Origin of the sequence: Psychrobacter sp. WY6, assembly GCF_018448495.1 — a bacterium.
Taxonomy (GTDB): Bacteria; Pseudomonadota; Gammaproteobacteria; order Pseudomonadales; family Moraxellaceae; genus Psychrobacter.
In genome coordinates, this window is record NZ_CP049902.1 from 2,249,185 (window position 1) to 2,306,855 (window position 57,671).

The window sequence follows — 57,671 nt, forward strand, 5'->3', positions numbered from 1 at the left end:
GTGCTGATAGCGGTGCTACCATCAACAAACCAGTAGGCGATGGCAGTGTCCTCACCTTCACAGGTGGTAATAACATCACCACAACAGCAGCAGGCAGTAGTATTAAGTTTGATCTAAACGGTAATATTAATATCGATAGCGTCAAAACTGGCAATACGACAATCAATAATAATGGTGTCAGCATTGTCGGTGGTCCTAGTATGACCGCAAGCGGTATCAATGCCGCTGGCAACAAGATCACTGATGTGGCTGATGGCATGGCACCCAGAGACGCTGTGAATATGGGTCAATTAGATGCTGTTAGTCAAAGACTTGGCAACAACATGAATGAGCTAGGTTATAAAATTGGTGAAGTCGAAGACGATGCAAATGCTGGTATCTCAGCCGCCATGGCAATGTCTTCACTACCGCAAGCTTACATCGCTGGTAAATCCTTAATCGGTGGCGGTATAGGAACGTACAATGGGGAAAGTGCAGTTGCTATTGGCTTCTCGAAGTTATCCAATGATGGTCGTTGGGTCATGAAGGTAAACGGCACCGCTGATACCCAAGGTAATGCTGGCGGCTCGATTGGTGCAGGCTTCCATTTTGATTAAAGCAATCAAGCCTACTATCAAGTAAAGTGATTTGTTAGTTATAAAAATTAGTCATAAAAAAGCAAGGCATCAGATGTCTTGCTTTTTTGTAACATGAGCATGAAGACGTTTTCAGCGTGATGATTTGGTAGTCACTATTTGGTAGTCACCAAATGACTTTTACCAATGATTTGTTTTTCTTTGGCTCAATAGCCAATCGATAAAAGCCCTCATTCTATGAGGGCTTATTTATTTTTATAAAAGCAATTCTATACTCTGAACATGCTGCATTTGGGGTCAATCCGACATAAGCCATGCCAGCTTGCTCCATCCAATGTGGCTGCACGATACCATGTTGTAAAATAGCATGAATGTCTCGATGCGCTCTTTCTATTCTATGTTTTTTATATAGCGAGACCGTACCAGCGACCGCATAAATTTCCGATACCATGGCTCTGGCTTCTCTCGCTGCTTCACAGGCTGCTGCCCACACATCAGCCATGTGTATCGGTAAAGGTGTCTGTTGCTGTGCTTCGTTCCATAATACCTCGACACTATTGTGTAACTGTGCGCGCTTAGACGCTAATAAGGTTTTGCTTTTAGCGATAGTCGCTTGTACTGCACGATCACGCAAATCTGGGCTTCTACCGGGCGTTACTTTCTTAAGGCAAATTTCGATTAACTCATCTGTCGCCGCTTTTAAGACACCCAGTGCCATCGCTGCACAGCCAACGGCATTAATACAACCGATTGGTAGGCGGCTATACGCATTATCGATGGCGACAGGGCTATCAAAATCGACCGCATAACGCTCCTGCACAAACGCGTCTTTGATGACGATGTCGTGACTGCCTGTACCATTTAGTCCACCAACATGCCAAGTATCAATCACTTCCACATCTTTTTTGGAATAAAGAACAGCTTTAAATTTGCACCCGGTCCAAGGGTCGTAGGCGAGCCTTCGGATATTACCAAGCAGCGCAGCACAAACCAGTCTGCCAATTCACAACCTGATACTAATGTCCATTGACCTGAGACCGTATATCCTTCAGCGGTTTGTTTAGCAATCCCTTCAGGGCGTGCAGAGTTGGCATAGACATGAGAGGGGTCACTGTATATCTCTTTCATACTAGGCTCGTCTAAAAATCGTCCAAATGTGCAGGCCAAATGGTTGTTCCAAACGATCCAAGCAACTGAGGCTTCAGCACTGGCTAGCGTCTCATAAACCTTAACGTTTCCACAGGATTGCCTGCCATCCTCCCAACGATTTTGGCAGTCCCATCCTAAATAACGACAACTCTGACAGTTTTTTGACACTGTCGGTGCAATTTTTCTACAGGTTTCTGTTTCTTCTCTAGCCGATAGGGCTAAATCATAAATATCTTGAGCGGCATGGGATGGTAGAGCGTCTTTGTTATTTGATAGATGTGTATAACTCATAATATCCAACCTTATTTTAATGTATAAAACAGTATGTTATCTAAAATTAATTCTAAATTTGAGATATAACAACGCCTATACCAAGAATAGCCAACAGTGACTGCTATACAACCAATAATTTGCATATATGAAATATTATATTGAGATGAAAAGTAGAAGTGATGATTCGATGAAATATTAAATACTATGTTTGGCTTAAGAGTATCAATGCTTTGCCTGTTTTCAGGCAGTCATTCGCTTTGATTGTTTGTCTGAGCCCTGAGCCCAGAAATTATAAGGGCGTTTGTTATTTAATTCTCTAATCATTTAATTTTCTAGGCATGTCTCATTTAAAATGGTAATAAAAATGAGATAAATTGCCGTCAAACAAGGAAAATAGCGCAGATAATATCAGGATATTAACCAGCTATTTGACGATGTTTGGCAAGATTTAGCCATTTTTAGCCCATTTAGAGGATACTCGATTGAATTGAGGACACGCCCTAGTCATTTAATAGCAAAACACCCTTACTGAAAGCACCCTGTTTGAGTATTTATTGAGACTTGGGCGCATCAGGCTGCATGCTAGGATCAGCGTCAGCAAAGGCTTTGAGCGTACGGCAATGCGTGTCAATTTCGACGATATTGGGATAAGCACTTAAATCCACGTTAAAACGTCGCGCCGAAGAGACCTGAGGAATCAAATAGCAATCTGCAAAAGTAGAGCTGTCACCGTAGCAAAATTTTCCACGGCTTTTGTTTTGCTAGTATTTTTTCTAACGCCGCAAATCCCTCACTCATCCAACGGTTGCACCACGCCATGACTTTTTCTTCGTCTACCGCCAGCTCATTGCGTAGATATTGTAAGATACGGCGGTTATTAATGGGATGAATATCACAACCAATCATAGCGCTAATGGCTCGTACTTGCATCCGTCCAGCCGCGTCTTTAGGCAATAGCGGGTTTTCTGAATGAACTTCTTCTAACCATTCTAAGATGGCAGGGCTTTGATATAGTAATAAATCATCGGTCTGTAAAACAGGCACCAATCCTTGTGGATTGAGTGATTTAAACGCATCTGCTAACTGCTCATCTTTTGCTAAATTGACCGAAATATAGTCATAGTCTAAGCCTTTGAGATTCATCGCGATACGAGTACGATACGAGGTGCTGCTGCGAAAGTAGCCATAAAGTGTCATCATTGTGAATTCCTTTTATTATGGTAGGTTGTGAATGAGATAAGCGGTTATAATTAATGGTACGAAATGTATCTTATACAATTAAAAAACTCTTATGACGTTACCTCTTCATTTCAGTTTTTCATGAATATGTTAGATTAATATGCCAAGTAAATTACTCATTGAGCAAAACATGCCAGCAGCTGAAAGCCCTTTAGAAAATCCCGTGACAACCAATAAAAGTCAAAGTGGCGTCCAGTCACTGGAGATTGGATTGTCGGTGGTAGACGTTCTTATCGATCATAACGAGCCGATGATGCTAAAAGATATTGCGCAAGTGATGCAAATGCATCCAGCAAAGTGTCACCGCTATTTGGTCAGCCTCATACGTAAAAACTATGCGCGTAAGCTTGATGATGGTCGCTACGGGCTAGGCGATAGGGTTAACACATTGGCAGCATTGGGGCACTCTGGATTTAGTCAAAACAATATTTTAGAGCGGCTGACGCACATCGCTAATGAAATCAAAGACACCCTGAATTGCGGTGTGCAGATTGCCAAATGGTTTAGCGAAGGTCCTATTATTATTCAGTCCGTTGAACCAGATAGCCCGATTAGTATTATCACTCGTATCGGTTCACGTATGCCGCTGACGACATCGGCGACGGGGCAATTATTTGCCAGTTATCAGCCAGATGCCGTCATTCAGCCATTGGTCACAGCTGAATGGCAGACAGACAATGAAGCAATAATCACAGAAAAATGGCAGAATTTCAGTCACTTGCAAGCCAAGATTCGTACCCAAGGCTATGCGACAGTGACGGGTGATATGCTCATGGGGATTAATGCCATTACGATTCCTGTCATATTGCCGCCGTTTGTTAATAGCGCTGTTAATCTATCTGCTGTTAGTGGCAAAACTGCTAGCAAAGGACTACCACTAGAGTACGCCATCACTATCATCGGAACGACAGAGCAATTGCCTATGAGTGAGCAACACAACGTGGTTGAGCAAATTCTAGCAATCGCGCAGCGTTATCAAATTGCGTAGCTGGTTTTTTTACTATATAAGTTTTAATCATATAAACTGACCGACTATCGCGTAAAGGAATTTTTGTCCGAATATCGTTTAATGATATTCATCCTTTAGACCATACAGGCGCTACTGGCAGCTTTTGCTTTTTCGTACACGTTGTCAGCGTCTAGACCAGTGGCATTGACTTCATCTAGATAGTGCTGTGAGCCTTCCATTAATGGACCTTTCCAGTCTGGGTCATTGAGTGGGTCAGGGATATCGATCATGATATCGCCTTTTTCTTTGGCTGCGGCCATTGCTTTGGCGTTACTGACGTCAAATACTTTGGAGACACGTGCTGCCATCTCCGCCCCTGAATTGTCATCAATTACTTTCTTGAGATCATCAGGTAAGTTGTTGTATTTCTCTTTATTCATACTGATAACAAAAGTAGAGTTATAAAAAGGAATGTTGGTGTGCGTATTGATTAACTCATCAAGACGAAATGCTTGAATGGGCTGCCAAGTAAAGCTAAGTCCGTCAATGACACCGCGTTGAAGGGATATAAGTATCACTGGCAGGCATGCCAACAGGCGCCGCGCCAGTCGCTTCGATAATGTGACTGGCAACCGCAGAAGGTTGACGAATACGCAAACCTTTCATATCAGCTGGCGTGCGAATAGGCTTATCTACGGTATGCAGCGCACCTTGTCCAGTGCCTATCAGCGCTAGCAGGTGAGTATCTTCGTACTCATTTTTAATGACACTATCATCATACAGTTTATGAAGTATGCAGCTCTGCTGCTGTGCAGTATTGGTGATACCTGGCAGCTCTACAATTTGAGTTAAAGGAAATCGCCCTGCTGTATATCCTTGCGCTTGCATACCAATATCAACGATACCTTTTGCGGTAGCATCATAGGTAGCACCCGGTTTGCTAAGAGTAGCAGAAGGGTAGATCTCAATCTTTAAGCGGCCTTTTGATTCTTCTTCAATTTTCTTTGCCCATGGCTGCAATGCTTCGGTGTTTATGTTGTCATTGGCAGTCATAAAGTGTGAGAATCTTAGAGTAGTCACATCGCCTGTCTCTACATCAGCGTCTACTGCTGGGTCGTTATTAGAGCAACCAGTCATCGCGATCGAAGTCGCTAAGAGTATTCCTAAAGGGGGTTTTATTTTCATCATTGAATCCTTTCATGATGGTTAGATATTGTTCGCTACCTAGGGCGTGTCATCAATTAGTATATTGATGCATTCAATGGTCTTAAAATGATGGCACGCCCTAATTAATCATATAAAAAGAGATAGCAAACACAATAACAGGTCAATCACTCACCGACAGGCGCGACTTCTCTTGCTTCAGCCAGTTCCTCTGCATGTAAAAACTGGGTATGAGCTGGTGCGCGTTTGGTACGTGACCATTCTTCTAACATCTCATACTTCATGGCTTCAGTAATCATCGAGACTTTTTCTTCTGAGGTAATATCATCGTAGGTGAGTTCCATACGATGGCCATTAGGATCAAAGAAATAGATAGAATGGAAGATACCGTGATTGGTCACACCGACCACATCAATACCATTTTTTCTAAATGCTTTTTTGCTGCCATTAAGGCATCACGGTTTTTTACCTTCATGGCTAAGTGTTGCACCCAATTCGGGGTATTCGGATCAAAACCCATTTCAGGCTGATTGGGTACTTCAAAAAACGCCAATACGTTGCCATTACCTGCGTCTAAAAACACATGCATATAAGGATCAAAGGCTTTGGTCGAAGGCACGTGGTCTTCAGCAAATGCAAGGATGAAGTCCATGTTTAGATATTTTTGATACCATTCAACGGTTTCTTTAGCGTCTTTGCAGCGATAGGCCACATGATGGATTTTTTCAATTTTAAAGCTCATATCAAACTCCTTTTGATAGGGAATGCAGTAAGTAATAGGCTGCCAGTACCGATTGACTATAGGTCGATGGTTGCTTGGCAGCTCAAAAACACTGTGCTCACATTTTTTCTAGACTATTTGTCAAAATCAAAGTTAAGCGCGGGCAGTACTTTGCCGCGTACTTCACCAAACCCGACACGAATGCCGTCTTTTTCGCTATAGCCTTTCATGATTACTGTGTCGCCATCTTCAATAAAACTGCGGGTCTCACCGCCTTTTAAAGTGACAGGTTTGGTCGCATTCCAAGCAATCTCTAGCATTGAGCCATAAGAATCTGGCGTTGGTCCTGAAATCGTACCTGAGCCCATCATATCGCCAACTTCCACTTTACAGCCAGTGATAGTGTGGTGGGTGAGCTGCTGCGCCATTGACCAATACATGTGCTTGAAGTTGGTCTCACAAACCACAGTGGCGCTATCTGAGTTTTCAGGCAATAACTCAACTGATAGATGGATGTCGTAGCTATTATTGCTGTCTTTTTCGTTTAGATATGCCAATGGTTTTGGCTCTTGAATCGGGCATGCCGTTTTAAAAGGTACCAACGCATCCATAGTCACAATCCAAGGCGAGACTTCAGAAGCAAAGGTTTTAGCATTAAATGGACCTAAAGGCACGTATTCCCATTTTTGAATGTCACGGGCTGACCAGTCGTTGAGCAAAACCATGCCAAAAATATGCTCAGAAGCATTGTCCACTGCGATTGGTTGACCAATGCTATTACCTTTACCAACTACAAAAGCAGTCTCAAGCTCAAAATCTAAACGCTTGCAGGCTGAGAAAATAGGGCGGTCATCAGCGTTTGGCTTTAATTGACCAGAGGGGCGTATCACCTCAGTGCCACTGACGATGACGGTGCTGGCGCGTCCGTTATAGCCCACTGGCATTTCAGTCCAGTTAGGGAGCAGGGCGTTGTTTGGATCACGAAACATAGTGCCGACGTTGGTGGCGTGCTCTTTAGACGAATAGAAATCGGTAAAGCCTGGTACGTGAACAGGCAGATGCATGGTGACGTCTGCTTGATTAAATAGCGCTTTTTTCTGCAAATCTTGATTATCACGCAAGGCGTCGCTGGCACTAGATAGGAGGGTTTGGATGGTTGTGCGTGCTTGGGTCCAATTGTCTCGACCTGAGTCAATAAAAGCGTTTAGCGTTGCTTGATCAAAATATGGACCACCCTCTAAGCTCAGTAAACCTTCTGCTTCGAGCACAGCCAAATCCAATACGTACTCACCGATAGCCACACCAGCGCGGCGCTTATTATTATCAGCAGCGTCTTTGGCGTCACTAAAAATACCATAAGGCAGGTTATGAATGGAGAAGTCAGAATCAGCGGCGATATCGATAAAGGATATGAGGGTGTTGTCAATCTTTGACATAGGTTGCTCCTTGCTAAAGCATATAATGAATTACGTTATAATTAACTACTTACGCATAATGTAATTTATCAAAGTGGAGATTGCAAGGGTTTTTGTGCAGTGTTTTCTTAAAATAGACGTGATACTAGGGACGTTGATGTCTTTGGTAAAACAAATAGGAAAAACGTAGGACATAAAAAAAGGCTGAGCACTCGCTCAACCTTTTTATGAATCGCTATTACTGACTACCGCACCGTTTTAATGCGTGCTCACTCAGTCTTTCAAGACGTCTGCCATGGCATTGGCCACATAGTCGATGTTGCTGGTGTTCAGTCCAGCCACACACATACGTGAGTTGGAAACCATGTAAATGCCAAACTCGCTTTGTAAGCGTTCGACTTGCTCAGGCGTCAGACCAGTAAAGCTAAACATGCCATTTTGACGGGTAATATAGTCAAAGTTGCGGTTCGGGATTTTGGCTTCTAACACTGATTTTAGCTGTAAACGCATGGCTTTGATACGGTCGCGCATCGCATAAACTTCGCCAACCCATTGCTTATGTAGTGCTTCGTCGTTCATAACGATATCGACCACACGACCACCATGTGATGGCGGGCTTGAGTAAATACGGCGTACGGTAGCATTTAGCTGACCGAAGACGCGCTCTGTCTCGTCAACCGTTGGACAAACAACTGATAGACCACCGACACGCTCACCATATAGCGATAAGTTTTTAGAGAATGAGTTGCTGACAAACAATGGCAAGCCCATATCGACAGCTTTACGAATCGCATAAGCATCGCTGTCCATGTCTTCGCCAAAGCCTTGGTAGGCAATGTCCATAAATGGAATCAATTCGCGCGCTTGAATGACGTTCAGCACGGTATCCCATTGCTCACGGGTCAAATCTAGACCTGTTGGATTGTGGCAACAAGGATGCAGCAAGATCACATCATTTTTGTTCAACGTCTCAAAAAACGCAATCATTTCATCGAATTTGATGCTGCTGTTGGCTTTATCGTAGTACGGGTATTTACCCACTTCGACATCAGAGCCTTCAAAAATGGCAATGTGGTTGCCCCATGTCGGGTCACTCACATAGCATTTAGATTGTGGGAACCATTCATGGATGAACTCAGCGCCGACTTTTAACGCGCCAGAACCGCCGATTGTAGCGATAGTAGCGACCAAACCGTCTTTTAAAATCTGCGCGTCTTTACCGAACAGTAGTTCCTGACAGCCTTTACGATGTCCTGGTAAGCCTGCCATCGGCAGATAAGGACGCGGCGCAATAGGATCGGCAATGCGTTCTTCGGCTGTTTTTACACAGTCAAGTACAGGCAATACACCATTTTCATCATAATAAATACCAATGCCTAAATTGACCTTTTTAGGATTGTTATCTGCTGTATATTTTTCCATCAGCCCTAAAATTGGATCACCAGCGTAATAGTCGATACGTTCAAACATGTTGTTTCCTTATGAAATATAAATCAAGCCGCCAAAAATCATAGAGCAAATTGACGGTTAACTCAATATGAGATTCAATTATCTTGCATAATTAAAAATAGTTGGTTGCAACCATTGTGTTTCAAGGCTTTTTAAGCACCGATCATGTCTGTATCAGCGATACTTAAGTATGCTGTAAGTCATTAAAATGACTGGAAAAATAGCTCTGCAAGAAGTCTTTGAAAGCAATGGTAGCAGGCGATAACGCACGAGAAGAACGCTGATAGATAAAAAACTGCCGCATTTTAACGGGTTGTGCCAGCGGCCTCATTTGTAAGCCATTGGCGCTAACCCAGTCGATGACTTCGGGCATATAGGGCAAACATAAGGTAATACCGAAGCCTTGACGGGTCATTTCAAGCGCGGTAGACATAAAATTCACTTTATACCGTGCCTGTTGGATATGACTGGCGATACGGTCATCCAACTCGGCTGTCACTTGTTCAATGAAAGGGCCTTGCAGCGTGATGAGCGGAATGTCTAATAAATCCTGCCACATTTCATGTTTTTGTGCCAGCGCATGGTTGTCAGGCATCACCACACAAAATGGCAGCTGATATAACAAATCAGCATTGATATCGTCCTCAGCCTCCATAAATCCAAGCTCAGTACCGACACCCAAATCTACTTCAATGTCCTGAATATGTCTGAGTAAGTTTTCTGCCGAACAATCTAATAGCGACACGCTAATCTCGGGGTGTTGTTTGGAAAACTGGGCGATGACTGCTGGCATCGAAGAGGCTGCAAACTGCGAAACAGCGAGTCGTACTTGACCTTGCGCCAAGCTTGTTAAACTGCTCGCCTCATTTTCAAACAGCTGCATCTCATTCAAGATACGCCGTGCTTGTGGCAATAAATGCCGTCCTACTACCGACAAAGACAGCTGGCGGGTAGTACGGTCGAACAGCACAATACCGAGGCTGGACTCTAGCTCTTTAATCAAGCCGCTAACGGCAGATTGGGTCAAATGCATCTGATCGCTGGCACGGGTAAAACTGCCATTGTCAGCGACTTGGATAAAAGCGGTTAATTGGCGAATGCTGATATTCATAAGTAAACCTGAAATAAATCATAAAAAACAATTAGTCTTATAAATAAACCTAATCTAATATAAATACATCGTCAATAAGAATTATTGATTGAAGACATTTTTTATCGCATTTTTACCACCAATTGAAATTAAGGATGATTACAATGGCAGATTTATTTGACAACCCAATGAGCCTGAATGGGTTTGATTTTGTTGAATTCGCCTCGCCTCAACCGGATGCGGTCGACGCATTGTTCAAACAGCTTGGCTTTGCCCATGTCGCCAATCATCGCTCAAAAGATGTGGCGCTATACCGTCAAGGTGATATCAATCTTATTCTAAATCGTGAACCAAAAAGCGAAGCCAGCTATTTCGTTGAAGAGCATGGTGCTGGCGCTTGTAGCATGGGTTTTCGTGTGCAGAATTCCAAAAAAGCTTATGAGCGTGCCATCGAAATGGGCGCGCAGCCAGTAGACGTACCCACTGGTGTGATGGAGCTGCGCCTGCCTGCTATCAAGGGTATCGGTGGCTCACTGATTTATCTCATCGATCGTTATAAAGATGGTGAGTCTATTTATGACGTCGATTTCGAGTTTTTTGCTGATGTAGACCGTCGTCCTGTCGGGCATGGTTTTAAAGTCATCGACCATTTAACCCATAACGTTTACCGTGGTCGCATGGCTTATTGGGCAAACTTTTATGAGCGCATCTTTAACTTCCGCGAAATCCGCTTTTTGACATCAAAGGTGAATATACGGGTTTGACCAGTAAAGCCATGACAGCGCCTGATGGCAAAATCCGTATTCCATTGAACGAAGAGTCAAAGCAGGGCGGCGGTCAAATTGAAGAATACTTGATGCATTTCAACGGTGAAGGTATTCAGCATATTGCTTTGGCCAGCGATGATTTGTTTGCCAGCATCGATAAATTAAAAGCAGCGGGTATCCCGCTCATGACTGCTCCAACCGCAACTTACTATGAAATGCTGAGTGAGCGTCTACCAAATCATGGCGAAAATGTCTCTGAGCTACAGATGCGCGGTATCTTGTTAGATGGCACCACTGAAGGCGGCGCACCGCGTCTGCTACTACAAATTTTCTCTGAAACTATCTTAGGTAGCCCTGTATTCTTCGAGTTTATCCAGCGTAAAGGTGATTACGAAGATGGCTTTGGCGAAGGTAATTTCAAAGCCCTATTTGAATCCATCGAGCGCGATCAAGTCCGTCGTGGCACGGTTGGTCAGCCAGAAACTGAAACACCGTAAGCGCCTCTACAGGGAAAAATCCATAAAATAAACGGGCAGGGCAAAAGAAGTTTGTCTTGTCCCTAATAACCACTGCGCTCTGTAATACCATGTGTTCAATGCGATGACTGAGCTATGGTTCAGTCATGATTGAAAACGAATAGCAAAAATTCAGAGCGCTAATGGCAATAAAAGGAATACAGGCATGGAACGCCTACCACATACGAATTCTGTTAATAAAGCTATCGGTGCCAACAGCGTTGCTTGCAAAACGCTAGGCACTGATGCCAGTCACGATGATTCTGCTTATAAAAAGCAGGATTCTATGCCTAAAAACAACCTTACGTGTCGCATCAGCCAGATAGCCATGGTCATATTCACTATAGTGATGATGAAAATGGTATGTGGCAGGCATTGCTTGAGCGTCAAGCCGAGCAAATACCTAACCGTGCCTGCCCAGCCTATCTAGACGGTTTAAAAAAGCTGAATTTGCCCGCTACGCGTATTCCGCAATTGCATGATATCGATGAGGTATTGCAAGCCACGACTGGCTGGCAAACTGCCGCTGTCCCTGCATTAATCAGTTTTGGTAAGTTTTTTAAATTGCTTGCCAATAAATCCTTTCCGGTGGCAACTTTTATCCGTCGATTTGATGATATGGACTATATCGAAGAGCCCGATATTTTTCATGAAATCGTTGGACATTGTCCGCTTTGACCCATCCTGCCTTTGCGACGTTCAATGAAACTTATGGCAAGTTGGGTCTTAATGCCACTAAAGAAGAACGGTGGTTTTTGGCACGGCTCTATTGGTTTACCATCGAGTTTGGTTTGGTTGGAAAGACACAAGATAACCGTAGAATCTATGGCGGAGGCATCCTAAGCTCACCGTCTGAGACGGTTTATGCACTCAATGCTGGTTCTGAGCAGCAAGCAGAACCTCAGCATCAACCGCAAAATCAACCAGAGCACCGAGCGTTTGACTTGCTTGATGTGTTGCGTACCCCTTATCGTATCGATCATATCCAGCCGATTTATTATGTCATTGATGATTTGGATACATTATTTGATATCGTCAATAGCGATGTCATGGGAATGGTCAAACAAGCCATGTCGCTAGGATTGTTCGAGCCTAGTTATGCGGTAAAAAACGCCTAATGCATGGTTAAGACAAACGGCATCATTTGAATGACGTAGCCGTAAATGACAGCGTCAACATGGACGTAACTGTATTAAACATAACAGTATTAAAAAATGAATAGTTAACATAAAAGGACATTATAATGACGACATTATCACAAGCCAGCTGTGAGGCCTGCCGCATTGGCGCGCCAACGGTCAGCGACATCGAAACACAAGAGCTATTACAGCAAATTCCAGATTGGTCATTGATCGAGGTTGATGGCATCAAGCAATTACAACGTCAATATAAATTCAAAAACTTCGTCAAGGCGATGGAGTTTGCCAACCAATTAGCTGAAATCGCCGAAGTAGAAGGGCATCATCCTGGCATATTGGTAGAGTGGGGCAAGGTGACGGTTACGTGGTGGTCACACAGCATTAAAGGTCTGCATCGCAATGATTTTGTCATGGCAGCTAAGACCGATAGTCTGCTGGATCAATAATGAGGGTAGCAATCGCTATTGCAACTCATTAAACTTGTCCGACTCAAAGCCAACCCTAACGCCAGATTTGACTGGCAAGCTAAGGATGTGTGATGCCTCCAAAAATATTAACCCAAATTTCACCTCAACTGGCATTTATGATTTCTGCCATTGTCATCGCTATTATGGGTGTTACCATGATAGGTTTTGGCTGGGTACCGCATTTATCATTGATACTCGCTATTTGTGTCTTGCTGGGCATTGGTCTGTTTAAAGGCTTGACCTTTGATGACATGCAAGCGCAAATGGCATCGGGTGTCATGCGTGGTATCGGTGCTATCTATCTATTCTTCTTTATTGGTTTGATGGTCGCCGCTTTAATGATGTCTGGTGCTATTCCAACGCTGATGTATTTTGGTTTTCAGTTGATATCGCCAGAGTATTATTACATTTCAGCCTTTGTATTGACCTCCATTATTGGTATTGCCTTGGGCAGTAGTTTGACCACCGCGGCGACATTGGGTTGGCTTTTATTGGTATGAGTAATGCCTTTGATGCCAACGTGGCGATTGCGGCTGGTGCGGTGGTCTCAGGGGCGTTTTTTGGTGATAAAATGTCGCCGTTATCAGACACCTGTACCATTGCTTCATCGGTGGTGGGTATTGATTTGTTTGAGCATATTCGCAATATGATGTATACCACGGTACCAGCGTGGATACTCACGGTCATTATTTTTGGTTTTTTCTGGGCAGACCGCAGGCTCTGACTTGAGTCAAGTAACCGTATTGCAAGGTCAGTTGATTGAAAGTGGCTTGGTACATGGTTATGCGGTATTGCCATTCGTGGTACTGGTTGGGTTGGCGGTTTTTCGTGTCAATGCCATTTATACGATTATCTGTACCATTGTGGCAGCATTGATTATTACTTATTTGCACAGCTCGCCGAGCTTTGGACAATTAGGTGGCTATTTATTTGCAGGCTATGCACCAGCTGAATCGTTAGAGCTGGGTGAAGTCGGTGGTATGCTATCGCGCGGCGGTGTGCAGAGTATGTTCTTCACTCAAGCGATTGTAATATTGGCACTCAGTCTCGGTGGCTTGCTCACAGCATTGGGTATTTTGCCAGCACTGTTATCAGGGATTAAAGACACCTTAACCACATCAGGACGCGCCATATTTGCCGCTGCCATGTCTGCTCTGAGTATTAACGTGCTTATTGGCGAGCAGTATTTGAGTATTTTATTATCTGGTACTGCCTTTCGTCCGACGTTTGAGCGTTTGAATTTACATCCTAAGAATCTGTCTCGTACCATTGAAGATGCAGGTACGGTCATCAATCCTCTAGTGCCTTGGAGTGTGTGCGGCGTGTTTATCAGCCAAGCATTAGGCGTGCCCGTGCTTGATTATCTGCCTTATGCGTTCTTCTGTTATTTATCGCTACTACTAACGATATTGTTTGGTTTTACGGGAATTACCATCAGCCGACTCAAGAGTCAGTGACCCGAAAAACTTTTGTCTTTAAATTCTGCATTAAAACGCTAGGGCTTGTGTCTTCTAAGACAACACAACAAGCCCTAGTTTTTATTTATACCCTTGCAATCATTTGTGACAAGCTGATAGGTGTTGTGTACGATATACCGGGTTTGTAGCTCGCTAAGTTGTGTGGTAGGCGCTGTACAGGGGATTAAAAACGTTTGTTCAAGAAATTGAGCAGACGTTTTTTGTGTCTTTCAATAATACTTGTACAGCCATTGCTTCGGCATAGATAGTCGTTACTGACGTTGGTACTAGATAGCTCTTGGTGGTTAAAGAAATAAAAGCGACTAAAAATCCAATCAGCTTATATCAACTCATCGAAGTGTTCTTTATTGATATGAGTAATGGTTTGTGCGAGTTCAAAAATGATTAAGGTGATAAAGAATTAGGCTTGTATTTGAGGGTTACGTGTCACAGATAAAAGAAAATGGGTCGTATATATACTTACAAGTAACAGCGAACGGAAATAAAAAGAATGGTATTTTAAGTTAATGATAATTGTTTTTATTATCGTTTACGAGTAAAATCAGTTTTTATTGGCTGTCCAATATAAATACAACGATTTAAATTCATGATGAGTACCGATATGTTACGTGCAAACCAATTGACCATCAGTCGCCAAGGAAATACCTTACTAGACAATGTAAGCTGTGAGATTGATAGCAACCAATTGGTCGCTTTGGTTGGACATAATGGTTCAGGAAAATCGACTTTAATCAAAGCGTTGGCAGGCGAGATGATAAGTAGTGGCGGTAGCATCAGCTTGGATGAACGCCGTATCAGTGATTACAGTAGTAAAGAGCTGGCGCGACAAATGGCATATTTGCCACAGCAACTACCAGAAGCCGCTGGGTTTTCAGTACGTGAGCTGGTCATGCTAGGACGTTATCCGCATCAAAAATGGCTGCAAAAGCCCAACCAAATGGACAAAGATAAAGTAATAGAAGCCATGCGCATCACCCAAACAGAGGCGTTCGCTGACCGCATTACGGCCACGCTTTCAGGTGGTGAGCGTGCTCGCGTTTGGCTTGCTATGTGTCTGGCACAAGACACCAGATATTTATTACTTGATGAGCCATTAGCCGCGCTTGATATGCACTATCAGCTTGAAGTTATCCAGCTTATACGTCGTTTGGTGGATGAGCAGGGCTTGAGTGTGGTTATTATTTTGCATGATATTAATTTGGCCGCGCAGTATGCCGATCGAGTTATCGCCTTAAAAAACGGACGTATTTGCCATAACGGTGATATCGGCAGCACCATGCAACCGACAGTATTGCACAAGATTTTTAACGTAGATATGCAGCTGCTTAGTCATCCTATAACGGGGCAGCCAGTCGCCGTTGCCTAGTAGGGCATATCATCAATCTGAACGAAAATGAATAAGTAGGCTAAAAATGGTTAAATTTTTATGACCGTTGTTAAAATGAGGGCATGCCCTAGTATTTGCCTCATCTTTTTCATTTCTTATTTTCTCTTATTCGCGCAAAAGATAGGCCGCCATGTTTCCTGCTCTTTATAAATCTCTGTTCTCTTTAATAGCCATAAAATCTTTCATAAAACCTTGTATAAAAGCTGGCTCAAATCTCACTATCAGTAAATATAAGTGTTTGCCGCTCATAGCAAGCTTAACACTGACCACCGTGCTGACTGCCTGTCACCAACCAATAACGGCACAAAAAGACGCTCAAGTGGGCAATGCAGATAACACTAACATCAATATAGTCTCACCTGATTGGGGCAATGCGGCAACCTTGACCGCTATGGGTTACCCCCCGATAGCGACGGGTGATGTGAGGGTGTGGGACAGATGGGTAGGTACGCCTGAATTGCCAACCTCAATCATTGATTTGGGCATTCGCTATCAGCCTAATGCGGAATTGGTTGCCCAATTGCCTGTCGATTTGGTCGTCGATAACTTTTTTTATGAGCATGCCCGCAACCTCTATGGAGATGTGCCCTCTGAGTCGGTCATGTTCGCCGCTAAAGGTGATACTGCAATTTGGGCAGATTATACTGAGCCGACTCGTCAGTTGGGACAGCTAATTGATGAACCAGCCTTGGCTGAAAGCTATATTACAAAAAGTCAGAAAGATATCAAACTGGCAAGTGAGCGTCTGCAGCAGCGCTATCCAAAAGTAAAGAGATTTGCCGTTGTGCAGTTCGCTGATGCTAATAACATGCGCATGTATGTCAAAAATAGTTTGTTTCAGCCCGTGCTAAGTCAGATGGGCAAAAAGCTGGATGTATTAGGCAAAGGCAATCAATGGGGGTTTGTCCCCATTCGAATGGGAGACTTGGCTCAATTGGATAATGAGACCTGCCTATTAATCATAGACCCGCTGAGTCCGATAACCCGAGCTGAGATTAAAGACAGTTTGGTTTGGCAGCGTCTAGGCTATGGCGATGAGCGCTGCGTGGGTGAGCTGCCGCCCATATGGATTTATGGTGGCATGTCGTCACTGGTCGGTTTGGCAAATAATTTATCAATAGTGACATTAAAAGGTGGGGCAGCATCATGACTATCAATACTGCCGCACAGACTCATCACTCTCATACCAATAATACTACTGATTATGTCAAACCTATGACTTCACTTGCAGCGTCTCAGTCGCCCACATTGAAAACACCATCAGAGCAACACTCCAAGCTTATGCAAAAACCTCCCAATCCAGCACCAAAATTACCTAGGAAACTACCTTCGGTATTTGAGGATACATGGCGCATCTGGGCAGTAATGATTATCCTTGTGGTGTTGTCAGTATGGAGCACGTGGGCATTAATCGCTCAGGAGTGGACACGCCCGATCAGTGATTTGTTTATTCCAAGCTCGCAATTGGATATTATCAGTCTTGCGACGCAGCTGCATATAGTGGCGACCAGTATAGTAGCGCTATTGGCAGGTGGTCTGCTTGGGGTTGTCAGTATTTTGCTACAGCAATTGGTCAAAAACCCATTAGCGTCAGACACCACATTGGGCGTCGGCGTTGGTGCACAATTGGCCATGCTCATTGTGACCTTGTTTTTGCCAAGCTTAGCGATTTATGGCGGACTTTATGTGTCCTTTGTCGGCGCGCTTATTAGTATGGGACTGGTCTTTGCGTTGTCAGCACCTAGTCGTTTTAATCCGCTCATTTTAATATTGGCAGGCTTGGTGGTAAACATTCTACTTGCCGCCGTTGCCAATGTTTTGGTGTTGTTTTTTGCTGAACGTAGTAATGGTATGCTGTCGTGGGCGGCGGGATTTTTGGCACAGAATAGCTGGCATACCAGTACGATGCTAGCGATAACGGCCGTCGTGATGGCGGTTGTCTGTCTACCTTGTTAAAACCATTAACCTTGATGAGTCTCGATGACTCACAAGCCAAGCGCTTGGGCGTGCCGATTATCGGTATCCGTGCATTGGTGGTGCTTATTGTGGCGGTTGTTACCGCTTTGGTGGTTAGCGAAGTTGGTCTAATTGGTTTTATCGGTTGGCGCTGCCAGTCTGGTTAACGTTGAGTTGAGTTGCTTCTATTAGCAAACGTCTGCTTGCAGCCTTTGTCTTAGGGGCACTACTTTTATGGCTGACTAGCAATGTTGCTTTATTACTCGAACCCTACTAAATATGCAAATTCCAGCAGGGGCGATGACGGGTATTCTCGGTGCACCACTGATATTTGGCTGATTTTGCGTCAGCGCGCGAGCGGATAGAAACAGTGACTCCAATTGCTAACGGGCAAGCATGCACCTGTGGCATGGTGGCGCTGGGGTATTGGCGTGGTAATGATAATTATGCTTGCCTGTGTTTTTGTCCAAGACGTCAGTGGTTGGGGACTAAGTACCGATTGGGCGATCACCCAGCAGTATCGGCTACCGCGCAGTTTGAGCGCTGCGGCAACGGGTCTGATGTTGGCCATCGCTGGTGTATTATTGCAAACGCTCACCCGCAACCCGATGGCAAGTCCAGAAGTATTGGGTGTGAGCTCGGGCGCGGCGCTTGGGGTTATCTTAGGGTTTTTACTACTACCAAGCTTAGGACTGTCTGCTGGCTCAGGCACGTTGTTGATCTCAGGATTATCAGGAGCGATGGCTGTATTATTGCTGGTTATTTGGCTGGCACGTAAGGTAAGCTCTGGCTATCTATTACTGGTCGGTATCGGTATTGCCGCGATGATGGATGGGGTGATGCACATGGTCAAGCTGTCTGGCGATCCACGCCTAGAAGCAATGCTTAGCTGGCTATCGGGAACCACTTATAGCGCTCAGCCTAGTACCGTGTGGTATCTTATCGGCATTGCTCTCATTTTATTTACCCTCAGCTTACTGCTTATCAAACCATTAAGAGTGCTTGGTTTGGGTACAGGGGTCGCTCGTAATCTGGGGGTGGCTGTGACGCCAGTCACGATTGCGCTATTGGCACTGGTGGCGGCACTAAGTACTGCCAGTACGCTTGCGGTTGGGCCATTGAGTTTCATTGGTCTAATGGTGCCACATTTGGCGACGTCACTCGGTGCGGTAAGGCTTGAGCGCCAATTGCCATTAGCGGCTTTGTTAGGCGCAGGGGTGATGGTAATAGCAGACTGGATTGGGCGTTATGTTATTTTCCCTTATGAGCTGCCTGCGGGTACGATTGCGGCTATCATGGCGGCGCGTACTTTTTATGGCTGATTCGTAAAGTGCCAGTCGCAGTGAGTGGATAGTTTTTATGGGAAATTAATGACTGACGAATAACTATAATCAGCCATCATGATCAGTCATTAATACATACCGTCCAGCGCTTAAACAGCGCTATACCTTAAAATCACCAATGTTCGTCATATTCAGTAAGTCATTTGACATTACTTTGAAGGGGTTTTAAACTTTTTATTCAAGCTAATAAATGATCGAATATAAACGGACCAAGGGGTAAAAAGGATCCGAGTACCCCTGCTGGCATCGCCCAAAGCGGCATTTTTATTTTGGTGGTGGCTATCAACAGCATTAAAATATACGCGATGAACAATCCGCCATGAGCCATCCCTATGTAGGTGACCGCTTCTGCAATACCCATCATATATTTTAGCGGCATGGCGATGCAAAGTAGTAATAAAAAGGACGTACCTTCTAAGTAACCCATGATCGTAAGAATCTTTAATACAGAGTTCTGATCTTTTGTGAGATGAGGTGTCTCTGTGATAGTTGTCTGAGCCTGCGACACTATATCTTCCTTTGTTTTATAATAAATAAGGTAAGGGTTTTTCAATGCCGCTATGATACTGGCTTTGTTCAATGCTTTGAAGTATTAATTTTACCAACCCTTAATAGAGATCAGTAACGAAACTAAATGACTCTTGATGTTAGTGACTCTAAGGCTGCTGATCTCGTTTTAACTGTGAAAAAATATATGACTGCTTACTCCCTTTCTTGTCTTTACTCTTTTCGTCGCTGTCCTTATGCCATGCGCGCGCGTCTCGGTCTGTTGTTTGCCGAGTTGCCGGTAGAGCTACGGGAGATAACCTTAAAAAACAAACCTGCGAAAATGCTAGCGATTAGTCCAAAAGGCACCGTGCCCGTTTTACAGCTCGCTGATGGTGTTGTGATTGAAGAGAGTCGGGAAATAATGGAGTGGGCGCTTGAACAGCAAGATCCACAAGAGCTGTTGAACCCTAAGACTTTGCATCAAGGTAATACGTTAATTGAGCAAAACGATCAGGAGTTTAAGCATTGGCTAGATCGCTATAAATATGCTGACCGTCATCTTGAAATGACCAAACAGAATATCGGCAAAAAGGTGAAGCATTTCTACAGATTTTAGAAGCACTGCTTACTAAAAATACTTATTTGCTAGGAGACAGTGTGACCATTGCCGATATCGGTATTATGCCATTTGTCCGCCAATTTGCTCATGTAGATCGCGACGTTTTTTACAGTTTGCCTTATCCTAAACTGCAAATATGGCTAAAAAACTGGCTAGCGCATCCATTTATACAAGCCATGACCAAGTTTCAACCTTGGCAAGATGGCGATGAGCCAGTGATTTTCCCTTCTTAGTAAAAGTAGCTCATTCATTTCTTTGTAAATATTCCATCAATCAATTTTAGATATGTCTAGCAAGAATCCACGCGTCATTAAACAATTCCTAATAATGAGGGAGTTGTTTACCCTCATCATTTTGATAAACCTCAACAGTACTATTCTCAAAATAAATATCAATCTATGGCGGTTTGATAGCCGCTTTTCATAACCTTTGTATCAAAAGGGTTGAATACCTATTGTGTACACTTGTACTCTTAGGTTAGAATGAACATAAGTATATTGTTATATAAATATTCTTGAGTGAGCTCAATTACGAATTGATTGGCATGGTTGTGAAAGTAACTTTTATACGAGTGTGAATATAAGAGTGCGCAAACAACGAATCCACGTGCCAATTATAGTGACGCCGATGGCTTTGCTTTTTATATGCGATAACCACTTAATTCACCCCTAATCCCAACATTTACGAAGGACTGTGTGAAATGTTTAAAAAGGCCATTAAAGAGACTGAATTAGAAAAAATAGATATCATATTAGTAAAAAATATTTTAGAGATTGGTATTCAAGATGATTATGCTGACAAGATAGCGGCTGATTATATCGAGACGTTAGCCCGCGCAAAAAGTGATAAAAACAGTCTCTTATATAAATCATCTAAGGTAAAAGAGTGCTATAGACAGTCGGATCTGCATAAATCTATCAACCGTATTATTTATAAGATCGAGCCTTTAAGGGTTGCTATTATGCGTGAAGGCCTAGCATTGCAACAGGCAGTGGCTGAAGGCAATAAGGAGATAGCTGATGAGATTATTAAGGTTGTCGTTAGAATGAAGCTAGAAAAAAGTAAGCTTGAGAAAAATCTTAGCGCACTTATGGGTAACGTAAAAAAGCTTCAGCTCGCTAGCTAATAAATTAGGGCGTGTTGAACATTGGCAACGTCATCTAAGAAAGCTAAAAACCCTTTATGCTATGCGAAAAATAGTATAAAGGGTTTTTAGCTTTCTAACTTGCGACTTATTCATATGACATATCATATGAAATAGCTGTATTGTAAGTATTACAAGAATCAGATTACCCTAATGCCCGTTATTAAGCGTAAAATCAAGCCTGACAGCTTTGTTTATACTGATAGTTATCGAATTTACCATGCATTGGATGTGAGCGAGTTTAAACACCTCAGAGTCAATCACTTTAAAGAGTTTACTTGCGGTAAAAGCAATCACATCAATGGCATTGAGAACTTTTGGAATCAGTCTAAACGAACACTCAGAAAACATAATGGGATCGATAAGAAGCATTTCCATTTATTTTTGAAAGAGTGCGAGTTTAGGGCTAACTATGGCGCACCGTCTAATCAGCTTAAGATACTAAGAATATGGTGTGATATTTAATCCTTATCTATTACAGCCCCTTATTTTTTGTATGGACAACCCACTATCTACTTTTAGTACCACTCATAAACAGTGCTACTCATAATTTATTAAGACTCATAAAGAGTGCCAACCTATAAAGAAATGCTGGGCAATACTAAATAGTGTTGCCCAGCATTTCTTTGTGCGGCTATTTATTGGTCTTTTATCTTCCAAGGATTTCTTGTCCAACGGTGACAATCAGGAAATCATCAGGTTTAAGGGTATCACGCATGGTTTGATTGACTTCTGATAGCTTTACTTGATCAACACGTTTGACATAATCATCAGATAGCTGTTTGGTAATTGATAAAAATTCATCATCCCAAGTAAGCCATTAATTCCTGCATTGCTCGCAAAACCCATCGGAAAGCTATTTTTAAGATTGTCCGTCGTTAAGCGCATCTCAGTGCTGGTGATACCTTTTTCTAAAGTGTCATTGATAACGTCTAAGCTGGCATCAATGGCCGCGCGCGCCTTATCATTGCGCGTTGAAAAACCGATTTGGTATGGTCCTCGTGCCAGCATGGGATTCATAGAGCCTGATATGCCATAAGTGTAGCCCAAGTTTTGTCTATCTCAGTCATGAGTCGCGCATTAAAATCACCGCCGCAAGTACCTCATTACCAACCGCAAATTGGTTGCTTCTGCTGAGACTGGGGATCGGTGGCACGCTTATCTCCCAATTGTCCCATGAGTACGGTGGTTTGAGTACTTGGAAAGGGGATATGAATGTGCTTTGCTTGGCTCAGTGGTTTGGGTTCAGGCAGCTCAGTTGCAGGCTGACCCTTCGGTAATTTGCTAGTGATATCTTCAGCAAGTTTTTTTGCTTGCTCTAAGGTTAGATTACCAGTGATGGCAACAGAGGCATTTGCTGCGACCAAATAGCGGTTTTTAAAATCTATTAGCTGTTGCTTTTCGATAGTAGGAACGCTTTCAAGTGTACCCGCTGATGGATGGGCGTAAGGATGCTCGCCATACAATGCTTCGCTAAATGCGATGCTAGCAAGGCTGTTGGGATCTTGTTTTTGCTGCTGCAAACCAACCAATAATCGTGCTTTATTACGTGCTAAAATGCTGTCGTCAAAAGCGGGTTCGCTGAGCATCTGAGTCATTAAATCAACGGCTGGAAGTAGATGCTTATCATCAGATAAGCTACGTAGCGACACAATAAACATGTCTTTATAAGCACTACTATTTAGATTGATACCCAAGGTTTCAACAGCGCGAGTAAATTCATTTTCGTCTAAGCGTTTAGAGCCTTGCGTCAACATAGTAGCAGTCATATTAGCAATACCAAAACCTGTGTTACTAATACTGCCATCACGGGCGCTACCAGCGTTAAAACGCAAGTCGATATCGACAATCGGTAAGGCTGTTGTTTGTACAAAACGTACGGGAACGCCTGCCTTGGTTTTGAACTGCTGAATCGTTGGGATGGTAACGGTTAACGGTTTATCATCGTCAAGGCTGGTTAGCTTTGATAATGCGGCAATCGGTGCGCTGGTATCCACTGCCGCAGAGCCACGATATTCTTCAGCACCTGTTGTGTTTGCTTGTGCTGTCATCGTCAACGTTGTTAGACCTAGCAAGATGCCAACACTAAGATGCGACAGTTTTTGCATGGTGGCGGTTGCTGATGGTATTGAGCTGCACGCTTTTTTTCTATTTTGCAACAAATTACTATTTTGAGTCATGGTTTTCTTCTTATAAATAAGGTCTTTATGATTGGCGCTTGTATCGAATAAAGAGCTAACACGGCACGATTATTTCTCTGTCGCTGCTTGGTTTTTAGGTGGGATGACATGCATCACTGTTAAATTGTCCTTTACCAAATACTTTTTGCTAGCAGCTTGTATGTCAGCAATCGTCACGCTATCGAGTTTGGTGGGCAATTTGGCAAGCAGCGTATCGTCAAGACCGATAGACTGTAATGAGCCAATCATCTGCGCTTGACCTTCCATACTGTCTTGCGCATAGACGAGCCCTGTGACCGTATTGGTTTTGGCACGCTCGATTTCATCAGCAGCGATGGGATCGGTTTTGAGCTTTTCTATTTCAGCCATAATGGCTTGTTGTGCTTGCTCTAAGCTGACACCTTCACGTGGAGTTGCTTGTATCAAAAACAGTCCATCGCCACGATCTAGCAAGTCATATGAAGTGCCCACTGTGGTAAGTAGACCTTGCTCGCGTATCAATCGACTCTCAAGGCGGGCAGAGAGACCACCGTCTAATACATCTTGAGCCAGTGAGAGCGCATAAGCTTGTTTTTCATTAGCTGCACCAGCAGTGACGAGACTGGGTACGTTATAACCTATTAACAATACTGGCACTTGTACGGCTTGCTCGGAGTCGACTTGCTGATAGCCACGGAAGCCTTTTTGACTGACGGCAGGACGTTTAGGTAGATCGCTTGGTGTTAGCTCCCCAAAGTAACGTTTGACTTGAGCCAACACTTCTTGTGGTTTAACGTCGCCAACGATGACTAACGTTGCATTGTTTGGTGCGTACCATGTTTTATACCAGTCTTTTAAATCTGTAAGGGTAATGGATTCAAGCTCATCCATCGGCCCAATAACGGATTCGCCTTTTGGACTATCCGGGAGCGCCAATAAGCGAAATGACTCATAAGCCTTGGCAAGTGGATTATCATCAGTGCGTTGGCGGCGCTCTTCCATGACCACTTGGTGCTCTTTGGTAAATTCCTGCTCATTAAAAAGTAGGTTTTTCATACGATCCGCTTCTAGCTCTAATGCCAAAGGAAAACGGTTGGCAGGGAATAGCTCGTATAGCCCGTATAGTCGTAGCTGGTAAACGCATTATTGACGCCGCCAAATTTAGCAATCAATCGCTCATAGTCGTCGCTCGAAACGTTAGTAGTGCCTTTAAACATCATATGCTCAAGCAAATGCGAGATGCCCCCTTTATCCAGTGGCTCATCTGCTGACCCAACTCGATACCAGATTTGAGTCATTACCACAGGTGCGCGATGGTCTTCTTTTACCACTACCTTTAGACCGTTTTCTAATTGATATTCGTGTCGACCTGACATATCCATGGTCAATGCTGATGAGGGCTGAAAGTCTTGACCTGATTTAGCGGTATTTAGCCCATCTTTACCCAAGGTATTTTGAATGGCTGGCTTCTGAGCAGTCGACAATGTGTTGGCGCTGATAGTACTGGTTTGGCAAGCAGCAAGAGTCGTTGCTATTGCTAAGGCACCGGCAAGACGTAGAGAGGCGGTAGGTAAGGGCGACGGTGATAAAGGCAGTGGCATGGTATATTCTACTTATATAAAATGGCAACTTGTAAATTGATCAGTGGTTAGATCACTCTCAATACTAGCGATAGATAGCGGGTTTTATAAAGATTTATGTGCCCCAACCATCACACTGGCTGTTGGCTTAAATTCTTGGGTGGTATTACAGCCTGTCGCAGATAGTACTAGTGTCGCTACTAATAAAGCTGCGCTGATGCTGATTGCTTTTTTACCGTACGTTTTGTCAGTGTTAGATAGTGATGGCATAGATAATTCCTAAAAATGAGGGTTGAGTAATCGATAGTGAAGTAATTGGTAAGTTTTGGAATAAGGCTTGTTCTACAATAAACTCTGGTAGAGTAGGCGAAGTTTAGCATGTGTAAGGTCAGATTTTTGTTGCCAAACCTTAAGCGAAACTTTCTAAATAGATGGTATAACTTGCCAGATTTGCAAAAATTGACGATAGGCTATGATGGTAAGGTCTGAGCACAACTTGAATTATGATAAACTAGGCTAAAAATTGACTGTCGTGGGTCATGGCCCATGGCAAAAATGACGATATACCGACCCATTTAAAATAATCAAATAACTGAACGTGATAACTTTTAGGGCAAGCTTATGAATAACTCCAATAATAGCAGTCGTGTAATCATTAATCTCGATGGCAATTTTGATGACTTAGATGACGATGATATTACCTTACCCAGTCTGCCTTCGCAATCTGTGCCCATTACCGATGAGAAAGAAGATGCAGGCTCTATCCAAGCGCCCAATGATAAAAGCATCGAAGATCAGCAAAAAGACAGCACGAAACAAAGATGTCTCAAGTGCTGATGCGGCACAAAACATTGCTTTGGGTGCGCCAATTGTGAGGACAGAAGAGCAAAGCACGTCTAAAAACGCCTCTGAAAGCTTTATAAGCGCTTCATCAGCTGATAACGATAATAATAAAAATATTGATACTAAGCTTAGCACTATTTCTACTGCCCCAACCATGCCACTACAAGAGCAACTTGGCGATAGCCCAAATGTCAGTCCTGCGAGTAGTGCGGTACAAGTGACCACTCAAGCAGAAATCGAATCTACAGAGCTGCAAGAAAACAAGAAAAAAGGCAGCTGGTTTAACCGCATGAAAACGGGGCTAAGTAAGTCGCGTAAAAATCTTGCCGAAGGTATGGTCAGTATTTTGATCGGTGGCAAAGAGATTGATGATGAGCTATTGGAAGAAGTTGAAGATCAGTTATTGGTTGCCGATATCGGTGTCAATGCGACCAATCGTATTATCAAAAGTCTGACCGAACAGACAGACCGTGGTGATTTGATTTATGCGCATTCATTATATAAAGCGTTGCAAACTGAACTGGTTGATATTTTAACGCCAAAAGTCGCACCACTCATTATTGATACCAGCAAAAAACCTTTTGTGATTTTAGTCGTGGGTGTTAATGGTGTGGGTAAAACCACGACGATTGGTAAACTTGCCAAGCGCTTACAAGGCGAAGGTAAATCCGTTATGCTGGCTGCTGGCGATACCTTCCGTGCCGCTGCTACTGAACAGCTACAAATTTGGGGTGAGCGTAATAACATTCCAGTCGTCGCTCAAGGTCACGGCTCTGATAGTGCCTCTGTTATCTTTGATGCCATGCAGTCTGCCAAAGCAAAAAAATCGATGTATTAATCGCTGATACTGCTGGACGCTTGCAGAATAAAACCCACCTGATGGCTGAGCTTGAAAAAGTGGTACGCGTCATGCGTAAAGCGGATCCAAGCGCACCGCATGAAGGTATGATTGTCCTCGATGCTGGCACGGGTCAAAATGCGATTAATCAAGTAGAACTCTTTAATATCGTACCATTAACGGGTATTACCATTACCAAACTAGATGGCACTGCGAAAGGTGGTGTGGTCTTTAATATTGCTGAAACCACAGATGTGCCGATTCGCTATATTGGTGTTGGTGAATCGATCGATGATTTACGTGCCTTTAGTCCAAAACAATTTGTTGCCGCCTTATTTGAGACCGATGATAAAGAGTAGCGCTCGATAGGTTGTTTTAGTCGATGAACGATTTTTGAAAATATCATCATTTGAAAGGAAGCATCATGATAGTCACCACAGCCCTTTTGGCGCACACCAGCTAACGTTAATTGCGAGTGTCAATGAGCATAGTAGCCCTAAGCTGGTAGAAGTCAATTGGCTGCTAGCAGGTGACTCTTGGCATAGCTCAAAATCCATTCCCAAACTTAAGAAACAATATGGGTTTGTCGATCAGAGCTTTACGTTTATCAATGAGGATAGCCTAAGCAAAAATGTGCCTGCCCAAGCGCTACTCATAGAGACTATAGCGCAATTAAAATCGTATTTTAAAGGTGATCGTCAGGTATTCGATTTGCCATTAGATATCAGCTTAGGAACCAAGTTTCAGCAACGAGTTTGGCAAGCGTTACAAGATATTGGCTATGGCAAAGCAATAAGCTATGCGACACTGGCACAAAATGTCGCTAGTCCCAAAGGGTTTCGCGCGGTTGCTAATGCTAATAGTAAAAATCCTTTTAGCATTATCGTTCCGTGTCATCGAGTCATTGCTAGCGATGGTAAGCTTGGTGGCTATACAGGTGGACTGGATAAGAAAACATACTTGTTAGCGCTTGAAGGTGTCACTTGCAAAACCTAGTAGGAGCGAAGCGTTCGTCACATATTGCTAAACAAAAAAAGCCAAACGTTTTAAACGTTTGGCTTTTTGATGTGTGAGACATAAAGGGTTGCGGGATAAAACTATTGCTCGAGCTGGGTCATTACGTCAGCAGAAAAGTTTACATTGCTATAAACCTCTTGCATCATCGATATCTTCTAACATATCAATCATTTTCATGACTTTTAGTGCATCATCGACATTGTCTATTTCAGCACTGGTAGACGGTGCCATGGTCACTTCAGCATTGTCAGAGACCAAACCTGCAGCATTAAGCGCATCTTTGACGTGACCGAAATTTTCCCATTCAGTGATGACGAGCAAGCTTTCACCATCATTCTCGATATCAAGCGCGCCTGCATCTAATGCCACTAGCATGACTTCATCTTCTAGGCTTGTATCATTAAAGATGATTTCACCGCGCTTATTAAATAGATAAGCGACCGAGCCAGTAGTACCTAGATTGCCTTCATTTTTGGTAAAGGCGTGGCGTACTTCACTGACTGTTCGGTTAAGATTGTCAGTCAAGGTTTCGACAAGTACTGCGACGCCGCCGATGCCATAGCCTTCATAGCTTACTTCGTCCATATTGTCATTGTCATCACCGCCTGTACCACGAGCTACTGCACGGTTGATGGTATCTCGTGTCATATTGACAGATAGGGCTTTTTCAATGACAGCACGTAGGCGCGGATTCTTGTTAGGGTCAGGATCACCTTGCTTGGCAGCAGAGACAATTTCACGAATAATTTTAGTGAATACTTTACCTTTTACCGCATCCTGACGGGCTTTACGGTGTTTAATATTTGCCCATTTTGAATGGCCTGCCATATAACATCCTTAAGTTTTGCGTATTATTTATTGTGCTTAAAACAAGTGTTTAATAACAATCTTTTACTATGAGTATGTCATGAATAGAGTATTTATACATTTTAAGATTTTTCAATCTGCATGATGACACACCTCATATCACCTGTTTCTATAATATAGCTTGCACTATCTCTTTGAAGTAACAGAGCTACCGACACGTTAACGATTTGTATTTTGTTGAGAGTGCTTTTTTGCTACACTGTGGCAACTTAGTGATTGTATTCACATGTGACCTGTGAACAATATTATAAACCAATTTTATCTATTTTGACTAACTTGGCCTTATCCAGCGTATTTTAAATCATTGGTTGCCATCAAGCCATTATTTTATATCGCTACTGACTCGATACTACTGACTATATGAAGCAACCGACGGCTGAAGCCATTACCCACCTGCGTAACCGCATTCATATTATTATTGAAGGCACAGATACCCGTTTGGGTAAAATTTTGATATTGTATTATTGATTGCGATTTTGACCAGTGTGGCTGTGGTCATGCTGGACAGTGTGCTATACATGCGCCTGCAATATGGCACTATATTCTTTTATGCTGAATGGTTTTTTACCATTTTATTCACGATAGAGTATGCGCTCAGGTTGTTTTCAGCGCCTAACCGCGTGCGTTACGTCTTTAGTTTTTTTGGGGTAGTCGATTTATTGTCTGTGCTGCCAAGTTACCTAAGCCTCATGTTTGTGGGGGTACAGTATCTATTAGTGATACGGGTTTTGCGTATTTTACGTGTGTTTCGCGTACTCAAGCTCAAAGCTTATATGCAACAAGCGGGATTTTTCCTCGGCGCTTAAAACCAGTCAGCAAAAATCACGGTATTCTTTTTGTCGCTGGTATTATTGGTCACGATTTTCGGCTCGATTATTTACGTGGTAGAAGGCCCTGAAAATGGCTTTACCAGTATTCCGCTGTCTATCTACTGGGCAGTCGTCACCATGACCACGGTCGGTTACGGTGATATGTCACCCAAAACCGCTAGGTCAAGCGATTGCGAGCATGGTCATGATTACGGGTTATTCGATCATTGCAGTGCCAACGGGGATTTTTACTTCTGAGCTGGCACGTAATATGCGTCCGCAACTCAATCCCGTCACCTGTCCTAATTGTGGCAAGTTCGGTCATGCCATTGCAGCAGAATTCTGTGATCGTTGTGGACACGCTTTGCATATTTAGCCGTGTTTGTGCGTTGTCTGCTTTCGTAAATATGTATATTTTATATCGTTATACATCAATGTATTCACTAACGAGTGGTGATAAGTCAATCTCAACACCGAGGTTGACTAAGTTCCAGTATTGTCCTGACACTGTGCGATCTAGCATCATGGTGGTTGCAGAAGGTTGGAATTGACCAAAGTACTTCAACGACGTCCGCATTTGAGCAATGACTTCGTGATGAACCTGACTTTGACCAAAATCAAAAGCGCCTTGTTGATAAGGTTGAATAGACAGAGGCTTTAGCCCAATGGATAGCCATTTCTCATAAAACTCTCCGGGGATATTTTTATCGTCATCACGGCGAATATCAAGAGCGATGAGGTCCTGCTCAAGGGCAGTCACATCTCCTTTAATGGCATGCTTGGCAAAACGGCGGAACAATTGAACTTCGCTGTCACTATAGCTACGGATGCCGCCAAAATCATAAGCCACCACACTGCCATCTTTGCGAAAGGCAAAGTTGCCGGGATGTGGGTCACAGTGCATACGGTATAAGCCAAATAGTTGTCCTGCGGTAAAGTGGAACAGGCGCTTGGCTATGTGTTGTTTGATGTCATTGTCCCAAGTCGCCGCGACGGTTAGGGTTTCTCCCATCTCTTCTGTTAAGGTTAAAATCCGTTTAGAAGAGTGGCTGCTAATGACTTTAGGAATAATAAGACCTTTGTCTTCTGCATGAAATGCGCCAAACACTCGTAAGTTATGCGCTTCTTTAATATAGTCCAATTCATCGTGTAAACTTTGGCGAATCTCGTTAAATAGTTGCTCTTGCAACTGTTTGCTCATATTGAGCACACCCGCGATTTTTAGTGCCATGCGTACTTGTTTGAGGTCACTATCACAGTTTTCATCGACATCAGGATATTGGACTTTAACCACCACTTTTTGACCAGATGGCAAAACGGCTTTATGCACTTGACCGATGGAAGCCGCCGCAAACGGTGTTTCTTCAAATTCGCTAAATAATTCTGCGACAGGCGCTTTAAGCTCGCGCTCGATTTGTGCACGTATCTGCGAATACGGCATGGGCGGCGCATCTTTTTGCAGCTTTTCTAGCGCTGTCGCTACTTCTGGTGGGAACACGTCTTTATATTGCGAGGCAATTTGCCCGACTTTCATCACCGCGCCTTTCATTTCACCCAACGTTTCGGCTATCTGAATGCCCACATCTTGCATCAGCTCTGAGCGTGCTTGCAAACGTTTTTCTTCGTCACTTGAGAGGTGCTTAAATGAGTTTTTAGCTGCTTTGCCGGCAATGCTTGCTGTCATGCCAGCCAATTTCATAAAGCGCTTTCCAGACGATTTTGCCATTCATATCACCATGTAGTGGGTTGTTTGCTCAGTCATAATTTTAGTATTTTAGTCAAACAATTGCTGTTTAACTCGTGTGCTATTGATAAAGTATAGTTATACAATTCATGATTGTCGGTAATCAGGATTAAGCATTAATCGCTGATTGTGACAGAGTAGAGGCTATCAAGCCAGTAGGACAATGCCATTTGATAACCCAGATGCCCCAAACCACAAATAACACCGACGGCGACATCGCTTAGATAAGAATGATGGCGAAAAGGCTCGCGCGCATGCACATTGGATAAGTGTACCTCGATAAACGGTTTTTTGTGGCCAAGAGCGCATCACGTAACGCAACCGAGGTATGAGTAAAGGCGGCGGGGTTAATGATAATGGCATCTACTTGCAGCGCTGTCTCCGCTAAAAGTCCATGATATTGGATGTCATCTATCAGTCTACCTTCATGATTGGATTGTATACATATTAATTCAATACCGTGCTGAGCTGCACGTGCGATCAGACGTTCCTCGATATCTGCTAGTGTCGTATGACCATAAATTTCAGGTTCGCGCTTACCCAATAAATTCAAATTGACCCCATTAACCAGCAATAACTTATGAGTGAGTGTTTTATCGGCATTTTTCTTTGAAGGCGTGACGGTTGGTATAGACTGAGAAGGCGAGGTCATAATGGTCTCTATAACGATGAAACGAGGTTGAGGATTTATTATTTGTTATAAGGTTTAGATACTGTATAAGCATGAAATGGCATAAGCGTAAAATTGCACAGTTTAATCAAACCTTTCTCTTTATGATAACAGCTTGATGACGAGGTTATAAAAAAATTACATGAAAAATAAAGCTAAAGCCAAAAAATCATGTTAAAAGTCTTTATGTTGCTAAAAACCCGTGCTATGATATTTTTTATGCAATAATTATTGCAAGTTTGTTGCTACTGCCAGAAGTAGAGCAGTAAGCATCAGTAAGACGGTCGTTATGTTTGTAAATACTCACTATGTTGCTACATACCGTTATTTGCTATAGATGCGGTATGTAGGTGATAATAGTTAGTATAGTACTCTTAAGTTTTTGATTTCATCATCTTAGATCCCGTTTATATGCAATGTTGCAAAGGAATTTGGGGCTAAGCGGACTTTTTTAGGAAGCAATATTATGTCAGCTCGTGAGCAAGGTATCGTTAAGTGGTTTAATGACTCAAAAGGCTTTGGCTTCATTCAACGTGACAGCGGAGAAGATATTTTTGTCCATTTCCGCGCGATTCAAGGTGATGGCTATCGTTCTCTAAAAGATGGCGAAAAGGTCGAATTCAGTGTGGTAGAAGGTGATAAAGGTCTTCAAGCTGAAGAAGTCAGAAAAGTAGAAGAGTAATCTATCCAGTCATTAGAGCGGTTTAGCTATAATGTCTGTAGACACTACTGATATACTACTGAGTCAAGCCCGTTTTATCTTACCCATGTTGAGTCAAAATCAGCATGTTTGGTGGGATTAGGCGTTAGGCTTGGCTTTTTTTATGCCCGTATCTCAGTCAGCTATATATAGATTTCATATTGTTGTTGCTGCTTAATTTAGACAGCAATATAACGGGTTATCATGAGCCTATTTATCATGAGTCTACTTATTATTAGTAATGAACAAGTGATTAATTTAAAAGGATATTTTTTTGAGTAATTTTACCACGTTTACTGATTTGCCACTTTCAGCACCGACCTTACGTGCCGTAAGTGATCTAGGTTTTACGGCATTAACGCCCATACAAGCACAAATATTACCGCATACCTTGGCAAATCAAGATGCTATTGGACAGGCGCAGACGGGTACTGGCAAGACGGCAACCTTTCTATTGACTATTATGGAAGCCTTACTTAAACGTCCTTTTACCAATGATGAAGAGCGTTATTTGGGTGAGCCGCGCGCAGTGGTCATGGCGCCCACTCGCGAGCTTGCTCAGCAAATATTTGATGATTGTATCGCTTTGACCAAATATACTTCGCTACACAGTGTTTGTATCATGGGCGGCACCAATTATGAGACTCAGCAGCATGAGCTTGAGCGTCAATATGTCGATATTTTAGTAGCGACACCTGGTCGTCTAATTGATCTTGCCAATAAAGGCATGGTCTATTTAGATCGAGTGGAAGTACTGGTGTTAGATGAAGCAGATCGCATGCTAGATATGGGTTTTATCCCTGACATCAAGCGTTTGGTCGGTCGGATGCCAGCCAATACAGACCGTCAAAGCTTACTGTTCTCTGCCACCTTCAACCAAGATGTGATGAATCTAGCCTATCGCTGGTTGCATGAGCCGCAGTTTGTTGAAATAGAGCCAGAACATAAAACCAGTGAGTTAGTCGATCAGCACTTTTATTTACTGACAGAAGATCAAAAATTAGAAGCGTTGCAGCGTATCATCAGTGATACGGCAGTGGATAAAGTGATTGTCTTTGCCAATCGTAAAGACCAAGTCAAGCGTCTGTATCATAAGCTGCGTCAAGCGCATAAAATTGTGATGTTGTCGGGCGATGTCATTCAACAAAAACGTGAAAAGTATCTACAGCGCTTTAAAGATGGTCATGCTTCTGTCTTGGTGGCAACTGATGTCGCAGGACGCGGTATCCATGTCGATGATGTTAGCCACGTGGTTAATTATACCTTGCCTGATCAGCCAGATGATTACGTGCATCGTATTGGTCGTACGGGTCGTGCTGGACAAACAGGCATCAGCATTAGTTTTGTGAGTGAAGATGATGCTTTTAATATACCCGCGCTAGAGAAGCATTTAGATACTAAGTTTACCCTTGAGCAGTGGCAAGAGTAGTGATTTATAAGCCGTCAGTTCTACTATAGTGTACAGCTGTCGGAATCATAAAAGCCCTCAACATCATGATTGATGTTGAGGGCTTTTTTATATGGCAGATTTTGATGTTAAATGATTTCATATTTTAACAATATCTATTGTCGATAATTCTATTGAGCTTGTTCCATCATTTCAGAATGTTCATCGTGGTTCATGTTGATCGCGCCATCACTCATATCATGCATACTATGATCTATACCTTGGGGAGTTGTGCTGTTATCAGTTGGCATCATATGATGGCTGCTGTGATCCATATTTGTATCCATCGGCATATCCATCATTTCTGAATCGCTCATTTGCATATGATCGCCTTGCATATTGAACATATCATGCCCACCATGCATGCTAGACATTGCTATAGGGACAAACACAACGGCTAAGCCAGATAATACCATGACAGCGCCATTAAGCTGTCTCAAGCGAAAACGTCCAATCTTGTCACGTAACCAACCAACGGTTTCGTGCGTGGCGACTAGCATCGGTACGGTTCCTAAGCCAAACACAAACATGAGTGCAGCACCGCTTAGTGGATTGTGAGCGACTACTGCAATCAATAATGCACCGTAAACCAATCCGCAAGGCAAAAATCCCCAAAGCAGTCCAGCCGTTAATGCTCGCGGAAAGGTATTGAGTGGAAATACTTTTTGACGAAGTGGGCTGAGATATTGCCAAAATCGCATACCAAAACGCTCAAGATTTTTTAAAAATGGTGCGCCAAGCATGGTCACGCCGACGAATACTAACACCAAGCCTAGCAAGATACGTGGCGTACTATTACCTTTCATTAAGGGCTCTAGTACAGTGGTGCCAATCAGTCCTGCCATCAAACCCAAAAATGCGTAACTGGTCAAACGACCTAAATGGTAAGTTGCCACAAGAGCACGGCGTTTGGTCGGGCTGACGTCTTTCATCGATAGCCCAAATGCTGTCACCAGACCGCCACACATGCCTAAGCAATGCGGTGAACCAAAAAAGCCCATCAGTAGTGCCGCAATAAGTAAAGCGGTGGTCATGGGGCGATTCTCCTAAAAAACGAAAAGCAAACCTACACATAAAATCGGCATTTAACCAACACTTAACAGTAGGCTGCGCAGATAGTACAAGCCTTGATAAGTGGTTATGGCATCCACCTCGTTCAATGTACTAAGTCGTACTATTTGCGCTCGGTTGCCATATATTCACACTTTCAATAGCTTCTACTATAGATAAAGTGGCTCAATGCTAGATTTTTGGCTGTTTATCAAGGTCAGCATGATCAATTGACTCTATATCAGGATGGCTCACCTTATCATCAGCGACTATATCAGTCACTGTGGTATCGTCATTCTGCGAAATAGGCGCTGAGTAATCATGAGCCTGTATGGTCTGCCGTCGCTCTTGGCGATCATCCAATATGATGCGCTGTGATGCATTGTCCAGATCTTCAAACTGATTTGATTTGACCGCATAGCGTACCGCCCAAATGGCAACCACAAACAGCATGAGACTTAATGGAATTAACAAAAATATACTGAGCATGGTAACTCTCTTAAATAGCATTTTCTTTTATTATTATACACTCATCACAAGTATAGTGGATGACCGGTAGTGATTAGGGTGAGTTCTCAAAAGATATTGAACTGGCTACCTGCTTGTATTTAACTTTATTCGTCAGGTTTTTTTGCTGCGTTACCTCTAGGGGTTAACAGCTGCTGTGAGGTCACGTCGTTGGCATGACGACAATTCATTTGAGGACGTATCACATCGCGTAAATAAGCGGCAACTTCATAAACAGCGCGTCGAGAATGACTTAAGTTTTGCGCAGGTTTCATCCAGTCACGGCTCACTGGTAAAGGGGCGCTAAGTGGTGTGCTATTGATACCGTTTAAGGCAAACTGTCTACGAGCACGTGCCATATGGTAGCTGTCAGTAATGAGATACACATGACGCAGTGGAATACGTTTGGCGGTAAAACGCGCATTTTCGCAGGTATTCATACTGGCATTTTCGCTTATCAGCCCATCAATACCATGCTCAATGAGCCATTGACCAAGCCACGGCGCTTCAGCACCGCTTAGTACAATAGGTAAGGGTAAGTCGTGATAAGCGCTGGCAGCGGTACGGGCGCGGTTGAGGCTGTAGCTATTAAGAATAATTTGATTGTCATGATCATTGGTTAGTCCGCCGCCTAAAACCACATAAGCGGTAGGCGGTGAACTCAAGGCAGCAGAGGGTAGGCTGGGCAATGGCAAAAGCGTAAATAGATAAACAATAGCTTGGGAGAACAGCGGCGTGAATAGGCTGATGAGTACTAAAATAACAGTCGTTGAACCAAGTAAAAAGGTAATATTAATAATACGAAATAGCTTTATCATACGCTCAGCTGAACGCAGGTAATAACGCCATAGTCGCTTAGATAATAGCCGCTTAGACCACATGCTCATCATACCCAATAGAGCCGTCAGTATTTACCCAAACTGGCTCACGCGCTAACTGAATCGCAAATTTTTCATAAACCGTATTGACGATATGTCGTTGGGCATCTGCTACATTGTTTTGAGTGGCGTGATAAGGGGCATGATTGGTCAGCACCAAGGCTTGCTGCTGATGGGTGACAATCGGTGCAATACCACCACCTTTCAAGCCTGTCTGTTCAATCAACCAGCCTGCCGCAACCTTTATCATGGCATCAGGCATAGCGTAGCCGACGATAGTAGGGTAGGTCGATTGTAAAGCAATAAAGTGCGATTGAGGAATAATGGGGTTTTGAAAAAAGCTACCACAATTTGGCAGCTGCTTGGGATTAGGGAGTTTTTGTTGACGAATATCGATAATCGCTTGCATGATATCCGCAGGCACTGGCTGCGTACGATCGTCTTGCTCGGCATATCGTTGCGCAACGGTTTGCACATCACCATAGCTGGCTAGGATTTTGGTTGCATCGGTATGTAATCTGAATCCAACACAGCTGATTAACCAAGTATTAGGCGCACGTTTAAAAATGCTGTCACGATAGCCAAACTCGCAGTCGGCGGCTGTGAGATGATGCCAAGTTTGAGTGGGTAAGTGATAGGCTCGTACATACTGTAAGCAGTCTTCTAGTTGGACACCATAAGCACCGATATTTTGTACGGGTGCCGCACCAGTTAGCCCTGGGATTAGTGCCAGATTTTCTAGCCCATACCAACCTTGACTGACCGTATATACCACCAAGTCATGCCAGTTTTCGCCTGCCATTACTGCGATATCGACGTGGCTATCTGTCTGAGCGATGAGGCTGATACCGCGCATTTGGGGCTGCAATACGATAGCATTCAGATGCGCTGGTAATAACACATTACTGCCGCCAGACAATACAAATAATGGCTTGTTTTGCGCTATGTCTTTTGTATAATTTGCCATAAAATCGTCAAGCTGTGCTTCAGCCGTCAGTGTCACGACAGTATCCGCGACACAGGCTAAGGCCATGGTATTACCATGTGACAAATCGACTAATTCACGGGTCAATAAGCTCGCTGGCAAATCAGTGGTCATGGCAAATTGAGTACTAGAATCCAAGCGTGAAACTGAGGTCATAACATAGCCCATGTGGCAGATAGATAATGGATTACACAGTGTTTATTATAAAGGATGAAAGATAAAAAGGTGGCAGAAAGTTAGCTTTATCGTTAGCAAGCTTTCCAGCTTTCAATCCACGCTTGTGCGCTTGACTCAATACGCTCGATCACTTCTTCAAAGTCATCACCATCGCCTTTATAAGGATCTGGCACATCGTCGCCGCCATAAGTAGGATCTTCCTCACTAAATAAAGCCAACTTGGCCAAATTGTCTTCTGTCCCTATCAAGCTGTCTTTGATGGCTTGTAAATCAGCTAAATTCTGTGTATCCATTGCTAGAATTAAATCAAAATTACGAAAGTCATCGGCACTGACTTGGCGGGCGACCAGTTTATTGATTTTATAACCATGCGCTTTTGCATGGCGTTGCGAGCGAGTGTCGGGCGCATGACCAATATGCGAGTCACTCGTTCCTGCTGAATCTACTTTGATTGACAATCCAGCAATCGCTGCTTGCTGACGAAAGACTTCTTCAGCCGTTGGCGATCGGCAAATATTTCCCAAACAAACCAATAATACAGAAGACGGAGTACAGGTTTTCATCAGCATAATATGACCTTGTATAACAAAAAACATGCTATAAGAGACCGGCATGTTAGTGCGGCTTTTATTAGCATGCAATTAATTAAGTAAATCGGCTGTCAGCGTAACGGTTAATGCCTTGAATGGCAAGAGTAGAAGCTAAACAATACGGTCATCTGTTCACGAATTTTCGATGATATTATTTATAATCTAAGGTCGTGCTTTGACCAGCTTATTCTTGTTTATGCTTAAAGCGTTGAAGGTCACGGCGCTCTTTTTTGTTGGGTTTATTATCAGGCCGTGCAAGATTGGCAAGTTTGCGCTGCTCAGCATGATAAGCGCGGCGCTCTTCGCTTTCTTCAGTTTCTGAATACAAAATTTCAGCAGCGAGCGCATTACCACGTTGCGCCGTTAGTGCTTCAACGACCACGGTCTTTTCAGTCATAGCAGTGGCTGAGCCTTGACGAATCTGTAGTTCATCACCAACCATAATCTCTTTGCTGGTCTTTACGCGGCTACCCGCATAATGTACCCGTCCGCTTTCGATGGCTTCTTTGGCGAGATTACGTGTCCGATAAAATCGTGCTGCCCACAACCACTTATCGAGGCGCATACGCACGACATCAGGTTGGCTATGGTTAGGCTGATTGTGGTTTTGTTGTGTTTACTCATCAAAACCTCATAGATATCCATAAAGTAAGATAATATTAATGGTGCTTTTTTTGCAAATTGAAAGAGCTTGCGCTATCAAAATGTTTAAAAATAGATTCTTATGGTGAAGAGCGAAAGTCTCGTCTTAGCCATTATTCTGATTGGCAACTTTCATCGCCATTTCAGCCGCATCATTTGTCTTTAACTGCGCTAAACCATTAATCACACCTGTGATATTTTCTACGGTTTTATTTTGGCTTAATTTAAATTGGGCTTGTATAGAATCGATGGGCAGCTTAAAGCCAATAATCCCTCGGCACATAGCATCGATATAAGTAGCAGGTGCCTCATCTAATGACCAAGGATGGTCGGATAGCACCTCTTGCTGCGCAGTCATGGTTGCTAATATCCATTTCAGCGTATCGGTGTCTTCAAGCAGCTCAATTTTGGATTGAATATGGACGCTTTGATAGTTCCAAGTGGGCACTTCTTTATGGGTTTTCGCTTTGCTAGGATACCAGTTGGGGCTGATATAATGTCCAGAATCTTGAAAAATAATTAACCACGAAGTATCTGGTAAGGTGTTCTGATAAATAGGGTTTTCACGACCGAAATGACCGTAAAGATAGCCGTGCTGAGCATTAGAGTTAATATCAGAACCAACACCAACACCAACACTAGCATCAGGCATAAAGTTATCGTTATGCCAGAAGAGCGGTATATGGCAGGCTTCAATGCCATCTTTGGTTTGAGTAATCAAGGTCGCTAAGGGATTGGCTGCGATAAATCCAATGATGTTTTCTAGGTTTTCTGCGGAAAAAATATCAGGAATATGCATGCTGTTCTCAGTTTATATTTGACATAAAATCAGCGACACCACTGCTGCTCACATGGGATACCATCATTGTTACCATCCATTTTGGTATTCGGGCAGTGTTGTACAAAGTAAGTGGCTTCTGCGCATGACGTCATCTGAGAGCAATGCTTTCTGCCATCACAGGTAAAGCTTGATGCTGATGCTGACGACGTGAGTACTGGTTTTACTGCCGAGACTGATGTTGACGTTGCATCTGAGTCGACGTACGTTGGCGGTATATCATCCAGATCAGTTGAGGTAAAATCAGCGTCAACTGGAGTATCAGTCGCAACGTTAGCAATAGGGTTACTGGTCGTGTTGTCAGGTTGCAGCATCTTATAACCCAAAAGTGCTAAAACCAGTAATAATATAAAGATCAATATCTTTTGAGTCACGGTTTACCACCTCATCATGGTCGCTATGAATTAATGAAAGCTACCAATGCATAATCACTGTTCATTCATCAATGGCTTTTTAGTGATTAACAAACAGCCATTGATGGATTGATAGTCTATTTTTATTTCAAAAATAATTGATAGCCAATATTGTCATTGAGCATGGTGCAGTCATAGCCGATATCGAGTAACGCGTCTTGTAATTGACGAGAATTACCTTCAGACGCTTGCAAACCGACCAATACGCGACCTTCGGCGGCACCATGATTGCGATAATGAAACAAAGTGATATTAAAGTCATCACCCAGTTTTTCTAAAAACTTCAGCAATGCCCCTGGACGTTCAGGGAAAACCACACTTAATAATTGCTCGTTTGCAACATGCGCATGACCACCAATCAAATGGCGGATATGTGATTTGGCAATATCATCATCGGTCAGATCATGAGCCGTGTAGCCATCAGCTGCCAATTGGGTGCGAATGGTTTTACGCTCTTTGTCGCCTTCTTTTAGTGCGATACCGACGAATATTGATGCAGGTTCCATAGAGTCAGGTGATTTTTTGCTATCGGCGCGATAATTAAACTCAGTGATATTGCGTCCATGTAAGCTACGGCAGAAATTTAAGAAAGCGCCTGTCTGCTCAGGAATTGTCACACCAAAGATGGCTTCTTTTTTCTCACCAATTTCAGTACGCTCAGCGATATAACGTAGGCGGTCAAAGTTCATATTGGCACCGCAAATAATACCGACGCAGTTTTTACCTTGCAGATTATGGGCTTCGATATATTTTTTCATACCAGCAACGGGTAACGCGCCCGCAGGCTCAACGATACTGCGATTTTCTTCAAAGATGTCTTTAACCGCCGCGCATACTTCGTCATTGGTACAAGTCACGACTTCAGGCTCGACTAAAGGACCTGACTTATCACTCTTTTGCATACGAACAATTTCAAATGGCAGTTCGCCGATTTGAGCAACCGCCACGCCATCGACGAACAGCCCAACTTGCTCAAGCTTAACGCGCTCATTGGCTTCAAGCGCCGCTTTAAGAGAAGCTGATTGCTCTGCTTCTACCGCAATCACTTTGACATGCGGCGCAACTTCACCTAAGAATGCCGCGACACCTGAGATGAGACCACCACCGCCAACCGCGACAAACACATAATCCATATTGCGCCATTGCTGAGTGAGCTCAAGACCAATGGTACCTTGTCCGGCAATCACCAATTCATCATCGTAAGGTGGGATAAAAGTCAGACCTTCTGTTTCAGCGCGATTGATTGCATAACGGTTGGCTTCATCGAAGCTATCACCATACAAATCGACATTGCCGCCAAGCGCCTTTACCGCATCCACTTTAATGTCAGGGGTGGTGGTCGGCATCACGATGATATTGTTTAGGGCAAGTTTACGGGCGGAGTAAGCAACCCCTTGTGCGTGATTACCTGCTGATGCACAAATGACGCCGCGTGCTTTTTGCTCATCACTTAATTGACTAATTCGATTATAGGCACCACGCAATTTAAAGGATTTGACCGGTTGCAAGTCTTCGCGTTTAAAACGAATGTCATTAGCAAAACGTTGGGTCAGCTTGGGCGCCGCTTCAAGTGGTGTTTGAATTGCCACGTCATAGACGGTGGCTTGCAAGATGGCTCGTACCCAATGTGACAGCATAATGTTCCCTAATAAAAAGTGTGGATGAATAGAAAAATTAAATAGATTAGCCTATGCTGATTTTAACGGTCTTGCAAGACCCTATTGCAGTTTTTGCAGCGATTTTAAGTTTTGATGAAAGATAGGGTGATTTTATCTCAATATTTTTAAAAAAATATTGAATTATTTCCATATGTCTGTATTATTGGACATATGGAAATAATAAATGCTATCGCAAGCTTTGCTGCGCTCTCTCAAGATACTCGTCTCAAGGCCTTTAGGTTGCTTGTCAGCCAAGAGCCCGTTGGTCTGCCAGCAGGTGAAATTGCTCGTCAACTGTCTGTGCCGCACAATACGATGTCAGCACATTTATCAGTGCTGGCTCGTGCCGGGTGGGTGGTGTCTCAACGGCACAGTCGGCAGATAATTTATCGCGCCTCACTGTCACATATGGAGGAGGTTATTCAGTTTCTATTGCAAGATTGTTGTGCGGGACATCCAGAATTGTGTGCGTCTTTATGGACAGTCTGAGCGGATGTGAGCGTGCTAAACCTACTGATGCAGACAGTCTTTCAAATAATCAGTAAGCCCATAACTGATTTAACAAACCTCTTTATTACTAGGGCGTGTCCTCATTTTTAGCTCATTTAGTCAATTTTTTTAAGATTGAGGACATACCCTAAGCATATTCATAAATATAGGTAAAATTACTATGACATCACTAATTTTTCACAATCCAAAATGCGGTACGTCTCGCAATACATTGGCCATCATGAAAGCCTCAGGCGAAAATCCAGAAGTAATTGAATATCTTAAAACCCCACCAAGCCGCGATCATTTAGTTGAGCTGTTGGCAAAGATAAACCTTTCACCAAGAGAGCTGTTACGAAGCAAAGAACCTGTCAATGATGAGTTAGGATTACACAATCCTGAACTGTCTGACGATCAAATCATTGATGCGATGATTGACCATCCCATTTTAATCAATCGTCCTATCGTGGTCACCAATAAGGGCGCGGCATTATGCCGCCCCTCAGAACGCGTATTTGAATTATTAGACAATCCCGTGAGCAGCTTTACTAAAGAAGATGGGGAAGTGATTTATCATGGCAAATAAAACAGCAGATTTAGATGTAGTCGATTTGGGTGATTTGCCCAATATTGATGTAGACAGTATACAATCTATCGATATTGAGCCTTTAATTGGAACAAATGACCCGCGCCATGCGCCTAAAATATTGGTGCTATACGGCTCTCTACGCCAGCGCTCATTCTCTAAACTGGCCAGTGAAGAAGCGAGCCGTCTATTGCGTTGGTATGGTTGTGAGGTTCGAACCTTTGATCCGACGGGTTTGCCATTGCCTGATGCTGCTGATGCCAATCATCCAAAAGTACAAGAGCTGCGAGAGTTGGCGCAGTGGTCAGAAGGTATGCTGTGGGTGAGCCCAGAACGTCATGGCAGTATGACCAGTATTATGAAAGCACAAATTGACTGGATTCCATTGTCATTAGGTGGTGTGCGTCCAACCCAAGGCAAAACTTTGGCAGTGATGCAAGTCAGTGGTGGCAGTCAAAGCTTCAATACGGTTAACCAATTGCGCATTCTTGGGCGTTGGATGCGGATGATTACCATACCCAATCAGTCCTCTATTCCTAAAGCTTTTTTGGAATTTAACGACGATGATCGTATGGATAAGTCTCCTTTATATTTGCGTCTCGTGGATGTTTGTGAGGAGTTGGTGAAATTCACTTGGCTGACCCGTGGACGCTCAGCCTATCTGATTGACCGTTACTCTGAACGGGTAGAAAGCGCAGAGGAGCTGTCGCAGCGCGTCAATCAAAAATCACTCTAATGTATCCTCTCATCATTCATTTTCTAATGCTTGCTCTTACATAATTATTCTTATAATAATTAAGCCTAAAAAGGTTACTCAATGCTGGCATTAACTATCTTTATCGTGACTCTGGTTTTAGTGATATGGCAGCCCAAAGGACTGGGTATTGGCTGGAGTGCAATGGGCGGTGCGTTGATTGCCTTAGCTTTTGGCGTGGTAAAGCTCTCCGATATTGGTATTGTGTGGGACATCGTTTGGGATGCGACTTTTACCTTTGTGGCGCTTATCATTATCTCGCTTATCTTAGATAAAGCAGGATTTTTTGGCTGGGCAGCACTGCATGTGGCTAGGCTTGGCAATGGGCAAGGACGTTTGCTATTTCCTATGATTGTGATTTTAGGCGCGTTTATCTCGGCGTTTTTTGCCAATGATGGGGCAGCATTGCTACTGACACCGATTGTCATCGCTATCTTACTGCGTCTCAAATTCTCACCACCATCTGCTTTGGCTTTCATTATCGCAACAGGTTTCATTGCTGATACCGCAAGTCTGCCGTTAATCACTTCTAATCTGGTCAATATTGTTAGTGCCAATTATTTTGACATTGGATTTGGTCGTTATGCAGCAGTGATGATACCGGTCAATATTGTTTCTGTATTGGCGACGCTCGCCGTATTATGGTTAGTCTATGCGCGGCACATTCCAAAACACTACTCCATTGCTGATTTGAGTGCACCAGAGTCTGCGATTGAAGATCCGCTTGTCTTTAAAGTAGCCTTTCCACTGCTCGCGTTGCTACTTATTGCCTACTTTAAGACTGAGTCATTGGGCATTGCCATCTCCTTGGTGACAGGAGTGGCGGCGTTACTGTTAATGGCTATCGCAGGTCGCTGGTGGCAAGGAGGGCGTGATGCCGTTGTTTCTGTATCTGATATCCTGCGTCAAGCACCTTGGCAAATCGTATTATTTTCCATCGGTATGTACTTGGTGGTTTATGGCTTGGGCAATGCAGGATTGACTGCCTATGGTGCTCAAGTATTGAATTGGCTAGGGCAGCAGGGTACGGTCATCGCAACAGTAGGAACTGGATTCCTCTCTGCTATTGTAGCCTCTGTTATGAATAATATGCCGTCTACTTTGGTTGGTGCACTGGCGATTGATAGCGCGCAGGTACCTGCTGCCACTCGAGAGCTCATGATTTATGCCAATGTGATTGGTAATGATTTGGGACCGAAATTCACACCTATCGGTAGTCTGGCGACTTTATTGTGGCTCCATGTATTGGCAGAAAAAGACTATAAAATCAGTTGGGGGCAGTATATGAAGATTGGACTGCTCATTACCCCGCCCGTACTATTGGTCACGCTACTGGCTTTGGTTGTTTGGTTGCCTTATCTGTCTTCATTTTAAAATTTGAGTGAATGTCTTGCGATTAGCGTGGCTATTACGCTGACATCCATTAAGCTCATCGGGTATAATGGCGGCGCATTTTACCTTTTTACCCTTTACTTTTTTTAAAGCGATACGTTTATTTTGCCAAGGATTTATGATGAGTGATCAGCAAGCACAAAAGCAAGCCGCCGCCAAAGCGGCTCTAAGTTATATCGAAGATGACATGATACTTGGAGTAGGCACAGGCAGTACGGTCAACTGTTTGATTGAATTATTACCGACAGTAAAGCTTGCTGGCGCAGTTGCCAGCTCACAGGTCACTGAAGACAAACTTCGTGCCCTTGGTATTGAAATCGTTGATTTGAACTTTGCTGGTACGCTTGATTTATATCGATGGGGCAGATGAGGTCAATGAGCATTTGCAATTGATAAAAGGCGGTGGCGGCGCGCTCACTCGTGAGAAAATCGTGGCAGCGGCTTCTAACAAATTATATGTATGGTTGATGAGAGCAAAGCGTTGAGGTGCTAGGTCGCGAGTTTCCTGTTCCGATTGAGGTACTGCCGCAAGCACGTTCTTATGTCGCACGGCAATTAGCCCGTATGGGCGGTGAGCCAGTTTACCGCGAAGATTTTGTGACTGATTATGGTAATGTTATCTTAGATACTTATGATTTGGATGTGAGTAATCCGATAGCGCTTGAGAAAGAGCTGAATAATATTGTGGGTGTGGTGTGTAATGGTATTTTTGCGGCCAATCAAGCTGATGTATTGCTGAAAGCAGGTAGTAATGGTGTGACGACACTTATTCGTTAAAAAATGCTTACTCGTTAAAAATCGGTTAAGCAGTGTCTTATCGTTCATCAGAAACGAAAAAGGCAGATCACACTAAATGTGGTCTGCCTTTTTCGTACTTACTCTTCCATAAATAGATTATGGCTACATTTTTAAAGTTTTATTTTGTCTTGTAATAAGAATTCCATCAAGGCTTTTTGCGCATGTAAGCGATTTTCGGCTTCATCCCATACCACTGAGCGTGGATCGTCAAGCATATCATGAGAGATCTCCTCACCACGATGCGCGGGTAGACAATGCATAAATACCACTTCAGGATCGGCTTTGTCCAATAGTGATGGCGTTACTTGATAAGCGGCAAAACGGCGCGCACGAGTATTTGTTCAGACTTGTCCCATGCTTGCCCATACATCGGTGACAATTAAATTTGAATCTTTCGCGGCTTCTTGTACGTTTTCGACAATACTGACGCAATGCGAGAAGCGTTTCATCAGCTCAGGGTCAGGCTCAAACCCATAAGGCGCAGCGACGCGTAGCTCAAAACCAAATTGATGAGCTGCTTGCATATAGGATGCACACATATTATTGCCATCACCGACCCAAGTAACGATTTTATTTTCGATACTTCCACGGTGCTCATAATAGGTTTGCATATCAGCCAGTAGCTGACAAGGATGAAATTCGTCAGTTAAAGCATTGATGATAGGCACACTTGAGTATTCAGCAAAGGTCTCAACTTTTTCGTGACCAAAGGTACGAATCATGATGATATCGACCATGCTCGATATGACACGAGCAGAGTCTTCTAGCGGCTCACCACGCCCAAGCTGGGTATCATTTGGCGACAAAAAGATAGCACTACCACCAAACTGACCCATACCTGTCTCAAATGAGATGCGCGTACGGGTTGAGGATTTCTCAAATATCATGCCAAGCGTACGACCAACAAACGGCTGATATATCTCGCCTGCGTGTTGCATCTTGCGCAATTCGCTGGCACGCTTTATAAGGTTTTCTAATTCTTGTTTGGTTAAATCAGATAAGGTCAAAAAATGGCGCAAACTCATAGTAATCCTAGCAGTCGATCGCAGTCAGTGAAACGTCATCAGTCTTTAATAGCATCGCGTCAGTGCGTATACTGGGGTGACAACAAACTTTTAGTATAGCGCAATTAGGCTTAATGTAAATGTCCAATTTGCCATGATTTATAAGTCTGGCAAACAGACATTACATGAATAGTGACGAGGTCAGCATAATTATACTTGTATGCGATTTGGGCGAATGCTTAGGCGGCATAGTAGCTCATAGCTAATCGTACCTGCATGTGCGGCGACTTCATCGACGTGCGGGGCATCGCCCCACAGTATTACTTTGCTGTCTAACGCAATGTCTTCTGGCGCGGTACTGACATCAATGACAATCATATCCATTGCCACGCGTCCAATGACTGCACATCGGTAGCTTTGATCGTTGATAGTATCTATAACAGTGACATAGGCTTCATCGCTGATGACACGAGGGTAACCATCGCCGTAGCCGACACTCACCAGTGCGGTTCTAGTGTCTTTCTGCGCTGTCCAACGACTGCCATAGCCAATAGAATTGTCCGCCTGAACTGTTTGCAGGGCGATAATTTGTGCGCTGAAATCCATCGCTGGCTGTAAGTCTAACTCATGCGCGCTTTTATCAATGACAGGGGCGCTACCATATAAAATAATGCCGGGACGTACCCAGTCATAATGATGCTCTGGAAAATTAACGATACCGGCTGAATTGCATAATGAGCCTTTAATATCAGCGCTAATGGTCGCTTGTAAGGTATCTAATACCTCCGAAAAACGCTGAATTTGCATTGAGTTTAATGGATGAGTGCTGTCATCGGCATTAGCAAAATGCGTGGCTAGTATCAGCTGATATCCCACTTCATGCAGACGCTTAGCCGCTGCCATAATACCTTCAGCGTTGAAGCCTAGACGGTTCATACCAGTATTATATTTAAGCCAAACCACTCTGGTCGCACTATTGGCTGGTGGGATATTGTCGAGTGCCCACTGCAATTGCGGCGCATGGTGAATCACGCAGCTAATATCATGCTCAATGGCTTGCTGCCACTCATCAGTGGTAAATGCCCCTTCAATCAAACCAATGGTTTTGTCCCAGCCTAACTGCCGAGCTTCTAGCGCCTCAGTCAGGGTTGCAACACCAACACCATCTGCTTGGTGCAATGCAGGCAATACCGCTGCCACACCATGTCCGTAAGCGTTGGACTTGACCATGGCTAGGACTTTAGAGTTTGCTGCCATTTTCTTAACTTGATTTAAGTTGTGAGTAATGGCTTGTGGTTTGATTGTGATAGTACGCATAATTGGCTTCTTTATAAGTAGAATTATGAAGTTATAAAGCCAGTACTGCATCAATTGGGCTAATGCAGCACTGGCTATTTTATTAAAAACTATTTGTTCGCTTATGGTTAAGCTTCAGTCTTTATCAGGTTTAGTTTTATTAGGCTTAAGTTTTATAAGATTGATTACTCGTCATTCTCGAAACTGACATTTTGATAGTATTCTGGTGTTAGGTTAATAAAGCGGGTAAATTGCCCTTCAAAGCCCAAACGTATGGTGCCGATAGGGCCGTTACGCTGCTTACCAATAATAATTTCAGCCACGCCTTTGTGGTCTGTATTCTCATTATAAACCTCATCACGATAGATGAACATAATCAAATCGGCATCCTGCTCAATCGCACCCGATTCACGCAAATCCGACATGATAGGGCGCTTGTTAGGGCGGTTTTCTAGACTGCGGTTAAGCTGCGACAAAGCGATAACAGGGCATTCAAGCTCACGTGCTAGCGCCTTGAGACTCCGTGAAATCTCTGAGATTTCCCCAACACGGTTGCCATCTAGGTTTGGTACTTTCATCAACTGCAGATAATCGACGACGATAGCGCCAAGCTTGCCATCATGATTTTTAGCGATACGGCGGCAGCGTGAACGCATCTCAGATGGTGGCAAAGCAGTACTATCATCAATATAGAGATGTTTAGATTGTAAGTGCTGAATGGCGTTCATCATTTTTGCCCATTCATCTTCATTCATTTGCCCAGAACGCAGATGCGTCTGATTAATCGCGCCCCATGAGGACAGCAAACGCATGACGATAGACTCAGCAGGCATCTCCATCGAAAACACCACAACAGGCAGATCTTCGTTAAATAAAATACCTTCTGCCAAGTTCATGGCAAAGGTGGTTTTACCCATAGAAGGGCGCGCAGCCACGATGATTAAGTCACCTGCCTGCAAGCCTTGGGTTTTATTATTCAACTCAGCAAACGGCGTCTGCAAACCAATCATGCCATCGGGATTGGATTTAAGCTCTTGAATCTTATCAATAACGTTGGTCAAAACAGCAGTAATGCCCACAGGTCCACGCTGTTCAGCGCGTTTATTGTGCTGCTCATTGATGCTAAATATCTTACCCTCAACACTGTCTAAAATATCACTGACGCTCTGGTCTTTAGGATTATAGGCGAGCGTGAGCATCTCATTGCCAGTCGTAATCAGTTGGCGTAGAGTAGATAGTTCACGGACGCGCTGAGCATAGGCGGTCAGGTTAAACAAGGTCGCAGGGCTTTGGCTCAAAATATCTGCCAAGTAGCTATCGCCGCCTGCACTTTTAAGGAGTTTTTGTGCTTCTAGCCAGTCGTGTACCATGACCGTATCATAGGGTTCGTTGACTGCCGCTAAATGAGCAATAGCATCAAAAATATACTGATGTCGCCCTGCATAAAAATCATCTTTGGTAACGATATCAGCAATCTTGTCGTACGCCTCTTCGATACTCATTAAGGACGCGAGCAATGCCTTTTCAATGTCGATATTGTGCGGCGGTGTCTGATTGAGTAAGTCGTCGGTTTTTTCGTTGTCTGCCATGATTGCCTAATGTGTCAAAAGTCGATATAAAAGAGGGTATAAATGGGTATGTGACATCAGGGTTTCATTGGGTGCTGATATAGCAAATAAAACGCCACGTGCCACTATAATTGAAGTACCAAAACCTGATCTCTGTGTTGACCGGTAAATGCTATAATGAAAAGCGAAAGTTTAACACATAATAGGCTTTTTTCGGCACCGATAGATAACTATCTATTCTAGATGACGGTTGTAATAAGTAAAAAATCATCTATACAATATAAGTGTCAGTACTTATTTTCCCCATAAAAATACAATAAAATTCACGACTCAATATAAATATAAAGGCGTAGTTATGATGCAAGATATACAAAAAAAATTGCCATTATTAATCACAACTGGTGAGCCTGCTGGTATTGGGATGGATATCGTGCTGCTATTAGCGGCTGAGGGTAAATTGCAAGATTTTGAACGTCCAATTTGGGTCACTGCCGATAGCACCGCTATGACAAAGCGCGCAGATGAGTTGGTTGCAGCTGATGTATTGAAAAACCTTCCCATCTGGCAAACTATTGATATCGATGCCGATGACTTTAATCTTAACGTTGTAGAGCAGATGTCGCAGCCAGATACGAACGTGGATAGTTCTTTTATTCTACTTAATATATCTTGTGCTGAGCCAGTTGTCTGCGGGAAAATTAACACCACGCGCAATTCAGCAATGGTTGCTAAGCAGTTAGACATTGCCCATCAGTTGGCAACCAACAAAATAGTGGCTGCTATCGTCACTGGACCATTGCAAAAGTCTGCATTGATAGAAGCTGATATTGAGCTATTAGATGGCACAATGTTTAGCGGTCATACAGAGTTTTTTATGCAGCAAAGTGGCTGTGATAAAGTGGTTATGATGCTCGCCAATCAAGCCATGAAAGTGGCGCTTGTTACCACTCATTTACCGCTAAAAGATATCCCTGCTGCAATCACGTCTGACAATGTACGCCAGACCGTACAAATTGTCGTCGATGAGATGAAAGCAAAATTTGGCTTAACGCAGCCACGTATTTTAGTCTGTGGTCTTAATCCACATGCAGGCGAGGGTGGGCATTTAGGCGTCGAGGAGATTGAGATTATCAATCCAGTGTTGCAAGAGTTCATCGATGTAGGCGTCGATATATCAGAGGCAATGCCAGCGGATACGTTATTTACACCCAGACATCTAGCCAACTGTGATGCGGTGATTGCTATGTATCATGATCAGGGGTTGCCGGTGCTCAAATCACATGGTTTTGGTGATACCGTCAATCTTACTTTAGGACTGCCGTATATCCGTACCTCGGTTGATCATGGGACTGCGCTTGATTTAGCGGGGCGCGGCAATGCTAGTGCCACTAGCTTGTATCAAGCATTAAAAATGGCAAACGAGATGGCAGATAAATCGCTTATTAAATAGACCTCTTGCATAAGCCGGCACCTTAGCGACATTTATCACGCAGTATTGGGTAACTTTAGTGTGAGTAATGGCTATTTATGAATTATCAAACAGGGTTTAATATAATTGGTTCCGCCATAGCAGTCTGTTATAAGTGGTCTATTAATAGGTTTAGAGGGCTGAAATAGCTGGTTCTGCTAGGGTACATCCTAAAAGATCCATTCTATGATACTAAATCGCTAAGATTGTCGGGGATTCAGCATTCTGAGATAATGTAAGATGGCATATCTGAACTGAAAGCAAAGCGCTATTTGCATGCTCACTAAATTATCAGTACATCTATCAGAATAAATGAGAAGCCCTAGAATGAAACATCTTTTCAGACCCTGTTAAATCAAGTGGGACTTACCGCTTTAGTGACAGCATCATTACTATCTGGAACAGTACAAGCAGCAGATAACAATGACCATCTAAGAGCACCGTTGATCAACAAGCCAAATTACTAATGAATGAGCATGATATTCAGGGATGTCTTTTGGCGTCATCATCGATGGCAAATCACATTTTTATCATTATGGTTTGGCTGATAAGAAAGCCAAAATACCTGTCTCAGAAAACACTATTTTTGAGCTAGGCTCAATCATAAGACGTTTGCTGCTACCTTAGCCAGTTATTCAGAATTAAATGGCACACTCTTACATTAGAAGATACTGCTGATAAATATATTCCCTACCTAAAAAACAGCACCATTGGCAACACCAAGCTTATAAACTTAGTTACCTATTCAGCTGGTGGTCTGCCGTTACAAGTACCTGATGAAGTCAAAACAATAAAGAGTTGCTTAGTTGTTATAAATCTTGGCAGCCAGTCTTTTCTGTCAACTCAAAGCGTTTATATTCCAATGCCAGCATAGGATTGTTTGGTTATATATCGGCATTGAGCATGGATGCTGATTACACACAATTGATGGAAGAAAAAATACTGCCGTCACTCAATATGCCCAACACCTTTATCAATGTGCCTAATGACAAAATGGCGGATTATGCGTTTGGTTATAATGCTGTTGGCGATGCTATCCGAGTCAATCCTGGCATGTTAGACGCTGAAGCCTATGGCATTAAATCCACCATTAAAGATATGACGCAGTTTATGGCGGCGAATATGGGGCTGGTGCCGCTGGATAAAGATATTCAGCAAGCGTTAGACAATAATAGAAAGGGTTACTATCAGGCGAGTACTTTTACCCAAGGGTTAGGATGGGAGATGTACTCTTATCCTACTCAGCTAAATACCTTACTCGAAGGTAACTCAATGGATGTGGTGCTAAAGCCTCAAGCCATTAAAATAGACAATCATCCAACGTCTATTTTAAACAACGTCTGGGTCAATAAAACAGGCGCTACTAATGGGTTTGGTGGCTATATCGCTTATATTCCTGCCGAAAAATCAGGCATTGTCATTCTGGCAAATAAAAACTATCCCAATGCAGATAGGGTCAAAGCAGCGTATACGATTTTAGAGAGTGTGATAACTCATTGATTAAGCATGAGTCACAAAGCAACCTTATAAAAACGACCTCCCACTAATAACCCAGCTAGATGCTGGGTTTTTTACGTTCAACTTTTAAGAGCAACCTTCCACCAAATAAATCGCTTCTGGTATACCAATATCTATGCTTTCTACCTCACCTTTTAATAGGTTTTTATGCTCTGCTGTCCACTCAGTCGCCTTAATCATAGAATCACTCAGCTTTTGACCACCCTTGACATGATATTCAATTTGTAGGGGTAACTTATCCTGTTTATTATTAAGCTCAATATTGTCATCTTTTAAGAATTCTCCAAGTGGGCTTTCTTTTATTACCTTGAAATTGACATTAGCAATCAGGTTATAGTAGTCACCATCAACCGCATATTATCGATCTCGTAGCTAAGCTCGTCATTATGTGCTTTCATAACGTCTGTAGCGGAATTGCCAACGTTGATGTCTTTATAAAACGGGATACTTGGATCCTGAATATTAATCAGGGCAACCTTGTTGTCTATGATTTGATACAGCACAGAAGCACGTTTACCGTACTTTTTATCGATATAGCTCAGCTCTGGATTACTGACGTAATAGCATTTTTCGTTATCGCTCTTGGCTTTGGTCATTCCTAGGCTGCTTAGTAGTTCAGGAGTAATAACCTGACCAAAGCTTAGTTTCTGATACCCTGACGGGCTGACGATTTGTTCATCAGCTATATCTGTCGCTTTGTTAGTTTGGGCTTCATCTATAGCACTTGTATCTGTAGGTGCTGGATTGACAGGCATCTCATCATTCTCGATCAGGTGGTGTTCTAAAAAGTATGCCGGCATCAGACGTAACCATAATTGATGTAAAAGAACACCATATCAAACACTTTGAAGTGATTATCGAGCTTCTTAGAGAAACAACAGGTTTTTCTAACCGCCCGACGCAATCGGTGTCTAAGACGGCAGTTATTACCTTCAATTCCTACCGTATGAGATTTGCTAACTCGTTTGTGGTCAAATTTAAAGGCGGTTATAAAACTGTCCCAGTTGTCCATACTGATAGAGCCATAGCTGACTTTAAGCTGCTTGAGACGAGCTCTTAACTTCTTAGCCGTTTTTAAGTCGCGTCTGCCCCAAACATAAGCAACATTCTCATTAGTAACGCGATCATAAGCATAAATAAGCCAAACTTTACGCTTTTTGCGATACACGTAAGTCCAGAATTCATCAACCTCTAAGCGTTCATAGTAGCGCTTCTTAGGCGTAATCTTATAAACAGATGAGCCTATGGTGCTCAATACTTTACCGATACTGAGGCTATAACAGCTATGTCTCTAACGCCGCAGCCTCTAACTGTCATGAGCCGTATAAGCTCTTCCACTTTAGAGTGACAGCCGTTATAAGTTAATGCATGGTCGCCAATAAACTGACGTTTGCAGTCCTTACATTGATAATTCTGCTTGCCATAGATTTTTTTGCCATTTTTCTTTAGACTGGGACTGTGACAGTCGGGGCAACTGATATCTATTTGTGTCTTCATAACCTCAAATATATCATCTTGCTTTGGCTGTCACCCTCCTTTTATCTCCTCAGCATACTTTCTGATACACCACCCTCGATCATATCTTTGTCTATATTATTCGTTTGTGTAGTGTCATCGTTATTTGTAGATGAGGGCTGTAAGTCACAGCCTGTCATCAGTTGTACAGCAGCGATTAATAAAGTAGAAGCCATTGCCGTTCTAATTATCGGCAATGATGATTTTGAATGAAAAGTTAACATGGCTCAATTCCTGAATTCAGATCATTGATATTAATATATACCTCAATGAACCTTGTATAAACTGTTTTTCTTATGCTCAATTTCATTTAAGATAACGTCTAATCGGTGCGTCTATAGCGCACTAAAGACGAATAGAATATGTATGGTAAGCACACCATAAAGTACACCGTGAGTATTTCAGTGAGTTAAAACATTGATATCACTAGCCTACAGCAAAAGCTTCAAGTCCTCACTAGGGAACCATGCTTGCTCTCATAATAGTCTTATAATAAATGATTTTAGAACAAAAAAAGGCTCTGCGTCGGTTGCGCTAATGTATGGGTGGTTTAACAATAAAATATCTCAAAAATACAGTGCAATTATGAGCTGTGTTATAATTCATCATTATAAAACTAGCACATTGCTGGCATTGCCTTATCGACCCTCTCTTTTTTATCTATGAAGACTTTTTTATGTCCAAAACATCGTTTGATGCTCAGTCTATTACCAACAGCCTACGCGCTGCCAAACACCAACCACGTAAGCGCTTTGGTCAAAACTTCTTACATGATCGCAGTGTCATCCGTGAGATTGTTGAGAGCATTCGCTTAGAGCGCGATGACAATTTGATTGAGATTGGGCCAGGGATGGGCGCACTGACTGAGCCATTATTGGCAGAAGTGGATGCGATGACTGTGGTCGAGCTGGATCGTGATTTGGCAGATAGCCTGCGTATTCGTATCGGTGCCAACAGCCATCGAAACTTTACGATCATCAAAGACAATGCCATGCATGTCGACTATCGCGAGCTGTATAGCGATGAGCGTGGCAAGCTCCGTGTGGTTGGTAATCTGCCGTATAAATTTCTACGCCTATCTTATTTCATTTGCTCAGTTATGCCGATGTGATTCAAGACATGCACTTTATGCTGCAAAAAGAAGTGGTCGAGCGTATTACGGCGGATGTCGGTAGCAAAACTTATGGTCGCCTGTCGGTCATTATGCAGTATCATTGCCATACCGATTATCTACTGACCGTACCACGTGGTGCTTTTAATCCGCCACCAAAAGTAACCAGTGCGGTTTTTCGTTTGACGCCGCATATTACTAAGCCAGTCGTCGCAGAGGACGAAGAATATTTCGCGCTTGTGGTACGTGAAACCTTTAACCATCGTCGTAAGACGTTACGTGCCATCTTTAAAAAATCAACGTTGCTACCGACATTGAGCGAAGAAGATTTTGCAGCGTGTAGCATTGACCCACAAGCACGTCCTGAAGTCTTAAGTGTGAAAGATTTTGTGAATTTAAGCAATCAAGCGCGTAAAGTAGAGGTTTAAATCGAGTTACTGCCGATTCGTCGTCAAAGACATTTATATGGAAATGACGACATAAAACTTTCACATAAAAATATCACGTAAAAACACTGAGGATTTATGAGCTTTCGCCATCAGTATGTCATCGGTGACCTGCAAGGTTGCTATGCGGCGTACCTTCATTTACTTGAAATATTGGATTTTGATCCTGCACAAGACAAGCTATGGTTTGCAGGGGACTTGGTGGCACGTGGTGAAGATTCGTTAAGTACCTTGCGTCATGTCAAAGCACTTTGCGAGCAAGGGGCAGCCGCGACAGTACTCGGCAATCATGATATCAATTTGATCGCTGTCTGGCGCGGTGCGGCAAAGATTAAAAAAAAGGATCAGACAGCGCCCATTTTTGCTGCCGATGATTGCGATGAACTGCTTGAATGGTTACGTCATCAGCCAGTATTGGCTTTTCCTGATGAGCAGACGGTATTGGTTCATGCTGGCATTCCACCGCATTGGACGGTTGAGGCGGCCGCAAATCACGCGCAGCAGTTAGAGTCACAACTGCAAGGTAGTTTAAAACAGCTGGATCGTCTATTGCCGAATTTATATAGTAAGACTGCTGATGATTGGCATCCAGATATTAGCGGCTTTACCAAAATGCGTGCAATTGCCAATTATTTCACTCGTATGCGGCTGTGCAAACAAGACGGCACGTTAGAATTTAGCTTTGCAGCAGGGTTAGAAGCGTCTATGCCAGAGGGTTTTTTGCCTTGGTTTGAATGGCAAGTACCGCGGACTCGCAAGGTATTATTTGGGCATTGGGCAGCGCTGAAAGGTGAGGTAGACTTACCGTATGCGCGTGCACTTGACGGCGGCTGCGTTTGGGGTAATGATCTATTGGCTTATCGCTTGAGTGATGGAAAAATCATCAGGTCAAGTGCGCACTGCTTACAGCCAGAAACATAATATTAGGGCATGGACTCATTTCTATCTCCGTTTTAAAATGAGGTCATGTCGCAACTATTTGGCTTATCCAAACGATTTATTAAACCACCAAAACCTTCCCATTAGCTGGGTAGGTTTGGTGGTTTTTTGGGTTTAGGTAGTGAGGTTTTAGCATCGCTCGCAGCCTTTTTTCAGGGTTGCTGTTATCGCTTTCAGGATGGGCAATCGCCTCATTACCCTCAGTAAAGGCGTTATGCGCTTTATCATATTGAATATCACTACTATAAGGGACGCTATTGAGCTCCTCATCTATCAGCCCATCATCGAGTTCAATGGTTTTTTTGGTACTGATATGATTGGTGGTGCTGTGTGTTTCCCGGCTTTTTAGCGCAGCGTCAGTGTCAGCATTTGAGATGTTATTATCGTAATCTATGTCTGTGATAGCCTGTTCATTTTGCATGCTTTTTTGCTTGGATTTAGGTAGGATTTTTACATCAGACAAACGGCGCACTACATAATTATTGGGAATAGTTTGTCCTCCTTTATGAGCGCTGGTATCGTCAAAAATCATATGTCCTTGGCTGTCGATACGAGCATACTTCATTGGCTTATCACGTGGCCAGAAAAAGTCTGAAGGATGGGTAAGCATATGGCTGAAAAGCTGCTTGGTTAAACGACTCCACTCCATGAATTTGACTTCTTTAGAGCGCAGTGCCACAAATAAGGCGAGCGAGAAGCTGACCATGAGGTTCACCATGCCGATAAGGGCAACGCCTAAAATAGAAATAAACACAATCTGCCAATCCCACTGGTTGGCAGATATATTAAACAGTCCATGCGCCAAATTCGCCGAGGCAAACGCAATGTGGCGAATATCAATCGGTAAGCCAAATAAATAGCCAATTGTTGCAGTACTACCTAAGAACACCCCGAACAAGAAATTGCCCATAATGGCGCCAAGGTTGGCTTCTATAAAACCGCCTAAACGCTGTAACCAAGTTTTTGGTAGTAGGTATTGAAGTAGTTTGTGGCGCTGAATACGGGCACCGATTTGGTTGTAGACTGCCAAGTTATCGTAGTAACCAG

At 43.3% G+C, this 57,671-nt stretch carries 45 protein-coding genes and 17 pseudogenes (2 of these 62 only partly in view); 31 read left to right on the plus strand and 31 right to left on the minus strand.

Annotation, left to right across the window (positions count from 1 at the left end; all coding sequences use genetic code 11):
• On the plus strand, positions 1 to 596 hold the 3' portion of the coding sequence (locus tag G7Y90_RS11190) for a YadA family autotransporter adhesin (RefSeq protein ID WP_250162398.1). 37 nt of this gene lie to the left of the window's left edge; 596 of the gene's 633 nt are visible here — the last part of the coding sequence; the start codon falls outside the window, past its left edge; the stop codon is at positions 594 to 596.
• Between the two features lie 214 nt (positions 597 to 810).
• On the opposite strand, the gene G7Y90_RS11195 is transcribed toward G7Y90_RS11190, so the two are convergent.
• The 3 genes and pseudogenes from G7Y90_RS11195 to maiA form a co-directional block, all read right to left on the minus strand.
• Positions 811 to 1,467 carry an acyl-CoA dehydrogenase family protein gene (locus G7Y90_RS11195; RefSeq protein ID WP_250162399.1) on the minus strand — a complete coding sequence of 219 codons (657 nt, stop codon included), beginning with the start codon at positions 1,465 to 1,467 and terminating at the stop codon, positions 811 to 813.
• Positions 1,464 to 2,015 (minus strand): acyl-CoA dehydrogenase family protein, encoded by a 552-nt coding sequence (locus tag G7Y90_RS11200; RefSeq protein ID WP_250162400.1) that lies wholly within the window; start codon positions 2,013 to 2,015, stop codon positions 1,464 to 1,466. Before G7Y90_RS11200 ends, G7Y90_RS11195 begins: the two co-directional genes overlap by 4 nt.
• Before the next feature lie 533 nt (positions 2,016 to 2,548).
• Positions 2,549 to 3,194 (minus strand): annotated as a pseudogene (gene maiA, locus G7Y90_RS11205) (maleylacetoacetate isomerase).
• Between the two features lie 142 nt (positions 3,195 to 3,336).
• Between maiA and G7Y90_RS11210 the strand changes: the two are divergent.
• Complete coding sequence (locus tag G7Y90_RS11210) at positions 3,337 to 4,224, plus strand: IclR family transcriptional regulator (protein ID WP_227675979.1); 888 nt, start codon at positions 3,337 to 3,339, stop codon at positions 4,222 to 4,224.
• Between the two features lie 95 nt (positions 4,225 to 4,319).
• Here the strand turns inward: G7Y90_RS11210 and G7Y90_RS11215 are convergent.
• The 5 genes and pseudogenes from G7Y90_RS11215 to G7Y90_RS11235 all read right to left on the minus strand — a co-directional run bounded on the left by G7Y90_RS11215 (position 4,320) and on the right by G7Y90_RS11235 (position 10,045).
• A pseudogene (locus G7Y90_RS11215) lies at positions 4,320 to 5,370 on the minus strand (TRAP transporter substrate-binding protein).
• Positions 5,371 to 5,516: 146 nt separating this feature from the next.
• Positions 5,517 to 6,091: pseudogene (locus tag G7Y90_RS11220) on the minus strand (VOC family protein).
• Between the two features lie 113 nt (positions 6,092 to 6,204).
• A complete protein-coding gene (gene fahA / locus G7Y90_RS11225) occupies positions 6,205 to 7,506 on the minus strand; it encodes a fumarylacetoacetase (RefSeq protein WP_413786821.1) in 1,302 nt (433 codons plus the stop codon).
• Positions 7,507 to 7,758: 252 nt separating this feature from the next.
• Positions 7,759 to 8,955: an amino acid aminotransferase gene (locus G7Y90_RS11230; protein ID WP_055124082.1), complete on the minus strand. Its 1,197-nt coding sequence runs from the start codon at positions 8,953 to 8,955 to the stop codon at positions 7,759 to 7,761.
• 163 nt (positions 8,956 to 9,118) lie between these two features.
• Entirely contained in the window at positions 9,119 to 10,045 is a 927-nt protein-coding gene (locus G7Y90_RS11235) for a LysR family transcriptional regulator (protein WP_250162401.1), read from the minus strand.
• 143 nt (positions 10,046 to 10,188) lie between these two features.
• On the opposite strand from G7Y90_RS11235, the pseudogene hppD reads away from it, so the two are divergent.
• The 9 genes and pseudogenes from hppD to G7Y90_RS11275 all read left to right on the plus strand — a co-directional run bounded on the left by hppD (position 10,189) and on the right by G7Y90_RS11275 (position 19,055).
• Positions 10,189 to 11,288, plus strand: a pseudogene (gene hppD, locus G7Y90_RS11240) (4-hydroxyphenylpyruvate dioxygenase).
• Between the two features lie 381 nt (positions 11,289 to 11,669).
• A pseudogene (gene phhA, locus G7Y90_RS11245) lies at positions 11,670 to 12,424 on the plus strand (phenylalanine 4-monooxygenase).
• 125 nt (positions 12,425 to 12,549) lie between these two features.
• On the plus strand, positions 12,550 to 12,891 hold the full coding sequence (locus G7Y90_RS11250) for a 4a-hydroxytetrahydrobiopterin dehydratase (protein WP_201560213.1): 342 nt from the start codon (positions 12,550 to 12,552) through the stop codon (positions 12,889 to 12,891).
• 92 nt (positions 12,892 to 12,983) lie between these two features.
• Positions 12,984 to 14,369: pseudogene (locus G7Y90_RS11255) on the plus strand (Na+/H+ antiporter NhaC family protein).
• Positions 14,370 to 14,991: 622 nt separating this feature from the next.
• The gene (locus tag G7Y90_RS11260; RefSeq protein WP_201560285.1) at positions 14,992 to 15,756 is read left to right on the plus strand and encodes an ABC transporter ATP-binding protein; all 765 of its coding nucleotides are present in this window, start codon (positions 14,992 to 14,994) and stop codon (positions 15,754 to 15,756) included.
• 259 nt (positions 15,757 to 16,015) lie between these two features.
• Positions 16,016 to 16,927: an ABC transporter substrate-binding protein gene (locus G7Y90_RS11265; protein ID WP_227675980.1), complete on the plus strand. Its 912-nt coding sequence runs from the start codon at positions 16,016 to 16,018 to the stop codon at positions 16,925 to 16,927.
• The gene (locus tag G7Y90_RS11270) at positions 16,924 to 17,733 is read left to right on the plus strand and encodes an iron chelate uptake ABC transporter family permease subunit (protein ID WP_349773338.1); all 810 of its coding nucleotides are present in this window, start codon (positions 16,924 to 16,926) and stop codon (positions 17,731 to 17,733) included. The genes G7Y90_RS11265 and G7Y90_RS11270 overlap by 4 nt, the downstream gene beginning before the upstream one ends.
• Positions 17,727 to 17,900, plus strand: coding sequence for an iron chelate uptake ABC transporter family permease subunit (locus G7Y90_RS18505; RefSeq protein WP_349773339.1), 174 nt, complete (start codon positions 17,727 to 17,729; stop codon positions 17,898 to 17,900). The genes G7Y90_RS11270 and G7Y90_RS18505 overlap by 7 nt, the downstream gene beginning before the upstream one ends.
• A gap of 213 nt (positions 17,901 to 18,113) precedes the next feature.
• A complete protein-coding gene (locus tag G7Y90_RS11275) occupies positions 18,114 to 19,055 on the plus strand; it encodes an iron chelate uptake ABC transporter family permease subunit (RefSeq protein ID WP_250162402.1) in 942 nt (313 codons plus the stop codon).
• Positions 19,056 to 19,254: 199 nt separating this feature from the next.
• Here the strand turns inward: G7Y90_RS11275 and G7Y90_RS11280 are convergent, their stop codons facing one another.
• Positions 19,255 to 19,584 carry a DUF3817 domain-containing protein gene (locus G7Y90_RS11280; protein ID WP_250162403.1) on the minus strand — a complete coding sequence of 110 codons (330 nt, stop codon included), beginning with the start codon at positions 19,582 to 19,584 and terminating at the stop codon, positions 19,255 to 19,257.
• Between the two features lie 186 nt (positions 19,585 to 19,770).
• On the opposite strand from G7Y90_RS11280, the gene G7Y90_RS11285 reads away from it, so the two are divergent.
• From G7Y90_RS11285 to G7Y90_RS11300, 4 genes and pseudogenes are all read left to right on the plus strand, one after another.
• The gene (locus G7Y90_RS11285) at positions 19,771 to 20,181 is read left to right on the plus strand and encodes a glutathione S-transferase N-terminal domain-containing protein (protein WP_250162404.1); all 411 of its coding nucleotides are present in this window, start codon (positions 19,771 to 19,773) and stop codon (positions 20,179 to 20,181) included.
• Between the two features lie 5 nt (positions 20,182 to 20,186).
• On the plus strand, positions 20,187 to 20,417 hold the full coding sequence (locus G7Y90_RS11290; protein ID WP_250163975.1) for a glutathione binding-like protein: 231 nt from the start codon (positions 20,187 to 20,189) through the stop codon (positions 20,415 to 20,417).
• Between the two features lie 467 nt (positions 20,418 to 20,884).
• A complete protein-coding gene (locus tag G7Y90_RS11295) occupies positions 20,885 to 21,310 on the plus strand; it encodes a hypothetical protein (RefSeq protein ID WP_250162405.1) in 426 nt (141 codons plus the stop codon).
• 165 nt (positions 21,311 to 21,475) lie between these two features.
• Positions 21,476 to 21,793, plus strand: a pseudogene (locus G7Y90_RS11300) (IS1595 family transposase); the annotation flags it as partial.
• 276 nt (positions 21,794 to 22,069) lie between these two features.
• Here G7Y90_RS11300 and G7Y90_RS11305 read toward each other — a convergent pair.
• The 4 genes and pseudogenes from G7Y90_RS11305 to G7Y90_RS11320 form a co-directional block, all read right to left on the minus strand.
• Complete coding sequence (locus tag G7Y90_RS11305; RefSeq protein WP_250162406.1) at positions 22,070 to 22,378, minus strand: peptidase M16 family protein; 309 nt, start codon at positions 22,376 to 22,378, stop codon at positions 22,070 to 22,072.
• Positions 22,379 to 22,434: 56 nt separating this feature from the next.
• Entirely contained in the window at positions 22,435 to 23,508 is a 1,074-nt protein-coding gene (locus tag G7Y90_RS11310) for a M16 family metallopeptidase (protein WP_250162407.1), read from the minus strand.
• A 69-nt stretch (positions 23,509 to 23,577) separates the two neighbouring features.
• Positions 23,578 to 25,088 (minus strand): annotated as a pseudogene (locus G7Y90_RS11315) (M16 family metallopeptidase).
• 84 nt (positions 25,089 to 25,172) lie between these two features.
• Positions 25,173 to 25,337 (minus strand): hypothetical protein, encoded by a 165-nt coding sequence (locus G7Y90_RS11320; RefSeq protein ID WP_157908393.1) that lies wholly within the window; start codon positions 25,335 to 25,337, stop codon positions 25,173 to 25,175.
• A 351-nt stretch (positions 25,338 to 25,688) separates the two neighbouring features.
• Between G7Y90_RS11320 and G7Y90_RS11325 the strand changes: the two genes are divergently transcribed.
• The 3 genes and pseudogenes from G7Y90_RS11325 to G7Y90_RS11335 all read left to right on the plus strand — a co-directional run bounded on the left by G7Y90_RS11325 (position 25,689) and on the right by G7Y90_RS11335 (position 27,744).
• Positions 25,689 to 25,904: a hypothetical protein gene (locus G7Y90_RS11325; protein WP_250162408.1), complete on the plus strand. Its 216-nt coding sequence runs from the start codon at positions 25,689 to 25,691 to the stop codon at positions 25,902 to 25,904.
• Positions 25,905 to 26,199: 295 nt separating this feature from the next.
• Positions 26,200 to 27,107 (plus strand): annotated as a pseudogene (ftsY, locus tag G7Y90_RS11330) (signal recognition particle-docking protein FtsY).
• Positions 27,108 to 27,141: 34 nt separating this feature from the next.
• Positions 27,142 to 27,744, plus strand: a complete 603-nt coding sequence (locus G7Y90_RS11335) for a methylated-DNA--[protein]-cysteine S-methyltransferase (RefSeq protein WP_250162409.1) — start codon at positions 27,142 to 27,144, stop codon at positions 27,742 to 27,744.
• A 101-nt stretch (positions 27,745 to 27,845) separates the two neighbouring features.
• Here the strand turns inward: G7Y90_RS11335 and G7Y90_RS11340 are convergent.
• A pseudogene (locus G7Y90_RS11340) lies at positions 27,846 to 28,593 on the minus strand (YebC/PmpR family DNA-binding transcriptional regulator).
• A 536-nt stretch (positions 28,594 to 29,129) separates the two neighbouring features.
• On the opposite strand from G7Y90_RS11340, the pseudogene G7Y90_RS11345 reads away from it, so the two are divergent.
• Positions 29,130 to 29,699 (plus strand): annotated as a pseudogene (locus tag G7Y90_RS11345) (ion transporter).
• Positions 29,700 to 29,865: 166 nt separating this feature from the next.
• Here G7Y90_RS11345 and G7Y90_RS11350 read toward each other — a convergent pair.
• Positions 29,866 to 31,167: an ABC1 kinase family protein gene (locus G7Y90_RS11350; protein ID WP_201560221.1), complete on the minus strand. Its 1,302-nt coding sequence runs from the start codon at positions 31,165 to 31,167 to the stop codon at positions 29,866 to 29,868.
• Between the two features lie 134 nt (positions 31,168 to 31,301).
• Positions 31,302 to 31,837, minus strand: a pseudogene (gene aroQ / locus G7Y90_RS11355) (type II 3-dehydroquinate dehydratase).
• A 484-nt stretch (positions 31,838 to 32,321) separates the two neighbouring features.
• On the opposite strand from aroQ, the gene G7Y90_RS11360 reads away from it, so the two are divergent.
• Both G7Y90_RS11360 and G7Y90_RS11365 read left to right on the plus strand, forming a co-directional pair.
• Positions 32,322 to 32,537 (plus strand): cold-shock protein, encoded by a 216-nt coding sequence (locus G7Y90_RS11360; protein WP_011513806.1) that lies wholly within the window; start codon positions 32,322 to 32,324, stop codon positions 32,535 to 32,537.
• Between the two features lie 292 nt (positions 32,538 to 32,829).
• The gene (locus G7Y90_RS11365; protein ID WP_045446437.1) at positions 32,830 to 33,984 is read left to right on the plus strand and encodes a DEAD/DEAH box helicase; all 1,155 of its coding nucleotides are present in this window, start codon (positions 32,830 to 32,832) and stop codon (positions 33,982 to 33,984) included.
• A 149-nt stretch (positions 33,985 to 34,133) separates the two neighbouring features.
• Here G7Y90_RS11365 and G7Y90_RS11370 read toward each other — a convergent pair whose 3' ends face one another.
• The 9 genes and pseudogenes from G7Y90_RS11370 to ilvA form a co-directional block, all read right to left on the minus strand.
• Complete coding sequence (locus G7Y90_RS11370) at positions 34,134 to 35,036, minus strand: sulfite exporter TauE/SafE family protein (protein WP_201560223.1); 903 nt, start codon at positions 35,034 to 35,036, stop codon at positions 34,134 to 34,136.
• A 208-nt stretch (positions 35,037 to 35,244) separates the two neighbouring features.
• Positions 35,245 to 35,541: a cbb3-type cytochrome oxidase assembly protein CcoS gene (gene ccoS / locus G7Y90_RS11375; RefSeq protein WP_087815953.1), complete on the minus strand. Its 297-nt coding sequence runs from the start codon at positions 35,539 to 35,541 to the stop codon at positions 35,245 to 35,247.
• 125 nt (positions 35,542 to 35,666) lie between these two features.
• Positions 35,667 to 36,449 (minus strand): YdcF family protein, encoded by a 783-nt coding sequence (locus tag G7Y90_RS11380; RefSeq protein ID WP_250162410.1) that lies wholly within the window; start codon positions 36,447 to 36,449, stop codon positions 35,667 to 35,669.
• The gene (gene murB, locus G7Y90_RS11385) at positions 36,430 to 37,536 is read right to left on the minus strand and encodes a UDP-N-acetylmuramate dehydrogenase (RefSeq protein ID WP_201560288.1); all 1,107 of its coding nucleotides are present in this window, start codon (positions 37,534 to 37,536) and stop codon (positions 36,430 to 36,432) included. The genes G7Y90_RS11380 and murB overlap by 20 nt, the downstream gene beginning before the upstream one ends.
• A 134-nt stretch (positions 37,537 to 37,670) precedes the next feature.
• A complete protein-coding gene (locus tag G7Y90_RS11390) occupies positions 37,671 to 38,168 on the minus strand; it encodes a low molecular weight protein-tyrosine-phosphatase (protein ID WP_201560224.1) in 498 nt (165 codons plus the stop codon).
• Between the two features lie 205 nt (positions 38,169 to 38,373).
• A complete protein-coding gene (locus G7Y90_RS11395) occupies positions 38,374 to 38,754 on the minus strand; it encodes an RNA-binding S4 domain-containing protein (RefSeq protein ID WP_250162411.1) in 381 nt (126 codons plus the stop codon).
• 183 nt (positions 38,755 to 38,937) lie between these two features.
• Positions 38,938 to 39,630 (minus strand): FMN-binding negative transcriptional regulator, encoded by a 693-nt coding sequence (locus G7Y90_RS11400; protein ID WP_201560226.1) that lies wholly within the window; start codon positions 39,628 to 39,630, stop codon positions 38,938 to 38,940.
• Positions 39,631 to 39,659: 29 nt separating this feature from the next.
• A pseudogene (locus tag G7Y90_RS11405) lies at positions 39,660 to 39,818 on the minus strand (excalibur calcium-binding domain-containing protein); the annotation flags it as partial.
• A 347-nt stretch (positions 39,819 to 40,165) separates the two neighbouring features.
• Entirely contained in the window at positions 40,166 to 41,719 is a 1,554-nt protein-coding gene (gene ilvA / locus G7Y90_RS11410; RefSeq protein WP_060491167.1) for a threonine ammonia-lyase, biosynthetic, read from the minus strand.
• A 192-nt stretch (positions 41,720 to 41,911) separates the two neighbouring features.
• Here ilvA and G7Y90_RS11415 point away from each other — a divergent pair, with 192 nt between their 5' ends.
• From G7Y90_RS11415 to rpiA, 5 genes and pseudogenes are all read left to right on the plus strand, one after another.
• On the plus strand, positions 41,912 to 42,229 hold the full coding sequence (locus G7Y90_RS11415) for an ArsR/SmtB family transcription factor (protein ID WP_250162412.1): 318 nt from the start codon (positions 41,912 to 41,914) through the stop codon (positions 42,227 to 42,229).
• Positions 42,230 to 42,410: 181 nt separating this feature from the next.
• Positions 42,411 to 42,815 carry an arsenate reductase (glutaredoxin) gene (gene arsC / locus G7Y90_RS11420; protein WP_201560228.1) on the plus strand — a complete coding sequence of 135 codons (405 nt, stop codon included), beginning with the start codon at positions 42,411 to 42,413 and terminating at the stop codon, positions 42,813 to 42,815.
• Complete coding sequence (arsH, locus tag G7Y90_RS11425; RefSeq protein ID WP_201560229.1) at positions 42,805 to 43,551, plus strand: arsenical resistance protein ArsH; 747 nt, start codon at positions 42,805 to 42,807, stop codon at positions 43,549 to 43,551. The genes arsC and arsH overlap by 11 nt, the downstream gene beginning before the upstream one ends.
• Positions 43,552 to 43,632: 81 nt before the next feature.
• A complete protein-coding gene (locus G7Y90_RS11430; protein WP_201560230.1) occupies positions 43,633 to 44,943 on the plus strand; it encodes an arsenic transporter in 1,311 nt (436 codons plus the stop codon).
• Positions 44,944 to 45,082: 139 nt separating this feature from the next.
• Positions 45,083 to 45,738: pseudogene (gene rpiA, locus G7Y90_RS17985) on the plus strand (ribose-5-phosphate isomerase RpiA).
• Between the two features lie 131 nt (positions 45,739 to 45,869).
• On the opposite strand, the pseudogene argF reads toward rpiA, so the two are convergent.
• From argF to dnaB, 3 genes and pseudogenes are all read right to left on the minus strand, one after another.
• Positions 45,870 to 46,784, minus strand: a pseudogene (gene argF, locus G7Y90_RS11445) (ornithine carbamoyltransferase).
• A 189-nt stretch (positions 46,785 to 46,973) separates the two neighbouring features.
• Positions 46,974 to 48,080: an alanine racemase gene (alr, locus tag G7Y90_RS11450; protein ID WP_201560231.1), complete on the minus strand. Its 1,107-nt coding sequence runs from the start codon at positions 48,078 to 48,080 to the stop codon at positions 46,974 to 46,976.
• Positions 48,081 to 48,244: 164 nt separating this feature from the next.
• The gene (gene dnaB / locus G7Y90_RS11455) at positions 48,245 to 49,648 is read right to left on the minus strand and encodes a replicative DNA helicase (protein ID WP_087815967.1); all 1,404 of its coding nucleotides are present in this window, start codon (positions 49,646 to 49,648) and stop codon (positions 48,245 to 48,247) included.
• A 334-nt stretch (positions 49,649 to 49,982) separates the two neighbouring features.
• Here dnaB and pdxA point away from each other — a divergent pair, with 334 nt between their 5' ends.
• From pdxA to G7Y90_RS11470, 3 genes are all read left to right on the plus strand, one after another.
• Positions 49,983 to 51,077 carry a 4-hydroxythreonine-4-phosphate dehydrogenase PdxA gene (pdxA, locus tag G7Y90_RS11460; protein ID WP_250162414.1) on the plus strand — a complete coding sequence of 365 codons (1,095 nt, stop codon included), beginning with the start codon at positions 49,983 to 49,985 and terminating at the stop codon, positions 51,075 to 51,077.
• A 507-nt stretch (positions 51,078 to 51,584) separates the two neighbouring features.
• Positions 51,585 to 51,722: a serine hydrolase gene (locus G7Y90_RS11465; RefSeq protein ID WP_250162415.1), complete on the plus strand. Its 138-nt coding sequence runs from the start codon at positions 51,585 to 51,587 to the stop codon at positions 51,720 to 51,722.
• Positions 51,723 to 51,893: 171 nt separating this feature from the next.
• Complete coding sequence (locus G7Y90_RS11470) at positions 51,894 to 52,595, plus strand: serine hydrolase (RefSeq protein WP_250162416.1); 702 nt, start codon at positions 51,894 to 51,896, stop codon at positions 52,593 to 52,595.
• A 344-nt stretch (positions 52,596 to 52,939) separates the two neighbouring features.
• Here G7Y90_RS11470 and G7Y90_RS11475 read toward each other — a convergent pair whose 3' ends face one another.
• Together G7Y90_RS11475 and G7Y90_RS11480 are read right to left on the minus strand one after the other, a co-directional pair.
• Positions 52,940 to 53,413, minus strand: a complete 474-nt coding sequence (locus tag G7Y90_RS11475) for a hypothetical protein (RefSeq protein WP_250162417.1) — start codon at positions 53,411 to 53,413, stop codon at positions 52,940 to 52,942.
• Positions 53,413 to 54,110 (minus strand): annotated as a pseudogene (locus G7Y90_RS11480) (IS1 family transposase). Before G7Y90_RS11480 ends, G7Y90_RS11475 begins: the two are co-directional and overlap by 1 nt.
• A 694-nt stretch (positions 54,111 to 54,804) precedes the next feature.
• On the opposite strand from G7Y90_RS11480, the pseudogene rsmA reads away from it, so the two are divergent.
• Positions 54,805 to 55,667, plus strand: a pseudogene (rsmA, locus tag G7Y90_RS11485) (16S rRNA (adenine(1518)-N(6)/adenine(1519)-N(6))-dimethyltransferase RsmA).
• A 96-nt stretch (positions 55,668 to 55,763) separates the two neighbouring features.
• Positions 55,764 to 56,606 carry a symmetrical bis(5'-nucleosyl)-tetraphosphatase gene (locus tag G7Y90_RS11490; RefSeq protein ID WP_201560235.1) on the plus strand — a complete coding sequence of 281 codons (843 nt, stop codon included), beginning with the start codon at positions 55,764 to 55,766 and terminating at the stop codon, positions 56,604 to 56,606.
• Positions 56,607 to 56,685: 79 nt separating this feature from the next.
• Here the strand turns inward: G7Y90_RS11490 and G7Y90_RS19140 are convergent, their stop codons facing one another.
• Positions 56,686 to 57,671 carry the 3' portion of a transporter-like protein gene (locus G7Y90_RS19140; protein ID WP_250162418.1) on the minus strand. 115 nt of this gene lie beyond the right edge of the window, so the window shows 986 of its 1,101 coding nt (coding positions 116-1,101); its start codon lies off the right edge, out of view — the gene reads right to left on this strand; the stop codon is at positions 56,686 to 56,688.

Excerpts from the sequence above, each read along its gene's own strand:
- G7Y90_RS11200 (WP_250162400.1), bottom strand. The coding sequence starts at position 2,015 with ATGAGTTATACACATCTATCAAATAACAAAGACGCTCTACCATCCCAT.
- G7Y90_RS11210 (WP_227675979.1), top strand. The coding sequence starts at position 3,337 with ATGCCAAGTAAATTACTCATTGAGCAAAACATGCCAGCAGCTGAAAGC.
- fahA (WP_413786821.1), bottom strand. The coding sequence starts at position 7,506 with ATGTCAAAGATTGACAACACCCTCATATCCTTTATCGATATCGCCGCT.
- G7Y90_RS11230 (WP_055124082.1), bottom strand. The coding sequence starts at position 8,955 with ATGTTTGAACGTATCGACTATTACGCTGGTGATCCAATTTTAGGGCTG.
- G7Y90_RS11235 (WP_250162401.1), bottom strand. The coding sequence starts at position 10,045 with ATGAATATCAGCATTCGCCAATTAACCGCTTTTATCCAAGTCGCTGAC.
- G7Y90_RS11250 (WP_201560213.1), top strand. The coding sequence starts at position 12,550 with ATGACGACATTATCACAAGCCAGCTGTGAGGCCTGCCGCATTGGCGCG.
- G7Y90_RS11260 (WP_201560285.1), top strand. The coding sequence starts at position 14,992 with ATGTTACGTGCAAACCAATTGACCATCAGTCGCCAAGGAAATACCTTA.
- G7Y90_RS11270 (WP_349773338.1), top strand. The coding sequence starts at position 16,924 with ATGACTATCAATACTGCCGCACAGACTCATCACTCTCATACCAATAAT.
- G7Y90_RS11285 (WP_250162404.1), top strand. The coding sequence starts at position 19,771 with ATGACTGCTTACTCCCTTTCTTGTCTTTACTCTTTTCGTCGCTGTCCT.
- G7Y90_RS11295 (WP_250162405.1), top strand. The coding sequence starts at position 20,885 with ATGTTTAAAAAGGCCATTAAAGAGACTGAATTAGAAAAAATAGATATC.
- G7Y90_RS11310 (WP_250162407.1), bottom strand. The coding sequence starts at position 23,508 with ATGACTCAAAATAGTAATTTGTTGCAAAATAGAAAAAAAGCGTGCAGC.
- G7Y90_RS11320 (WP_157908393.1), bottom strand. The coding sequence starts at position 25,337 with ATGCCATCACTATCTAACACTGACAAAACGTACGGTAAAAAAGCAATC.
- G7Y90_RS11325 (WP_250162408.1), top strand. The coding sequence starts at position 25,689 with ATGAATAACTCCAATAATAGCAGTCGTGTAATCATTAATCTCGATGGC.
- G7Y90_RS11350 (WP_201560221.1), bottom strand. The coding sequence starts at position 31,167 with ATGGCAAAATCGTCTGGAAAGCGCTTTATGAAATTGGCTGGCATGACA.
- G7Y90_RS11360 (WP_011513806.1), top strand. The coding sequence starts at position 32,322 with ATGTCAGCTCGTGAGCAAGGTATCGTTAAGTGGTTTAATGACTCAAAA.
- G7Y90_RS11370 (WP_201560223.1), bottom strand. The coding sequence starts at position 35,036 with ATGACCACCGCTTTACTTATTGCGGCACTACTGATGGGCTTTTTTGGT.
- ccoS (WP_087815953.1), bottom strand. The coding sequence starts at position 35,541 with ATGCTCAGTATATTTTTGTTAATTCCATTAAGTCTCATGCTGTTTGTG.
- G7Y90_RS11380 (WP_250162410.1), bottom strand. The coding sequence starts at position 36,449 with ATGATGAGCATGTGGTCTAAGCGGCTATTATCTAAGCGACTATGGCGT.
- murB (WP_201560288.1), bottom strand. The coding sequence starts at position 37,536 with ATGACCACTGATTTGCCAGCGAGCTTATTGACCCGTGAATTAGTCGAT.
- G7Y90_RS11390 (WP_201560224.1), bottom strand. The coding sequence starts at position 38,168 with ATGCTGATGAAAACCTGTACTCCGTCTTCTGTATTATTGGTTTGTTTG.
- G7Y90_RS11395 (WP_250162411.1), bottom strand. The coding sequence starts at position 38,754 with ATGCGCCTCGATAAGTGGTTGTGGGCAGCACGATTTTATCGGACACGT.
- G7Y90_RS11400 (WP_201560226.1), bottom strand. The coding sequence starts at position 39,630 with ATGCATATTCCTGATATTTTTTCCGCAGAAAACCTAGAAAACATCATT.
- ilvA (WP_060491167.1), bottom strand. The coding sequence starts at position 41,719 with ATGCTGTCACATTGGGTACGAGCCATCTTGCAAGCCACCGTCTATGAC.
- G7Y90_RS11415 (WP_250162412.1), top strand. The coding sequence starts at position 41,912 with ATGGAAATAATAAATGCTATCGCAAGCTTTGCTGCGCTCTCTCAAGAT.
- arsC (WP_201560228.1), top strand. The coding sequence starts at position 42,411 with ATGACATCACTAATTTTTCACAATCCAAAATGCGGTACGTCTCGCAAT.
- arsH (WP_201560229.1), top strand. The coding sequence starts at position 42,805 with ATGGCAAATAAAACAGCAGATTTAGATGTAGTCGATTTGGGTGATTTG.
- G7Y90_RS11430 (WP_201560230.1), top strand. The coding sequence starts at position 43,633 with ATGCTGGCATTAACTATCTTTATCGTGACTCTGGTTTTAGTGATATGG.
- alr (WP_201560231.1), bottom strand. The coding sequence starts at position 48,080 with ATGCGTACTATCACAATCAAACCACAAGCCATTACTCACAACTTAAAT.
- dnaB (WP_087815967.1), bottom strand. The coding sequence starts at position 49,648 with ATGGCAGACAACGAAAAAACCGACGACTTACTCAATCAGACACCGCCG.
- pdxA (WP_250162414.1), top strand. The coding sequence starts at position 49,983 with ATGATGCAAGATATACAAAAAAAATTGCCATTATTAATCACAACTGGT.
- G7Y90_RS11465 (WP_250162415.1), top strand. The coding sequence starts at position 51,585 with ATGTCTTTTGGCGTCATCATCGATGGCAAATCACATTTTTATCATTAT.
- G7Y90_RS11475 (WP_250162417.1), bottom strand. The coding sequence starts at position 53,413 with ATGCCGGCATACTTTTTAGAACACCACCTGATCGAGAATGATGAGATG.
- G7Y90_RS11490 (WP_201560235.1), top strand. The coding sequence starts at position 55,764 with ATGAGCTTTCGCCATCAGTATGTCATCGGTGACCTGCAAGGTTGCTAT.